Origin of the sequence: Rhodococcoides kyotonense, assembly GCF_900188125.1 — a bacterium.
Classification (GTDB): Bacteria; Actinomycetota; Actinomycetes; order Mycobacteriales; family Mycobacteriaceae; genus Rhodococcoides; species Rhodococcoides kyotonense.
Genome location: NZ_FZOW01000004.1, coordinates 171,006 through 227,094, shown reverse-complemented (window position 1 = coordinate 227,094; position 56,089 = coordinate 171,006). Strand labels below are relative to the sequence as shown.

Genomic DNA, 56,089 nt, shown 5'->3' with positions numbered 1-56,089 from the left:
CACCTACCTGACCACCATCGGCCTTCCCGTCGTCTCGCTCGTCGTGTTCGTCGGCCTCTGGCAGCTCGCGGCGTCGAGCGGAGTGTGGAACGAGACCTTCGTTCCCTATCCGAGCACCGTCTGGGCAGCGTTCGTCGATTTCTCGACGACGCACGACGGCGTGCGCGGCTACCAGGGGTATCTCCTGTGGGAACACCTCTACATGACGCTGCGACGCGTGTTCGCCGGCGTCCTGATCGGCATCGCGCTCGGTGTCGCATTGGGCCTGGCGATGGGAACCGTCACGTGGGTTCGCGCGGTTCTCGAGCCGTGGTTGACGTTCCTGCGTGCATTGCCGCCGCTGGCGTACTTCTTCCTTCTCGTCATCTGGCTCGGTATCGACGAGGCTCCCAAGGTCACGCTGCTCGCGTTGGCGGCGTTGCCGCCGGCAGCAGTGGCGACGACGGCAGCAGTGCTCGCCGCTCCCGTGGGCCTCGTCGAGGCGGCGCGCGCCCTCGGTGCCAGTAGGAAAGACGTGATTCGCGACGTCGTCATCCCGTCGGCACTTCCCGAAACCTTCACCGGCATAAGGCTTTCTGTCGGTATCGCCTATTCTTCGGTCGTTGCGGCCGAACTGTTCAACGGTCTTCCCGGCATCGGCGGCGCAGTCAAGGATGCCAGCAATTACAACAACACCCCCGTCGTGCTCGTCGGCATCTTCGCCATCGGCATCTCGGGTCTCGTCATCGACGGCCTGTTGCGTGCGCTCGAGCGCCGCGTAGTTCCCTGGAGGGGAAAGATATGAAGTTGACTCGTCTGATTGCCTCGTTCGCTCTCGGAGCGCTCGCAGTCACCGGCTGCGCCGTCGACAACTCGAACAGCGACGACAGCAAGCCCACCATTCGTATTGCGTACCAGTCTTTTCCGAGTGGCGATCTCGTCGTGAAGAACAACGGGTGGCTCGAAGAGGCGCTTCCGGACTACAACATCAAGTGGACCAAGTTCGACTCGGGCGCCGACATCAACACCGCGTTCATCGCAGGCGAACTCGACTTCGGTGCGATCGGATCCAGCCCCGTCGCGCGCGGATTGTCTGCGCCACTGAACATTCCGTACCAGGTTGCGTTCGTGCTCGACGTAGCCGGTGACAACGAGGCGCTCGTCGCACGCAACGAAACCGGCATCACCGACGTTGCAGGCCTCCGAGGCAAGCGCATCGGCACGGCATTCGCGTCGACCGCGCATTACAGCCTGCTCGCCGCGTTGGAGCAGGCCGGGCTGAGCGCGTCGGACGTGAATCTCGTCGACCTGCAGCCACAGGCCTCGTTGGCGGCATGGGAACGCGGCGACGTCGATGCCGTCTACACCTGGCTCCCGACGCTCGACGAGCTGCGCAAGACCGGCACGACGCTCATCGCGAGCCGCGAGCTGGCGACCGCAGGAAAGCCGACCCTCGATCTCGGTGTCGTCTCGACGGCGTTCGCGAACGAGCACTCCGACGCAGTCGACGCGTGGCGCAAGGTCGAGACGCGTGCGCTGACCACCATCGCCGACGACCCCGACGCCGCTGCCAAGGCCGTCGCCGCCGAGATCGGCATCACGCAGGACGAGGCAGCCAACCAGCTCAGCCAGGGTGTGTTTCTGACGCCCGAGGAGCTGACGTCGCCCGAGTGGCTAGGCACCGAAGGGTCCGTCGGCAACATCGCGGTCAACCTGCAGAGTGCGTCGGAGTTCCTCGCGTCGCAGAACCAGATCGACGCCGCCGCGCCGCTCCAGACCTTCCAGGACGCGATCTACACGAAGGGACTGCCCGGTGTCCTCACAGACTGACACAGCCTTACAGACTGAGACCAAGACAGCTCTCGACGGTTCCATCCGCATCGACAGCGTCTCGCACATCTACGGCAGCGGCAGCGATGCCGTGACGGCACTCGGTCCCGTGGATCTGACGGTGCCGCCGGGTGAGTTCCTCGTCCTCGTCGGCGCGTCGGGCTGCGGCAAGAGCACGCTGCTGCGGTTGATCGCAGGATTCGAATCGGCAACGGACGGAAGCGTTCTCGTGTCAGGAACGAATCCGACACCGGGCCTGACGTCCGGGGTCGTGTTCCAGCAGCCGCGTCTGTTCCCGTGGAAGAGCGTGGGCGGCAACGTCGAACTCGCTCTGAAGTATGCCGGAGTCGGCAAGAACGATCGGTCGCGACGGCGCGACGAGTTGCTCGCTCGCGTCGGCCTGGAAGGTACCGCGGATCGCAAGATCTGGGAGATTTCCGGCGGCCAGCAGCAACGCGTCGCGATCGCCCGTGCGCTGGCGGCGGAGACGTCGTTGCTGCTGCTCGACGAGCCGTTCGCGGCGCTCGACGCGTTGACGCGCGAGCGGTTGCAGGAAGACCTGCGCACGGTGAGTGCCGAATCCGGACGCACGTCCGTCTTCGTCACGCACAGCGCCGACGAGGCCGCGTTCCTCGGCTCGAGGATCGTCGTGCTGACTCAGCGCCCGGGCCGCGTGGCCCTCGATATTCCCGTCGACCTGCCTCGTAGCGGGGTCGACGCCGATGAGCTGCGAGGCTCACCGGAATTCGCAGCGTTGCGTGCCGAAGTCGGTCACGCAGTCAAAGCCGCAGCAGCATAGAAGGAGGAAAGATGACCACTGTAGAAACCGCGGTTGCTCTGACCGTCGACAAGTTCGGACCGAGCTTCGGTGCCGAGGTGATCGGTCTCGATGTCGCATCGGCGTCCGATGCCGAGATTCGTGCCGTTCGTGACGCCCTCGTCGAGCACAAGGTTCTCGTGCTGCGCGGACAGTCGATCGACGATGCCGGACAGATCGACTTCGGCCGCAGACTCGGTGAACTGACGGCCGGGCATCCGGTTCACCACAGTGGTGACGTCGCCGCCGAGGTCTATGCCCTCGACAGCCAGGACAACGGGTTCGCCGACGTCTGGCACACCGACGTGACGTTCATGCAGCGTCCGCCGATGGGCTCGATTCTGCGACCCGTCGTTCTTCCTCCGCATGGTGGTGACACCAACTGGGCCGACAGCCAGCTCGCGTACGAGTCGCTGTCGGCGCCGGTTCGGCAGATGATCGACCAGCTCAGCGCTGTACACGACGGCAACCGCGAGTTCGGCTACTACCTGGCGCAGAACCGTGGGGGCAAGGGCAACGTGTGGGACGGCAAGGAGGTGACGGCGCTGGTACCCGTCGAACATCCTGTTGTTCGGGTGCACCCGGAGACGGGACGCAAGGGCATCTTCGTCAATCCTGGTTTCACGTCGCACATCGTCGGGGTGTCCGAGGCGGAGAGCCGCGGCATCCTCGACTTCCTGTACGCGCATCTGACGAAGCCGGAGCACGTGGTCCGCCACCGCTGGCGTCTCGGCGACCTGGTGCTGTGGGACAACCGCAGCACGTCCCACTACGCCAATCGCGATTACGGCACCGAGCATCGCAAGATGCACCGAATCACGCTGCGCGGCGACATCCCGGTGGGACCCCAGCAGCAGTAGCGGTTCTTCGGCGGGGAAGAATCGACCGTATGGCGTCGTGGCGTGAACGAAGGCAGCAGTGGGTCGACAGTCGTGAGGAAGCGCAGAACAATGCTTCCGCAGCTGCCGCCGAGGCAGGAGAGCGTCGCCCTGCCACGGCGTGGCCGTTCCTGCTGGCCGTCGGAATCGTCGCGGTGATTCTGGTGGCAATCTTCGCGGCGTCGAGATTCGCTCCCGCGGAGAACAACGTCACTCAGGCGCAGCTGCTGACCGACAGCATCACCGAGTTCGTCGACGCCCAGAACTCCGGCGATGCAGATGCTCTTCGTGCATCCACCTGCGAGCAGCAGGTGAACAGCATCATCACCGGGTCGGACGCCGACTACAACGCCGCTCGGGTTGCCGAAGTCGAGAAGAGCGGCAAGATCGTCGTCGACGGTGCCCCGACCGACTACGAGATCAACGGTGATCGCGGCATCGTGACCGTGCCGACGAAGCTGGAGAAGTCCGGTGAGACGTCGACCGAGCAATGGAAGTTCGTCCGGGAAGACGACAAGTGGCTGGTCTGCAATGTATGAAAGGCTGTTCGCGTGACTTACGCAGGTGACATAACCCCACAAGCAGCGTGGGAGCTACTTCGTGACAACCCCGAAGCAGTCCTCGTGGACGTCCGGACGCATGCCGAATGGCAGTACGTCGGAGTGCCGGACACGTCGTCGATCGAGCGCCCGACTCACCTCATCGAGTGGGTCAGCTACCCGAACGGTGCCCGCAACGGCAATTTCGTCGATCAGCTGAAGGAAGCAGGTGTCGACGGTGAACGCCCCGTCGTGTTCCTGTGTCGCTCCGGCCAGCGTTCCATCGGCGCAGCCGAGGCGGCGACGGCAGCAGGCATCGGGCCGTCGTACAACGTTCTCGACGGCTTCGAAGGTGCGACGGATTCCGACGGGCACCGCGGTGCCGTCGGCTGGCGTGCGGTCGGACTTCCGTGGAGGCAGTCATGAGCAACCCAACTGGTGGTGGATTCTCCAAGCCGTTGCCCGAGGGCGTCGGCCAGGGCACGCTGGGTGTTCGCGGCGGGCTGATGCGGTCTGGGTTCGACGAGAACGCCGAGGCGCTCTACCTGTCGTCCGGCTTCGTCTACGAGAGCGCGGGTGCCGCGGAGCAGGCGTTCACCGGTGAGATCGACCATTTCGTCTACTCGCGCTACGGCAATCCGACGGTTCGGATGTTCGAGGAGCGCCTGCGGCTGATCGAGGGTGCCGAGGCCTGCTTCGGGACGTCGAGCGGCATGTCCGCGGTGTTCGTTGCGCTCGGTGCACTGCTGAAGGCCGGTGACCGATTGGTCGCTGCGCGCAGTCTGTTCGGATCGTGCTTCGTCGTCTGCAACGAGATCCTGCCGCGCTGGGGCGTCGAGACCGTCTTCGTCGACGGCGAGGACAACGCACAGTGGGAAGAGGCGCTGTCGGTTCCGACGACGGCCGTGTTCTTCGAGACCCCGTCGAACCCGATGCAGTCGCTCGTCGACGTCGAGCGTGTGTCGGAGCTGGCGCATGCCGCAGGCGCAACTGTGGTGCTGGACAACGTCTTTGCGACGCCGCTGCTGCAGAACAGTCTCGCGCTCGGTGCAGACGTCGTCGTCTACTCGGGGACCAAGCACATCGACGGCCAGGGCCGTGTGCTCGGCGGCGCGATCCTCGGTAGCAAGGAATACATCGACGGCCCGGTGCAGACGCTGATGCGGCACACCGGTCCCGCGCTGAGTCCGTTCAACGCGTGGACGTTGCTCAAGGGACTCGAGACGATGCCTGTGCGCGTTCGGCATTCGACGCAGTCGGCGCTCGAGATCGCGAAGTTCCTCGAAGCGCACCCGGCGGTGTCGTGGGTCAAGTACCCGTACCTCGAATCTCATCCGCAGCACGAGCTGGCGAAGAAGCAGATGGAGGGAGGCGGCACCGTCGTCACGTTCGAGCTCGACGCGCCCGACGGCGAAGGCAAGAAGCGCGCCTTCGAGCTGCTCGACGCGTTGCGCGTCATCGACATCTCGAACAACCTCGGCGACGCGAAAACTCTCATCACTCACCCGGCGACGACGACTCACCGCGCCATGGGCCCCGAAGGCCGTGCAGCAGTGGGTCTTTCGGACGGGGTCGTGCGCATCTCCGTGGGTCTCGAGGACACCGAGGATCTGATCGGGGATCTCTCCCAGGCGCTTCAGTAGCGGTCGTGAGTGAAAATGTATAGCCCTCTATACATTTTCACTCACGAGGCGCGAAGCGCCGACAAGATCGTCCTGAATTTTGCTGTCGTCTCGGCGAGTTCGGCGTCGGGATCGGAGGCTTCCACGATGCCTCCTCCCGCCGTCGCGACGGCCGACAGACCGTCGGCGGCGAGCTCGGCGCATCTGATCGCCACCATCCACTCGCCGTCGCCTGCGTGATCCGTCCATCCGACGGCGCCTGCGTAGAAGCCGCGCGGGCCTTCGATGTCGGCGATCGTCTCCATGGCCGCGGCGCGTGGAACGCCGGCAACGGCAGCGGTCGGGTGCAGCACCAGCGCGAGGTCCAGCGCTGTCGTTGCGGTCTCGCGCAAGGTCCCGGTGATCGGCGAACTCAGGTGCCACAGCTGCGGCGTCGAGCTGAGTTGGGGCGCGTCGGGCACGATCACCTCGGAGCACAACGGCTCCAGCGCTGCGCGGATCTCGTCGACGACGAATCGGTGTTCGGCCTGGTCCTTCGCACTCGCTGCGAGCCGTTCGGCGATCGCGGCGTCCGTCGTGGGGTCCGAGCTTCGTGCCGCGGTACCTGCGAACGGGTGACAGCTCACGGTCCGGCCGCGCCGACGCACCAGCAGCTCGGGACTCGCGCCGACGAGGTGTCTACCCGCGTAGCGTCCGCCTGCCGCGGACAGATCGACGCTGTACCCGTTGCCCAGCGGATCGGCGCGCACGAGTGCGTCGAGCAGAGAGAGCGGGTCGATCGGCGAGTCCGCGAGAAGCTCGAGTGCACGCGCGAGCACCACCTTCTGCACGGAACCCTGCCGCAGCGAGTCCACGAGCCGTCGCACCCGCTCGACATGCATGTCCGACGCCGGTAGCTGCTGTCCGACATGCACTGTCGGTAGCGGCGGCAGCGCGGTTCCCGAAAACCATGGGCCGTCGGTGCGGACCAGCTCGGTGGGCTCGACGAGGGCCAGAGGGCCCGAGACGTCGAACGGCAGTGCGCCGACGACGCTTCCGCCGGACCGGACCGCGTCGACCGCGTCCGTCAGCGTCGAGAACGACCGCTCGACGCCGACGGCTTCCACGCTGTGGTCGTGTCGGGACAGGATGAACGAGGCGCGCATCAGAACGGCGACTGGGTACGTCCGACGAGATCTGCGACGGAGTTGATGACCCTCGTCGGCCGGAACGGGTAGTTCTCGACGGATGCGGTGGTGGAGATGCCGGTCAGGACGAGGATGGTCTGCAGGCCGGCTTCGAGGCCGGACAGCACGTCGGTGTCCATGCGGTCACCGATCATCAACGTGCTCTCGGAGTGACCGCCGATCGCGCGCAGCGCCGACCGCATCATGAGCGCGTTCGGCTTGCCGACGTAGTACGGCTCGCGGCCGGTGGCCTTGGTGATCAGCGCAGCGACCGAGCCGGTGGCGGGCAACGAGCCCTCGCGCGACGGGCCGGTGGCGTCGGGATTGGTCGCGATGAACCGCGCGCCCTTCTCGACGAGGCGGATCGCGGTGGTGATGGCTTCGAACGAGTACGTCCGCGTCTCACCGAGCACCACGTAGTCGGGGTTGGAGTCGGTCAGCACGTAGCCGATGTCGTGCAGTGCCGTCGTCAGACCCGATTCGCCGACGACGTACGCACTGCCTCCCGGTCGCTGGTTGCCCAGGAAGTTGGCCGTGGCCAGCGCCGATGTCCAGATGGCGGACTCGGGGATGGTCAACCCTGTTCGTTCGAGTCGGGCACGCAGGTCTCGTGGTGTGCGGATCGAGTTGTTGGTCAGCACGATGAACGGGATCTCGTTCGCCTGGAGTTCGGCGACGAACTTGTCCGCGCCGGGTATGAGGTGATCTTCGTGGACGAGGACGCCGTCCATGTCCATCAGGTAGGTCCAACGCTGCGGTTCGTCCTGTGAGCTCACCTCACCATTGTGCGCTACCCGGCTTTTCTCATCGCGGCGCGCTGCAGACTGCGCTCGCGCGCGGTCATTCCGCCCCAGACCCCGAACGGCTCGTTGGTGGCGAGTGCGAACTGACGGCACTGCAGGATGACCGGGCAGGTCTTGCACACCACCTTGGCCTGATCCTCGCGATGTCGCCGAGCTGTGCGGCCTTCGCCCGACGGCGAGAAGAACACTTCGGTGTCGGCGCCGCGGCAGAGTGCGTCGAGCTGCCACTGCCACGCTTCTGTTGTGGGTGCCATGTAGCGATGATGTCGTGGTAATCGACCGATGGGAAGGTTTCCAATCATCCAGCGTCTAATGGTTTCGTGAACTTTCGGCTCGAGTATCCGACTGGCTTCGCACGAAGGACGCCGTAGATCGAATCATCGTGATTCGAGACCTTCAAGTGGACCGTATGACGTTGTCACGCAATAATTTACGACGCGGAAGCATCGAAACCAGTTCTGCGGTCGTCGACCTACCGCCTCGAATTCGGGCATAACGTGTGGTGCAGCCGCACCGAGAGCGTCGTCCGGGCGGCTCTTCGACGAGTCCGTTCGACCCACCATGCATGCCGAGGATCGATGAGTCCCAACCAACTACACGTGAATCTCCTGTTGACGACCGCGGGTCTGCACCCCGGCGCAGGCCGCCGCGCTGGGTCGACTGCCGACTCGTTGTCGCTTCCCGTCTATCGGGCGCTCGCCGAAACGGCGGAACGAGGCCTGTTCGACGCAGTCTTCCTTGCCGATTCGCCGTCGCTGCCGCCGAATGCGTCGAACGACGACCCGATTCGCGTGTCACCCGAGCCGTTGACACTGCTTGCGGCACTCGCTGCCACGACGTCGCACGTCGGTCTGATCGGGTCGGCGTCGACGTCGTTCTACGAGCCGTACAACCTGGCCCGCTTGTTCTCGTCGCTGGACCATCTCAGTGGCGGTCGGGCAGGCTGGAATGCCGTCACGACGTCGAGTCCCACTGCCGCACGTAACTTCGGACAGTCCGTTCAGGACGAGCACGACGCACGCTACGGCCGGGCGGAGGAATTCATCGAGGTCGTGCTGAAGCTGTGGGACAGTTTCGAGCCGGGCAGTAGCGTCGCGCATCCGATCGATCATGTCGGCGACAGATTCTCCGTCGCAGGCCCGTTCACACTGCCGACGACGCCGCAGGGACGGCCCGTCGTCGCACAGGCAGGATCGTCGCCTGCCGGGCTGCGGCTCGGTGCGAGATTCGCCGACGTCATCTACACCAATCAGGCGTCACTGCAGTCCTCTGCCGATTTTCGACGCGAGGTACGGCGCCAGGCAGCCGATTTCGGCCGTGATCCCGATAGCGTTGCTGTACTGCCGGGAGTGGTTCCGTTCCTCGGGAGCACCGAGGCGGAGGCGCGGCGCCTGAAGTCCGAGCTCGACGATTCGCTCGACACCGAGGCGTTGATTCCGTCGGCGCTGCGATGGCTCGGAGTGGATCTGTCCGGCTACGAACCGGATTCACCGTTCCCGATCGACAAATTGCCCGACCCGTCGTCGATACGCAGTTCGGTGGGGACGTTCGTTCAATTGGCCGACACCATCCGCCGCGAGGAACCGACTGTCCGACAGGCGTTGTCGAGAGTCGGAGGCGGAACGATCCACCGCACCTTCGTCGGTACACCCGAACAACTGGCCGACGACTTCGAGAGCTGGTTCCGGGCAGGCGCAGTGGACGGTTTCAACGTCATGCCGGCTGTCGTGCCCGACACGCTCGACGAGTTCGTCGACCACGTCGTGCCGATCCTGCAGGCGCGCGGGCTGTTTCGGCACGAGTATTCGGCGTCGACGCTCAGCGGACACTACCGAAGCGCGGTCCCGGCATGACGACGAAAGTGCTCACGGCGATCGCCCGACGTCTGCTCGGCGCCGCCGTCGTACTGTGGCTCGCGGCGACGCTGACGTTCGTCGTACTGAAGATCGCAGGCGGGGACCCGGTCGCCAACATGCTCGGCGGCGGCGAAGCGGTGTCGACCGAGGAAATTCGCGCCGCGATGACGCGCCAGCTCGGCCTCGACGAGCCGGTCTACCTGCAGTATCTGCACTACCTGGGTGGTTTGCTGACCGGTGATCTCGGACAGTCCTATCAACTGAGACGGCCAGTCTCGACGGTCATCGGCGGACAAATCTTCTCGACGGTCGAATTAGCACTTGCTGCAGCGCTTCTCGGGGTTCTGCTCGCCGTCGTCAGCGGTGTCCTCGTCACGTCGAGGAATCGCCGGGTCTCTCCGATCGTCCAGTCGATCGAACTTCTTCTCGTGTCGACACCGACGTTCTGGCTCGGCATCGTTCTGCTGACGGTGTTCTCGTTCCAACTGGGGTGGTTCCCGGTGTCGGGCGCGCAAGGGATCTCGTCGTTGGTGCTGCCGGCCGTGGCCGTCGCACTGCCACTCGCCGCCGTACTGGCACAGGTGTTGCGTGAAGGAATCGACCGAGCGCTCGAGCAGCCGTTCGTGTTGTCGGTACGGGCGCGTGGTGTCACGGAGACTCGCGTCAAGTTCGGTCACGTCGTCAAACATGCTGCCGGACCGGCACTGAACGTCGCAGGGTGGTTCGTCGGTGGTCTGCTCGGCGGTGCCGTGCTCACCGAGGCCGTCTTCGGTCGGCCGGGGCTCGGGCAGATCGCATTGCAGGGCGTCATCAATCGAGACATGCCCGTCGTCATGGCGGTCGTACTCATCTCGGCGTTGGTGTACGTCGTCGTCAACGCGGTGCTGGACATCGTGCACGAGCGGGTGGATCCGAGGATTTCATGAACGTAGCTGTGATCGACGAACCGGTCCGTACGCGTCCCCGGCGCGGCACCGTCGTCCGAACCCTTGCAGTCGGCCTCCCTGCCGTGCTGATCCTGCTGGCTGCCGTAGCCCCGACGCTCCTGACGTCGAGGTCCCCGCTGGAATCCAACCCTCGGGCGGTGTTGCTGCCACCGTCGTGGGAGCACCCGTTCGGTACCGATCAGATCGGACGCGACCAGCTCGCACGCGTCGTGCACGGTGCTCAGTACTCGCTGTCGATCGGGGTCGGGGCGATCTTGTTGGCGGCGATCGTGGGCGTGTTGATCGGCACCCTGTCCGGTCTGGCGCCGCGAGTGGTCGACGAGGCCGTCACTCGATTCCTCGACGTCGTCAACGCATTTCCGGAAGTACTTCTCGCGCTGGTGGTCATCGCCGTCGTGGGACCGGGACCGGTGAATGTTCTGGTCGCGATCGGGGTGGCGTCGATACCGCGGTTCGCTCGTGTGGTGCGCGCGCAGGTGTTCGTGCTCCGGCACTCGGGGTGGGTGGAAGTGGCGACGACACAGGGCCTTTCGTATCCGAGACGCGTGTTCAAACACATCGTGCCGAACGTGCTCGGACCGGTCGTGGTGCTGGGAACGATCGGCACAGGGACAGCGATGATCGCGGCCGCAGGCCTCAGTTTCCTTCGGCTCGGCCCACAACCGCCGATTCCGGAATGGGGAGCGATGCTGTCGGAGAGCCGCGACTACGTGCAGTTGGGCTGGTGGCTTGCGGTGTTTCCCGGTCTTGCGATTCTGACGACGGTCGCCGTCGTGACACTGATCGGTCGACGCGCGCAGCGTCGTTTCGAAGGGCGGTTGCCATGACATCGACAGTAGAACCCCAGGTCCGGACGAAAGCGCTCGTCGACGTCGAGAACCTGACAGTCGACTTCACACGCGGCGGAGTCGTCACGCGTGCCGTCGACGGTGTCTCGTTCCGCCTGGAGGCGGGTAAGTGCCACGCGTTGGTGGGGGAGTCAGGTTCCGGAAAGACCGTCACCGCACGGTCTTTGGTGGGACTGAACCCGGAGACGGCGACCGTGCGGGCAGACAGGTTGCGTTTCGACTCGAAGGACCTACTCCAGTTCGACGACCGGCAGTGGCGTGACATCAGAGGCGGCCGCATAGGTCTCGTACTGCAGGACGCTCTGGTGTCACTCGATCCATTGAGAACGATCGGCCACGAGGTCTCGGAAGCATTGTCACCGAGGAGACCGCGTTCGCGTTCTCGGAGGGCCGAGCTGCGGTCCAGAGCAGCCGAATTGCTCTCCGACGTCGGCATTCCCGATCCCGAACGGCGGCTCGACCAGTACTCCCACGAGCTGTCGGGAGGTCTACGTCAGCGCGCTCTCATCGCGACCGCCGTCGCGCAGACACCCGACGTCATCATCGCCGACGAACCGACGACGGCACTGGACACCACTGTCCAGAAACAGATCATCGAGTTGCTCCGCTCGCGCCTCGATCGAGGCGCCGCGCTGATTCTGATCAGTCACGATCTGTCGCTCGTCGCCGAGATCGCGGACGAGATCACAGTCATGCAGAACGGTCGGGTCGTCGAGCAGGGGACACCGGCGGACGTGTTCTTCGATCCGCAGGAGGCGTACACGAAATCGTTGCTCGCGGCCGTGCCGACGGCGGCGGCCAAGGGATTCCGGTTGAGTGAATCGGAGAATCGGATCCCGTTGCCTGCCCGTCGGATTCATCGAGAGCGCGTCGTACTCGACGTCGAAGCGGTGTCGAAGACATATCACGGCAAGGGCGGATTCTCCCGTCGCGCTGTGGATTCGGTCGATCTGTCGCTGCACGCGGGTGAGACGGTCGGCATCGTCGGCGAATCGGGGTCGGGTAAGACGACGCTGATGCGGATCGCTCTGGGATTGCTGACACCCGACGAGGGTGCCGTCCGACTCGACGGCGACGTGTGGAACCCATTGCCGGAGAAAGCCCGTCGAGCACGACGCTCACGCATGCAATTGGTGTCGCAGGACCCTCTCGGGTCCTTCGATCCGCGCTACACCGTCGGAAGACTGATCGCCGACGGCGTTGCCGCGGCCGGCGTCGGCGGCAAGGAGAGGCAGCGACGCGTCGTCGAACTGTTGGAGTCGGTCGGATTGGACTCCTCGTTCGTTGCTCGTCGACCCTTGCAGTTGTCGGGTGGACAGCGTCAGCGTGTGGCCATCGCCCGCGCCCTCGCGCCTGCTCCCGCGGTGCTGGTGTGCGACGAACCGGTGTCCGCACTGGACGTCTCGGTGCAGGCGCAGGTACTCGACCTCATCGCCGACCTGCAGCACGAGCACGGCACGTCCGTGCTGTTCGTTTCGCACGACCTCGGCGTCATCCATCACGTGTCGGATCGTGTGGTCGTGCTGAGCGAGGGGCGCGTAGTCGAATCCGGTGACGTCGACTCGGTCTATCGCCGACCCACTCACCCCTATACCAGGACCCTGCTCGACGCAGTGCCCACGCTGGCGTCCGCGCATGCGCGACGCACTACCGAACCATCACTCGAACGAGGAGAACGATGAAGAGACCGAAATTCGCAGCGAGAGCGGCGCTTCCGGCGGCGTCGGCTGCGGCCGTCGTCGCGTTGCTGGCAGGATGCGCAGGCGGAGGAGGCGCCGACGCGTCGACCGGAGGCGACCCGGTATCGGGTGGGTCGCTGACCTACGCGCTCGGCACCGACATCGACTGCCTCGATCCGGCCAAGTCGCCCGGTAATTCGATCGTCGTCGGCAACATCGTCGACTCGCTCGTCTATCAGGATGTCGACGGCAATATCCAGCCGTGGCTCGCGTCGTCGTGGACGGTGTCCGACGACGGCGCCCAGTACACGTTCGAGCTGCGTGACGGCGTGACCTTCAGTGACGGAACGCCTCTCGACGCGGCAGCGGTCAAGTACAACTTCGACCGCATCAAGAATCCCGAAACCGGGTCGAGCTACGCGGCGTCGGTGATCGGGGAGTACGCCGAAGGTGTCGTCGACGGGCCGCTGACGTTCAGACTAGTACTGAACACGCCGGTCACGGCACTGCTGCAGGGATTGTCGTTGGCGTACTTGGGCATTCAGTCGCCGACGTATCTCGAGGCGCAGGGCTCGGACACGTGCGGTTCGATCGTCGGTTCGGGGCCGTTCGTGTTGGATCAGGCGGTGAAGGGGCAGAGTTACACGCTGTCGCGCCGCGACGGGTACGACTGGGCGTTCGACGGCGCCGAGCACGACGGTAATGCCTACCTGGACTCGGTCACCTACAACATCGTGAGCGAGGGGTCGGTGCGTGTGGGTGGGTTGAGTTCGGGTCAGTACGACCTGGTGAACTCGATCGCGACGTCGCAGTTGGCGGCCGTCAAGGCGAATCCGCAGCTCGAGGTCCTCGATTACACGGCGCCCGGAATCGCGAACGCCATCGCGATCAATGCGACGTCGCCGATCTTCTCCGATCTCGCTGTGCGGCAGGCGTTCCAGAGTGCTGTCGACGTCGACACTCTCGTCGATGCCGCTCTGTTCGGTCAGGTCGAACCTGCGCGCGGTCCCGTGTCGCCGACGTCGAAGTACTTCGACGAGACCGTTGCGGACAGCTACGGATACGACCCGGACAAGGCGAACCGCCTTCTCGACGAGGCGGGCTGGACCGAGAAGAATGCCGACGGTATCCGCGTCAAGGACGGTCGTCCGCTGAAGCCGGTGCTGTTCACGTTCCCGGATCCGGCGCAGGATCTGCTGTCGTTGCTCGCGTCGATCCAGCAGGAGGTTCGCAAGGTCGGCATCGATCTCGACGTGCAGAGCTTCGACCGCACGACGTGGAACACGAAGATCAACGCCAACGAGTACGACCTGCACGTGCACGCGTACTTCCGGGCCGACCCCGACATCGCGCGCACCGTCTACTCGACCGAGTTCGAACCGCCCAACGGCTACACGTTCGCGCGCCCGCAGGATCCTGCGCTCGAGGATCTGCTGCAGCGGGGCTCGCGCACGCCGGACGGCCCCGAACGTCAGGAGATCTACGAGCAGATTCAGCACGAGGTCATCGATCAGGGATTCTCGCTGCCGCTCTATGCGAATCAGCGAACTTTCGCTTACAAGGACGATGTTCACGGTGTCCGCGTGACCGGAACGTCGGTTCCGTACCTGTACGACGTGTGGATCGGCTGAGTTCGACACTGCCGATCGGACCTACGAAGGAGACAACATGACCACTCTCGCCGCGGTACGCACTTCTCCGCTCCGTGCGCTGTACGAGGATTTCCACAAGTACCCCGAGGTCGCGTTCGAGGAACATCGCACGACGGCGACCATCGCGGCGCTGCTGCGTGAGCGAGGGCTCGAGGTGACGACGTCGGAGACGGTGACCGGCGTCGTCGGAACGCTGCGCAACGGTGACGGGCCCGTCGTCGCGCTGCGTGCCGACATCGATGCGTTGCCGATCGCCGAGCAGACCGGTGTTGCCTATGCGAGCGAGACCGATGCGATGCATGCCTGTGGTCACGACGTGCACATCACGTCGTTGATCGGCACGATCGACCGGTTGATCGCCGAGCGTGCCACGTGGTCGGGGACCGTGGTGGCGATCTTCCAGCCCGCCGAGGAAGTCGGTTCCGGTGCGAGGGCTCAGATCGCGTCGGGGATCTTCGCCGACCATCCGGCGCCCGACGTGGTGCTCGGTCAGCATGCGAGTGGAGCTGTCGCACCGGGCACCGTCGGATCGCGTCCTGCTGTCCTGCAGGCTGCGGCCGACACGTGGAAGGTGACGCTGCGCGGCGACGGTGGCCATGCGGCGGGTCCGCACAAGACGGTCGACCTGATCGTGCTGGCCGCCGCGATCGTTCTACGTCTGCAGACCATCGTGTCCAGGGAGGTTCCACCGAACGAGACTGCGGTGGTATCGGTGGGCACCATCCATGCCGGCACGGTCAGCAACATCCTGCCCGACGAGTTGACGTTCACTGTGAATGCGCGCTCGTTCACCGAGGAGGTGCGCTCGCTGATCGAGGAGGCGGTCAAGCGGATCGTGAACGCCGAGGCTCGTGCGAGCGGTCTGCAGGCGGAGCCGGAGTTCGAACACATCGTCCGGTTTCCGTTGAACGTCAACGACATTGCGACCTACGAGGTCGTGCGTTCGGCGTTGGAGGGCGAGTTCGGTGCCGAGAACTTCACCGTCGTCGAACCCGTCACGGGTTCCGAGGATTTCGGTGAGTTCGGTACGAGTTTCGGTGTGCCGTCGGTCTACTGGTACTTCGGTACGGGCCTCGCCGAGGAGGTCGCCGACAGGACTCCTGCACCGAACGGTCACAGCCCCTGGTATGCGCCGAACCCGGATGTCGCGATCGAGACCGGGGTGCGTGCCCTGACGGCGGTGGCGCTTCGAGCGCTTGCTGGGGTCGTTCAGCCCGCCCGGCTCCGATAGGTGCTCACCATGTCGTCAGGTGCACGTCTGTTTACTAGCGAATCGGCGTGCGTCTGGCGAAATGGTGAGCACCTGGGCTGATCCACCGGGGCGCATCGCGCAAGGGTTGAAATCACTGTGATTTCAAGTCGATCATCAAGCCCTGCAACAAAAATCGTTCGCGCAGACTTGACGGTTCTACTACCGGCCGCATACATTCTCCTCACCATCCAGAGCGACCGAGAGACCTTGGCTCTACGACGTCGCAGCAACCCCCTTCCTCACGGAAGGTGTGGGTGCTACCGCCAGGACCGATGGAGGAAGCATGAAGTGCGATACGTGGCGTCGGCTGCACGTCGACCTGTGCCGGATCGCGACCTGTACCTGTACAGGCAGCTGACCTCCGCGCACCCCACACCCCTGACATTCTCGGAAGTAGGCTCGATCTCTCATGCGTACGCATCGCCGGTGGTTCCGGTGACTCAACTGGACACTCGGCATACCGCCGACGACGCAGGCGACCATCTCGACGACGAGCAGCTCGTCGTCGCGAAGAAATGGCATCCCTGGCGCTGGGTAGTGAGCATCGTGGTGCTCGTTCTGGTCGCGCAGTTCGCGCACGGACTCGCGACCAACCCGGGATGGGACTGGGGGACGTTCGCCCAGTACTTCACCGCAGCGTCGGTCATGTCCGCGCTGTGGCTGACCATTCAGCTCACCTTCTGGGGCACGCTGATCGGCTTTGCGATCGGGATCGCACTCGCGGTAGCGCGGTTGTCGAACAATCCCGTGCTGCAGATCATTTCGTGGTTCTACATCTGGGCGTTCCGGTCGATTCCGTTGATCGTGCAGTTGCTGTTCTGGTTCAACATCGCGTACCTGTATCAGACTCTGACACTAGGCATTCCGTTCGGACCCGCGTTCTTCGAGTTCAACGTCAACAACGTGATCAGTGGCTCGACGGCAGCCATCATCGGACTTGCGCTGCATCAGGCCGCGTACTCTGCGGAGATCGTCCGTGCCGGCATCATCTCCGTCGATCAGGGACAGTTGGAAGCTGCTGCAGCACTGGGTATCCCGAAGCGTCGCGAGTTCTTCAAGATCATCTTGCCTCAGGCGATGCGCGGCATTCTCCCGAACGCTGCCAACGAGGTCATCAGCCTCTTCAAGGGCACGTCGATCGTGTCCGTCATGGCCATCGCGGAACTCTTCTACCAGGTCCAGGTCATCTACGGACGTAACGGGCGCGTCGTTCCTCTGCTCATGGTCGCGACGGTCTGGTACATCATCCTGACGTCGGTTCTCTCGGTCGTGCAGTTCTACGTCGAACGCCATTACGCCAAGGGTGCAGTGCGGACGATCCCGCTGACTCCTGTCCAGAAGATAAAGAAGAAGTTGGCCGAGATCACCCTCGCACCTCGGGGAGCCACCCGATGACCGCGGCACCGGTCAACTCGAAGTACGCCGTCGAAGTACGCGGCGTCCACAAGTCCTACGGCCCACTCGAAGTGCTCAAGGGCGTCGACCTCGTCGTCCGCCCCGGTGAGGTCACCGTCATCATCGGTCCCTCCGGGTCGGGTAAGTCGACGCTGCTGCGCAGTCTGAATCACCTCGAGAAGGTGGATCAGGGCACGGTCCGCGTGGACGGCGACCTCGTCGGCTACAAGCGCAAGGGCAGCAAACTCCACGAGCTCAGCAACAAGGAGATCCTGCGCCAGCGCTCCCAGATCGGCTTCGTGTTCCAGAACTTCAACCTCTTCCCGCATCTGACGGTTCTGGAGAACGTCATCGAAGCGCCGATTTCGGCGCAGAAGCGCAAGCGCACCGACGTCGAACCCGAGGCGCTCGCGTTGCTCGAACGCGTCGGATTGAAAGACAAGGCACACGACTATCCCCGACGCCTGTCCGGTGGTCAGCAACAACGCGTCGCCATCGCGCGAGCACTTGCGTTGCAGCCCAAAGTGATTCTGTTCGACGAGCCGACGTCGGCGCTCGATCCCGAACTCGTCGGCGAGGTTCTCGAGGTCATTCGAGGTCTCGCCCGCGAAGGTGCCACGCTCGTCATCGTCACGCACGAAGTCGGGTTCGCGAAAGAGGTGGCCGACACCGTCGTGTTCATGGACGGCGGCCAGATCGTCGAACAGGGCTCTCCCTCTGAACTTCTCGACAACCCAACGGAAGCGCGCACCAAAGAGTTTCTCGCGCACGTCCTCTAGACCCTTCACACACAGAAACAAGGAACAGCCATGCCCAGATTCAACCGGGGACTCGTCGTCCTCGCGTCTGCTCTCTCCGTCGCGGCCCTGACCCTCACTGCGTGCAGTGAGCCGACCGCGGAATCCGAGGTCGTCACCGAGAGCGGTCAGACGTTCGATCTCTCGCCCGAGCAGTCCACGCGTGTCCACGCCGACAAGGTCGACGAGATCGCAGCCAAGGTGCCGCAAGCAATCCGCGACAGCGGTGTGCTCACCATCGCGGGCACCAGCGGCACGGCCCCGCCGCTTCGCTTCTACGCGACCGACGACACCACCGTCGTCGGATCCGAGGTCGACTTCGGCATCCTCGTTGCCGACATCCTCGGCCTGAAGCCGGAGATCACCGTCGCCGACTGGGCGCAGAACTTCGTCAAGATCGACTCCGGCGAGAACGACGTCTTCATCTCCAATGTCACTGTGACAGAGGAGCGTAAGGACAAGTACGACTTCGCCACCTACCGCCTCGACAACCTCGCGTTCGAGACGCAGAAGGACACCGACTGGGTGGTGAACGGACGTCAGGACATCGCGGGCAAGAAGATCGGCGTCGGCTCCGGCACCAACCAGGAGCAGCTGCTCGTGGAATGGAACGAGGCCAACATCGCCGACGGTCTGGCGCCTGCCGAGATCGCCTACTACCAGAACACGTCCGACTACTACCTGGCGCTGTCGTCGGGTCGTATCGACGGCTACGTCGGCCCCAACCCCAGCGCGGTGTACCACGCTGCGACCAGCGGTGACAGCAAGATCATCGGAACCGTCTCCGGCGCAGGCGACGCATTGCAGGGTGAGATCGCAGTGACGACCAAGAAGGACAACGGTCTGATCGTCGCGATCCAGGAAGCGATCAACCACGCCATCGAGAACGGCGACTACCAGAAGGTCATCGATCGTTGGGGACTGAAGGACGAGGTCGTCACCGAGTCTGTCGTCAACCCGCAGGGCCTGCCCCGTAAGGCTGGATAATCAGTCCATGAACGTAGTAGTCGTCGGCGGCGGTGTCATCGGAGCGGCGTCGGCGTGGGTACTCGCCTCGCGAGGTCACGCCGTCACACTCCTCGAGCAGTTCGGCCCCGGGCACAAGAACGGTGCCTCGCACGGATCGTCTCGAATCTTCCGACACGCGTACGCCGACGACTACCACGTCCAGCTCGCGTCCCGCGCCTACACCTTGTGGCGTGAGCTCGAAAAGAGCACGAACACAGAACTTCTCACGCTCACGGGCGCCGTCGATCACGGGTTGCCCGGTACCGTGACCCCGCGGGTCGACGCGTTGGCCCGTGGCGGCTTGCGTAGCGAGGTGCTGTCCCCGGCGGAGGCCGAAAAGCGCTGGCCAGGGCTGAGATTCGACACAACAGTGCTGTACCACCCCGACGCCGGGCGGCTGCATGCCGACCGCAGTGTCGCTGCGTTCACCGACGCCGCGCAGGCCGCGGGTGCGACCGTCGACTACGGCAGCGCCGTACGCGAGATTCGTGCGACGGAAGTATCGACCGACACGACGACCTACAGCGCCGATCACATCGTCGTCGCGGCAGGCGCATGGACGTCGACACTCGTCGGTGCGCATGTGGACCTGCCGTCGTTGGTGACCACTCAGGAACAGCCCGCGCACTTCCTCCCGACGGTCGACGCCGACTGGCCGAGCTTCATCCACCATCCCGGCGCCGAACTGCGGACCGAAGGAATCTACGGACTTCTCGGCGAGGAGGGCGTCAAGATCGGCGAACACGCAACGGGCCCGGTCGTCCACCCCGATACACGTGACTTCACGCCGACACCCGACGGTGTCGAACGGTTGAAGGACTACGCGAGGGCCTGGCTCCCCGGCGTCGACGCGGACTCGGCGGACCCGCTGACCTGCCTCTACACGTGCACACCCGACTCGAATTTCGTCGTCGATCGGACCGGGAACCTGACCGTCGCAGGCGGCTTCTCCGGGCACGGATTCAAGTTCGCTCCCGCGATCGGCGAGTTGGTCGCCGACCTCGTCGACGGCGGCGTCGCACCCGAGGTCTACCGGTTCACGCGCCCCACCTCCACACGCGCCGGAGCCACACGCGCCGGAGCCACGCCCGCCGGAGCGAATGTGACATTCGGTCACTTGAAGTAACCGAATGCCGCCCTCGCTCCCGGGTACCGGGCGCTCGAACGAAAATTTCCTATCGATCGGGAATGGAATAACCTCGTTCCCGGTTCGTACAACTGAAACACACCCATCCAGAGCGACCGAGAGACCTTGGCTCGACGACGTCGCAGCAACCACCACGCCCAGCGCGTGCGGGTGCTCCCGCCAGGACCGATGGAGGAAAGAAGTGACTACGTCGAAAGAGCTTGCCCCGCTTCAGTTCGTGGCTGTTCACCAGAACGACCCGCTGGCCGCGCCGCTGATCGAGGAACTCGCGCTCGAGTATGCGACGCGGTACGGCCGATCCCCAGGTGAGCAGTACAGCGAACTCCGCGCGTATCCGGCCGAGGAATTCGCCCCGCCGGGTGGTGCTCTCGTCGTCGCCATTTCCGACGGTGAGCCGGTGGCGGGTGGCGCGTTCCGGCAGTACGACGACACCACCGCAGAACTCAAGCGCATCTGGACCGCGTCGACGCACCGCAAACGTGGGCTGGGCAAGCTCGTCGTCGCCGAACTGGAACGTATCGCGGCACGGGTCGGGTACACCCGCATCTATCTGACGACGGGGTGGCGCCAACCGGAAGCCGTCGCGCTGTACCTGTCCACCGGCTACACACCGCTGTACGACCAGTCGATTCCGGCGGAAGACGTCGGCCCGCACCCGTTCGAGAAGCTGTTGGTCTGTGAGGGCGCAGCATGAAGTTTCTGCTGATGAGCCTGGTCTCGCACCGCCCCGATCCCATCTCGGGTGAGAAGAAGAGCCCCGCGGAGCGTCTGCGGGAGGTGACGGACACCGCGGTACTCGCCGAAGAACTGGGGTACGACGGTTTCGCCGTGGGGGAGCGCCACGAGGATCCGTTCATCTCGTCGTCGCCGCCGGTCGTGTTGAGCAACATCGCCGCTCGTACGTCGACGATCGGATTGTTCACCGCCGTAACGACACTCAGCCTGCTCGACCCGGTGCGTGCGTTCGAGGACTATTCGACGCTCGACAATCTGTCCGGTGGGCGCCTCGAACTCATCATCGGTAAGGGTAACGGCACTGCTCAGGCCGAATTGTTTCACGTGACACCCGACGATCAGTGGGATCGCAACCGTGAAGGCTACGAACTGTTTCGGGCGCTGTGGAACAGCGACAGGGTGACGTGGTCCGGCAAGTTCCGACCGTCGCTCGTCGACGCGAAAGCTCTTCCGCGGCCACTGCAGAACCGAATCCGAATCTGGCACGGCAGTGCGACGAGCATGGCATCGGTCGATCTCGCTGCACAGCACGGAGATCCGATCTTCTCCGCCAACGTCTCCAATCCGCCCGAGCCCTACGCCGAACTGATCCGCCACTACCGTGAGCGGTGGGAGTTCCACGGCCGTCGCCCCGAGGATGCGCTCGTCGGTGCGGGCACCGCCGGGTTCCATGTCGCAGCGACGTCGCAGGAAGCCGTTGCCGCATATCGATTCACGTTCGAGGCACGGTTGGCCGCGCAGCGCAGCGCCGGTATCCCGGTCGTCTTCGACTCCATCGAGGATCTCGTCGAGCGCAGCTCAGCGCTGATCGGCAGCCCCGCTCAGGTGATCGACAAGATCGGCCGCTACCACGAGAAGTTCGGGCACGAGGTCATCCACCTCAGTGCCGACGCCGACGGCATCCCACCTCGTCAGCAGGTCCGTAGTCTCGAACTGTTCCAGTCCGATGTTGCACCGGTAGTGCGCGAGCGAATCCCCAGTAGGCCCCTGGCAGGCACGACATCGAAAGAGGTTCTGGTATGAACATTTTCGCCGTGGGAATCGAGTTGGACGGGGAGGGAAGTCATCCACAAGCCTGGCGACGCGCGAATCATGCGCCGAACCAGGCGCTGAGCGGCAAGACGTTGTCGCGACGCGTCGCTGCTGCGGAGAATGCAGGCTTCACCTTCGCGACGTTCGACGACTCCATCGTCCCACCGGCGGGCGACATCAGGGCCAGGGTCGACGCTGTTGCTCGCGCGTCGTTCGTCGCCGCCACGACGTCGACGATCGGGTTGGTCCCCGTCGTCGGTACGACGTACGCCGAGCCGTTTCACACGTCGTCGCAACTGGCGACGCTCGACTACTCGTCTCGCGGGCGTGCCGGATGGATTCCTACGCGCGTCTCGGATCCGGCAGCAGCCAGGGCGTGGGGCCGCCCCGAGGTGACCACCGACGCGAACCGCGATCGCGAACAACGCGATTCGATCAGTGTCGCCCGCGCACTGTGGGATTCGTGGGAGGACGACGCCGTCATCCGGCACTACGCGAGTGGGCGTTTCCTCGATCGGGACAAGCTGCACTACGTGGATTTCGAGGGTGAGTCGTTCACGGTGAAGGGTCCGGCGATCGTGCCGCGCCCGCCGCAGGGCCAGCTCGTCGTGTTCGGTACCGAGAGCGAGCGTGACCTCGTCGACGTCGTGCTCGTCCAGCAGGCACCCGAATCGCGCTCGGAGGGGCTCACTTTCGTCGAGATCGATGTCACGCTCGACACCGCGAGTGAATCTGCAGCCGAACGTGCGGACGGCCTCGGTAGCGCACCCGCGTCGGGACGCGTCGCGTATTCGGGTTCCGCCGCGGGGTTCGTGGACCTACTCACCGAGCTTGCGTCGACAGCTGATGGCGTTCGCCTGTTCCCGACGGTCGTCGACGAGGACGTCCCCGTGCTGAGCCGCTACGTGCTACCCGAACTGCTGCAGGCGGGACTCGCCCACAGGCCGGTCGCGGGTTCGACGTTCCGTGCCAACCTCGGTCTTGCCCGCCCGGCCAACCGTTACGAGAGGGTCTGACATGACTGTCCTCCGACCGGACGCCCACGTTCACTTCGGTGTCTTCTTCCAGGGCGTCAACCACACCACCATCTGGTCCGATCCGCAGAGCGGCTCGCAGATCGACTTCGAGACGTTCCGCAGGATGATCACGACGGCCGAACGTGGCCTGTTCGACGCGTTCTTCCTCGGCGAAGGTCTGCGACTGCGCGAGCAGCAGGGCAAGATCCTGGACCTCGACATCGCGGGGCGTCCCGACGCGATCGCCCAGCTCGCGGCGCTGGCGGGCATCACCGATCGCATCGGATTGGTCGCGACCCAAAACACCACCTACAACGAGCCGGGTGACCTCGCACGTCGTTTAGCCGGCCTCGACATCCTGTCCGACGGCCGGGCCGGATGGAACGCGGTCACGACCGACAATGCGTGGACGGGGGAGAACTTCCGTCGCGGCGGATTCCTCGAGCACGAACTGCGGTACGAGAGGGCAGGCCAGTTCATCCAGACCGCACGGGCGATCTGGGATTCCTGGGCGGACGACGCGATCGCGTCGTCGCGCGACAGCGAACTGTGGTCCGAAAAGGATGCAGTGCAGCGTCTTTCGACGACCACGTCGCAGTTCGACATCGAGCTCGACGCGACCCTGCCGCGCAGCGCGCAGGGGCATCCGGTCATCTTCCAGGCCGGTGATTCGCCGCAGGGCCGCGATTTCGCGGCCGCCAACGCCGACGTCATCTTCTCCCGTCACGGAACGCATTTCGAGGAGGCGCTGACGTTCGCCAACGACATCAGGAAGCGCCTGGTCAGGGCCGGTCGACCCGAGGACGACATCAAGATTCTCCCCGGCACGCAGATCGTGTTGGCCGAGAACGAGAAAGAGGTCGAGGAGAAGGAACGGTGGGTCCGCGAGGGCCAGTTCACCGGTCCGACCGCGCTGTCGCTGATCGGTCTCGTGTGGGGACGCGACCTCTCCGATCTCGATCCCGACGGTCCTCTGCCCGCCGACGATCCGGTGCCTGCGCCGATTTCCGCTACGCGCGGCGCATTCCGCGACGGCAAGGATCCCGTCGAATTGGCACGTGAGTGGCGCGCTCTCGCCGAGGCGAAGAACCTGTCGCTTCGTGAGGTGGCCATCGAGACGACCGCACGTTCCGGATTCGCAGGCACGCCAGGCCAAGTCGCCGACGAGCTGACCCGGTGGGTCCGCGAAGGCGCGACGGACGGGTTCAACATCTCGCCGTACATCGTGCCCGGCGGTCTCGACGAGATCGTCGACTGGCTCGTGCCCGAGCTGCAGGAGCGCGGTGCCTATCGGACCGAGTACACGTCGACGACATTGCGCGGGCATCTGGGGTTGCGTCCGCCGTTGACGCACAGGAAGTCCGGTGAGAGCGATAGCAGCGCTGCAGGCTGATCACACCCAGAACGCGTCACGCAGAGACATCTCACGCAAGGACATCTCGCGCAAGGACATCTCACGCAAGGACGTCTTCGTCTGCGCGGCAGCAGGATTCACGACGCTTCTCGACTCGGCGGTTCTGAGCATCGGTGTACCGGCGATTCGGTCGTCGCTCGATGCCGGAACCTCCGAGGTGCAGTGGATTCTCGCGAGCTACTCGCTCACGTTCGGCTTGGCGCTCGTGCCTGCCGGACGTCTGGGGGACGTGATCGGTCGTCGTCGACTGTTCTTGTTCGGTTTGAGTCTGTTCTCGGTGATGGGCTTGATCGGCGCATTCGCGGCCGAACCGTGGATGATCGTGGCAGCACGACTCGGGCAGGGGATCGGCGCGGGCACCGTCAGCTCGCAGGTGCTGGGGATCATCACCGACCGATACAGCGGGCGTGAACGAGCACGAGCGTTGGGCGTGTACAGCACAGCGGGTGGTCTCGCCGGGTTGGTCGGCCCGTTGCTCGGTGGCACGGTCCTCGGCATCGCCGACGACGACATCGGCTGGCGCCTTCTTCTGCTGCTGAACGTCCCGTTCGCGGTGGTGACGCTGACAGTCGCGTTCTTCGTACTGAGGAAGGACCAGGCGCGACGGTCGGGGGCGAGCATCGACGTCGTCGGGCTGATCGCGCTCGGCGTCGCGACGCTGCTGCTGTTGCTGCCGATGGTGTCCTCGCTCGGCGGGATCGTCTCGACGCTCCTCGTTCTGGCATCCATCGGAACCCTCGTCGGGTTCTGGTTCTGGGAGCGACGTTTCGCTGCGCAAGGCGGCATTCCGGTGTTGCTGCCGGATCTCATCGCGGCCCGCGGCTACACGCTCGGCACCGCGGTCGCGATGTTCTGGTTCGGCGCAGTTCTGGCGTTGCAGGCGGTGTTGAGTCTGTATCTCATCGAGGGGTTGGGATTCCCGGCGCTGCAGGCTGCACTCGTCATGGTCGGCAGTTCGCTGCTGATGGCGGTCACGTCCGCGTTCGGGTGGCGCATCGTGGCACGCCTCGGTCGCACAGCGGTCGTCGGCGCGATCGTGTTGGAGTTGTTCGTCGTCGCCGGCTACATCACCGTCATCGCTTACCTTCCACGCGAGGCCACGGTGCCTGCATTCGTCGTTCTCGCCGCGCTGTCGGGTCTGGCCAGCGGATTCGTCGACGCACCGAATCGCGGGATGACTCTCGAGTACTCGCCGCCCGGTGCGAACGGTGTGGCTGTCGGGTTCCTTCAATTGTCGCAACGACTGTCGGCGACGATCTCGCTCGCCGCGGTTCCCGGCATCTATCTGGGTGTTCTCGCGGACGACGGCACCGACTTCGGCCGTGCTGCCGGACTGGGGCTCGGCGTCAGCGGACTGATGTTGCTGGGCTCGCTCGGATGCGCGGTGGCAGACAGCCGCAGGCGCGGTCGGGAGACGAATCCTGCACATTCCCCAGCAAGTCGGTAGGAATCGACCCCAATTGGCGAAACCGGTTCCGAAGGTCGTAGACTCGCCAGCGAAACCATCCAGAGCGACCGAGAGACCTGGCTCTACGACGTCGCAGCAACCCCCCGCGGGTTTCGGTCATGCCGAATCTTCGGGAGCGGGTGCTACCGCCGGGAACGATGGAGGACCGATGCACACCGTGACCGGGGGTCATGTCACGCTGAGCGCTCTTGCGCTCGGCGAAGGTTTCGTCACCGCTTGGGGACGTATTCACGTGGATCTGTGCCGTCTGACCGGCTCGATCTGTCGCAGCCGTTTTCTCGGCTGAGCTCTCTTCACCCCTTCACAGTCGAGAGATCCACGTTCCGTGGGTCTTCTCGCGTCTCGAGATCCGGAGTACCCGCGTGTCTTCACGTACCGTTCTGGCGGGAGTCGGCGCACTTGCTGCCGCCAGTGTTCTTCTGACCGCGTGCGGCGGCAGTTCCCCGTCCACCAGCGCCGACGCAGGTGAGCCCCAGGCGGGCGGAACGCTGCGCTACGGCCTGTCCGGTGCGCCGACGTGCTCCGATCCTGCGCAGTCCGGCACCAACCAGACCATCTACGTCGTGCGTCAGGTCGTCGACTCGCTCACCGACCAGGATCCCGAAACCGGGGAGATCACTCCCTGGCTCGCCGAGAGCTGGGACGTCTCGCCCGACGCATCGTCGTTCACGTTCACGTTGAAGGACGGCGTGACGTTCAGCGACGGCACCCCGGTGAACGCCGAGGCCGTGAAGGCCAACTTCGACTCGATCGTCAACGTGCTCACCACCGCCAAGTCCCCGCTGGGAGGCAGCTACCTGTCCGGGTACGAGGGCACGACCGTCGTCGACCCGCTGACGGCGCGCATCGACTTCAACGGGCCCAATGCTCAGTTCCTGCAGGCCACGTCGACGGCGCAGCTCGGGCTGCAGTCGCTCGACACCGTCGCGAAGCCTGCAGAAGCACGCTGCGACGGCAGCAACATCGGTAGTGGACCGTTCACGTACGCCGACTACCAGCAGGACAAATCCGTGACGCTCGCCAAGCGCACCGGATACAGCTGGGGCTCCGACGTGTTCGCGCACGACGGCGAGGCCTACCTCGACACCATCGAGTTCACCGTCGTCCCCGAATCGGGCGTGCGGACGGGCAGCCTCTCCTCGAATCAGCTCGACGCGATCAGTGATGCACTCCCGCAGGATGCGCCGCAGATCGAGGCCACCGGCGGCCAGATTCTGACGACGTCGAATCCCGGTACGCCGTTCGGCATCCAGCCCAACGTCACGCGCGGCGTTCTGCAGGATCCCGAGGTGCGCAAGGCGCTCGTTCCGGCGATCAACCGTCAGGAGCTCGTCGACACCGTTCTCGGACCGGACTTCAAGCCGGCCACCAGCACGCTGGCCAGCAAGACTCCCGGCTACACCGAACTGTCCGACGTCACGTACGACCCGGAGAAGGCCAAGTCGATCCTCGACGCGGCCGGTTGGGTTCCCGGCGCCGACGGCATCCGTGAGAAGGACGGGCAGAAGCTCAGCTTCAAGGTCATGTTCAGCGCGGTGTTCGCAGGCAACCAGGCAATCCTCGAACTGACGCAGCAGCAGTTGCGCGACGTCGGTGTCGATCTTCAGCTCGAGCTCGTCTCGAATCCGGAGGCGACCACGCGTCAGGGCACTAAGGATTACGACTCCACCTACTACAACAGCACCCGCGCCGACGGTGACATCCTGCGCACGTCGTTCGCGGTCGACGGCCGAAACCTCAACGCGCGTGGCCCGATTCCGGACCTCGACGCATCGCTGACCGAGGAACTCGCCACCACCGACACCACCGAGCGGGGCGAGATCATCGGCCGCGCACAGCAGCAGGTCCTCGACAACGGACTGTGGATCCCGACGATCGAGCTGTCGCAGGCCATCGGCGCCGGACCGAACGTGCAGGATCTGAAGTTCGAGGCCTCGGCTCGTCTGCAGTTCTTCGACACCTGGTTGAGCGGACAGTAACCATGATTCGATACCTCGCACAGCGTGTGCTCCAGGCCGTCGTGGTGCTGTGGGCTGCGTTCACGATCTCGTTCGGCGTGCTGTTCCTGCTTCCGTCCGACCCTGTCAGTCTCGCGGCCGACGCGGCGGGTTCCGGCACGCCGGTCGACGCGGCGGCCATCGCCGAGTTGCAGGCGCGGTACGGCCTGGACCAGCCGGTTTGGGTGCAGTACTGGAACTCGCTGAGCGGCGCTGTGCGAGGTGACTTCGGATTCTCCATCTCCACAGGGCAATCGGTGACGACGGCGATCTTCGACGCGTTGCCGAGCACGTTGGCTCTGGCCACGACAGCCCTTGTGCTGTCGGTTCTGTTCGGTGGCACGATCGCGTTCCTTGCGACGTACACCCGGATCGGTTGGCTGCGTAACCTTCTGTTCTCCATCCCGCCGCTCGGCGTCGCCGTCCCGACCTTCTGGGTCGGATTGCTTCTGCTGCAGGTGTTCTCGTTCCAATTGCGGGTGTTCCCGGCGTTCGGTGATCAGGGCGCGAGTTCGCTCGTGCTGCCGGCGATCACCCTGGCGCTGCCCACCGGTGCAGTCATCGCACAGGTGCTCGCGACGTCGATGAACTCCACGTGGAAGCAGCCGTTCGTCGAAAGTGCCCGAGCCAAGGGCGTTTCGAGGCTGCGCATCCAGACCAAGCACGTCGCTCGGCTGTCGTCGATTCCCGCATTCACCATCGCGGGTGTCCTCGTCGGCAATCTGCTCGCGGGGTCGGTCGTCGTCGAGACAGTGTTCTCGCGTGCGGGTGTCGGTCGTCTGACACAGACGTCGGTCATGGCGCAGGACATTCCCGTCGTGCAGGGCATCGTCGTTCTGACGTCGCTCGTGTTCGTCTCGGTCAACCTGATCGTGGACCTGCTCTACCCGTTGATCGATCCGCGCATCGTCTCCGAATACAAGAAACCCGAGCGCGCCTCCGGTGAGACTTCGGTGAAGGAGAAAGTCGATGTCTGACATCCTGACTCGTGAGGTCCAGGCCGCCACGCCGTCCGCCGTTCCTCCGGTGGTGCCCAAGCGCCCACGCCCGTCGCCGCGGTCTCTGCTGAAGAACATTTGGCTCGCGCTGTCCATCGTCGTTCTGGTGCTCGCCGTCGGTTTCGCGTTGTTCCCGTCGCTGTTTGCGAGCGGCGATCCGTTGCAGGGTGTGCCCGCCGACAAACTTCAGGGTCCCTCTGCCGCTCACTGGTTCGGCACCGACAACATCGGTCGCGACGTCTACACCCGGGTCGTGCACGGCGCAGGTCTGTCCCTGAAGGCGACTCTGCTCGCGGTCGGCATCGCACTCGTCGTCGGGTCGTTGATCGGTCTCCTGTCGGGAGCCGTCGGCGGAATTCTCGACGCGGTCCTCATGCGCATCGTCGATGTGCTGCTGTCCATTCCGGCGTTGCTGCTGTCGCTCGCACTCGTGACGGCACTCGGTTTCGGAACCACCAACGTCGCCATCGCCGTCGGTGTGTCCCTCGTCGCGAACTTCGCCCGCGTCATGCGCTCGGAAGTGCTGCGGGTGAGGCAGTCGCTCTACGTCGAGGCGGCATACGCGTCGGGCGTGCGGTGGTACGACGTGTTCCGTCGCCACATTCTCCGCAACTCGTATGCACCCGTCATCGCGCTTGCTGCCGTCGAATTCGGTATGGCGGTACTCGCGGTGTCGTCGCTGAGCTTCCTCGGCTTCGGTGCGGTACCGCCCACGCCCGAATGGGGATCGCTGATCTCCGAGGGACGTAACTTCCTGGCCACGGCGTGGTGGATGACGACGCTGCCCGGCCTCGTCATCGTCGCCGTGGTGCTGTCCGCACACCGTCTCGGCCATGCAGTCGAAGGAGGCAAACGATGAGCCCCATCCTCGAGGTCGAGGACCTGCAGGTTTCGTACGGGGAGTCGCCGGCGGTCCACGGTGTCAGCCTGACCGTCGAACGCGGTGAGGTGGTGGCCGTCGTCGGCGAATCCGGCTCGGGTAAGTCGACCACTGCGCACGCGCTCATCGGACTGTTGGCCGGCTCGGGTCACATCACCGGTGGCACAGTGCGTTTCGACGGAAACCGCATCGACGACGCGTCCGAGAAGACTCTCGACCGGCTGCGTGGCGCCCACATCGGGCTCGTACCGCAGGACCCGACGACGTCGCTGAACCCCGTCATCCGGATCGGCGACCAGGTCGCGGAAATCCTTCGTGTGCACGGACTCGCGACGAAGCGCTCGGCCAAGATCGAGGCGATCCGCATCCTGACCGAGGCCGGCATCGACAACCCCGAAGTTCGTGCGCGGCAGTACCCGCAGGATTTGTCGGGTGGGCAGAGGCAGCGTGTTCTCATCGGAATCGCGTTGGCGTGCAAGCCCGAACTGGTCATCGCCGACGAGCCGACCAGCGCTCTGGACGTCACGGTGCAGAGGCGCATTCTCGATCATCTCGACACCCGGATCGCCGAGACGGGTGCAGCGGTCTTGTTGATCACACACGATCTCGGTGTCGCCGCCGACCGTGCCGACCGCGTCGTCGTCATGAGCAAGGGCGTCATCGTCGAATCTGGGCCCACCGCAGAGGTTCTGGCGAACCCTCGTCACGAGTACACGAAGTCGCTCCTCGCGGCTGCCCCGAGCCTCGGCACCGCACTCAGGCCGGCGAAACCGTCGTCGGACCCGATTCTGACCGTCACCGACGTGTCCAAGACGTTCCGCATCGGACGCGGGGTGAGCTTGGATGCGGTGAAGACCGCGTCGTTGACCGTCGAGCGTGGTCGTACGCTGTCGCTCGTCGGCGAGTCCGGTTCGGGCAAGTCGACACTCGCGCGCATCGCGATCGGGCTGGAGACGCCGACGTCGGGTTCGGTGCAGTTCGACGGCACCGAGGTCTCCCAGCTGCGTGGATCGGCGCTGCGGCAGCTGCGTCGTCGCGTGCAGATCGTCTACCAGAACCCGTATGCGTCGCTCAATCCGAAACTGCGGGTGGAGGAGATCGTTCGGGAGCCGCTCGACGCATTCCGCGTCGGGTCGTCGGCCGAGCGCGCCGCACGGGCGGCGGAGTTGCTCGACCAGGTCGCGCTGTCCAGTGACTACCTGAAGCGGCGCCCGGCCGAACTGTCGGGTGGTCAGCGTCAGAGGGTCGCGATCGCGCGTGCGCTCGCCCTGCGGCCCGAGCTGGTGGTTCTCGACGAGCCGGTGTCCGCGCTCGACGTGTCGGTGCAGGCGCAGATTCTCGATCTTCTCGACGAGCTGCAGACCGGCCTCGACCTCAGTTACCTGTTCATCTCGCACGATCTCGCCGTCGTTCGGCAGATCAGCGACACGGTTGCCGTCATGCAGTCCGGCACCATCGTCGAGTACGGCCCGACTGCACAGATATTCGATGCGCCACAACGGGAGTACACCCGGGAACTGCTCGCCGCTATCCCGGGCGGATCCGTCGACAAGGAGGCAGTTGGTGCCTGACAAGATCTTTCTGACCGCGCTCGACCTGCAGGGAACAGGTGTTCACCCGCAGGCGTGGCGCCGAGCCGACTCACGTGCGGAGGAGCTCTTCACCGCCGCGTACTGGACCGAGCATCTCGCCGAGGCGGACCGCGGCGGCTTCGACGTCGCGTTCCTCGCCGACTCGTTCGAGTTGCAACCCGAATCCGGCACGGAGCTAGGCATTCTGGACGCGGCGTCCATTGCAGCCCGAGCTGCTGCGCCGACGCGGTCGATCGGCTTGATCCCGACGGTCACCGTCACGCACACCGAACCGTTCCACATCTCGAAGCAGATCGCGAGCATCGACTTCGCGTCCCACGGTCGCGCTGGATGGGAAGTGGCTGTCTCACAAGGGGATACGCAGGCAGCGGCGTTCGGCCGAAAGAAAGCACAGACGCCGGAGAGCCTCTGGCGCGAAGCCGACGAGGCCGTCGAGGTCGTCACCCGGCTCTGGGACAGCTGGGAGGACGATGCCGAGATTCGCGACGTGTCCACCGGTCGCTTCATCGATCGAGACAAGCTGCACTACATCGAGTTCCACGGCGAGAACTTCTCGGTGAAGGGACCGTCGATCACCCCGCGGTCCCCACAGGGGCAGTCGATCGTCGTCGTGCGAGCGGACTCGGAATTCTCGGGTGCGGTGGCAGCCTCGCGTGCCGACGTGATCCGCATTGCCGCAACCGACCTCGACGACGCGGCCGCCGTCGCTGCGCGGGTGCGTCGATCTCTCGTCGCGGCGAACCGCGATCCGGCCGAGGTGTACGTCGTGCTCGATCTAGAGGTCCTCGTGTCGGAGTCCGCCGAACAGGATCTGGCACAGCTCGATTCGTGGGCGCCTCACGAAGCGCAGTCCGCGTCGTACATCGGAGATGCCGCCGGGCTGGTGCAGTTGCTCGAGGAAATCAGCTCGTCCGGCGCGGTCGACGGGGTGACGCTGCGTCCCCTGGCCGTCGCGTCCGCGGTTCCCGTTCTCGCGCGCGAGGTTCTTCCGAAGCTGTCCTGGGCGGGCAGCCGACGCGAAGGCCTTCTGCGGGATCGTCTCGGACTGGCACGCCCGGTCGATCGTTACGCACCAGAGGGAGCACAGCAGTGACACAGGGCAAGAAGCAGATTCACCTCGGCGCGCATTTCCCCGGCGTCAACAACACGACGGTCTGGGCCGACCCCGAGTCGAAGAGTCAGATCGAGTTCGACTCGTTCGTCCACCTCGCCGAGACCGCAGAGCGCGGGCTGTTCGACTTCTTCTTCCTCGCCGAAGGCCTGCGTCTGCGTGAGCATCGCGGCAGGATCCACGACCTCGACGTCGTCGGCCGCCCGGACACGCTGATCGTGCTGAACGCTCTCGCCGCGGTGACCACACACCTCGGCCTGGCCGGAACCATCAACACCACGTTCAACGAACCGTTCGAACTCGCCAAGCAGTTCGCGACGCTCGACCACCTGTCCAGCGGCCGCGCGGCATGGAACATGGTGACGTCGTCGGATGCGTTCACGGGCGAGAACTTCCGCCGCGGCGGATACCTCGACCGCGAGGATCGCTACGTACGTGCACGCGAGATCATCGATGTCGCACGGGAACTGTGGGACAGCTGGAGCCCGGACACGCTCGTCGTCGATCGTGAGAACGGGGTCTTCGGTCGTCGTGACTCCATCGCGCAGGTTCGGCATTCCGGACCGCAATTCGACGTCGACGCTGCATTCACGGTGCCGCGCAGTCCGCAGGGACACCCCGTTCTGCTGCAGGCGGGAGATTCCGACGAAGGACGCGAGTTCGGTGCCGCGAAGGCCGATGCGATCTTCACCGTCCACGGCACGTTGGAAGCCGGTCAGGCGTTCTACTCCGACGTCAAGGGCAGGCTCACGAAGTACGGCCGCGAGCACGGCGGCCTGAAGGTGCTGCCCGCCGCGACGTTCGTGCTGGGGGACACCGCAGCCGACGCCGAGGAGCGTGCGAACGTCATTCGCCACCAGCAGGTCGGACCGCAGACCGCGATCTCGTTTCTCGAGCAGGTCTGGGGACGTGACCTGTCCGAATACGACCCCGACGGTCCGCTGCCGAAGGATGATCCGACCGACGATGTCAACATCACTCGTGGCCGCGTTCGGCACGCGGATCCCGCTGCGGTGGCGCGGGACTGGCGTGAACGCGCCGAGTCGCGCAATCTCAGCATCCGCGAACTGATCATCGAGGTCACGACGCGGCAGCAGTTCGTCGGCACTGCATCACAAGTCGCCGAGGACATCGACCGCTACGTGCAGAACGACGCGTGCGACGGGTTCATTCTCGTCCCGCACATCACCCCGGCCGGCCTCGACGAGTTCGTCGACAAGGTCGTTCCCGAGCTACAGAATCGCGGCAGCTTCCGCACCGAATACACCGGTACCACGCTGCGCGAGCATCTTGGGTTACACCACCCGTCCGAACAGCGAGAAGGAGTGCGAGCATCATGACCAGTACTGTCGACAGCTTCGAACTGCAGTGGAACAACTGGCACGCGGAGCGCGAAAGCTACTATCGCGACCCGCTGGGGTGGGTCGCGCTGACCGGATTGTATTGGCTCACCGACGAATTCGAGACAGTCGACGACCTACCGGGCCGCTGGCGGGCCGATGCCGACGCCGTCTACATCGAGGGGCTCGACATTCAGAAGCTCGATCCCGTCGAAGGTGCCCCCGGTCTGATCGTCGAAGACGGGGACCGCCGGATCGAGGTCATCCGCCGGACCGGGTCGGTCGCGCTGCGCGTGCACGATCCGAAATCGCCGCACCTGCAGTCGTTCACCGGCATCCCGACGTACGCTCCGTCCGAACGCTGGAGTGTCGCAGGAACGTTCACGCCGTATGCCGAGACGAAGATCGTCACGACGGGTGCCGTCGTCGAGGGTCTGGAGCATCATCACACCGCCGTCGGCGTCATCGACTTCGAATTGGACGGTGCCACCCAGCAATTCGTCGCCTTCGGCGGTAAGAAAAGCAGGCTGCAGATTTTGTTCACCGATGCGACCAGCGGAGTGACGACGTACGCCGCGTCTCGATCGCTCGCTGTCGCGGACCCGGCGTCGGACGGTGGTGTCACGCTCGATTTCAACCGCGCGTCGAATCTGCCCTGTGCGTTCACGGACTATGCGACCTGCCCGGTGGCGCCGGTGGAGAACAAGCTCTCCGTCGCTGTCGAGGCAGGCGAGAAGACCCCCGAATTCGAGACGAAATGACACGGGTTCCGCTGTCGGTCCTCGATCTCTCGCCCATCAGCGAGGGGTCGACGGCCGGGCAGGCGTTGCGCAACACGCTCGACCTCGCGCGTCAGGCCGAGGAGTGGGGATACGAGCGCTACTGGGTTGCCGAGCACCACTTCGTCGCGGCGGCGAGTTCGTCGCCCGCGGTGCTGATCGGGTTGATCGCAGCTGCCACCAACAAGATTCGCGTCGGATCCGCAGCAGTCCAGATCGGCCATCACACGGCTGCGTCCGTCGTCGAGTCGTTCGGCACGGTCGACGCCGTGTACCCCGGGCGAATCGATCTGGGTATCGGCCGGTCGGGTCAGCGTCGCGCGGAAGCGTTGGCGGGCAAGGACGTACCGGAACCGGAGCACACCGAGAAGATCGTCGACGGCATCCTGTTCCCGAAGCCCTTCCAGTCGGGCAAGCTGATTCTGTCGGAGCGGTTGCTGGCTTCCGGTGAGGTGTTGCAGCAGCCGGGCGCACAGGCGCCCGACTTCGACGAGCAGCTCGGCGACATCGTCGACTTCCTTCGCGGGGAGTTCACGACGTCGTCGGGTGTGCCGTTGACGGCCACTCCAGGCGCCGGAGCCGACGTGCAGTTGTGGCTGTTCGGCAGCAGCGGCGGGCAGAGTGCACAGGTCGCAGGCGCACGTGGCCTGCCGTTCGTCGCGAATTATCACGTCAGTCCGGGTACGACCCTGGACGCGGTCGAGGCGTACCGGGCGGCGTTCGTTCCGTCCGCGGTGCTGGACGAGCCTTATGTTGTCGTGTCGGCCGACGCTGTCGTGGCCGAGTCCGATTCGGATGCACAGTATCTCGCGTCGTCGTTCCCGCAGTGGGTGCACAGCATTCGCAGTGGCCACGGCGCCATCGCCTACCCCGATCCCAAGACGGCGGTGCCGTTGACGCCGGAACAGCAGGCACTGGTACAGGATCGAGTCGACACTCAGTTCGTCGGATCCGCTGCCACCGTGGCCGAGAAGCTCGATGGTCTGCAGAAAGCAACGGGTGCCAGCGAATTGGTCGTCACCAGTGTGGCTCACGGCCACGCCGACCGTGTTCGGTCGTACGAGCTGCTCGGGAAGGAATGGGGTCTGCCACGGCTGCGAGTGTAGGTTCTCTACGGGCAGCTTTCTCCAGGCTCACGCCGACGTCGAAGCTGTTGATGGTCAACCAGTTCGGCATCAGCGTCGGCTTCTTCATGGTTCTCCCGTTTCTCGCGACCTATCTGCGCGGTGATCTCGGCTTCAGCGTTGCGTTCGTCGGAATCGTGCTGGGACTGCGGACTTTCAGTCAGCAGGGGCTGTTCCTGGTCGGTGGCACTCTCGCCGACCGGTGGGGGCCGCGGGCGACCATCATCACCGGATGCGCGCTGCGCGTGCTGGCCTTCGGGTTGTACGCGACGACGCGGAACGCGGCCGGAGTCATCGCTGCGACAGTGGCGATCGGGGTGGCGGGGGCCGTGTTCAGCCCCGCGATGCGGACCTACTTGATGCGTGAGTCCGAGACCGACAGAGCCGAAGTGTTCTCCGTGTTCAACGTGTTCCAGAACGCGGGTGCGCTCGTCGGACCGCTCCTCGGTGCGCTGTTGATCTCGGTGGACTTCCAGTTGATCGCGGCCATCGCGGGCGCGATCTTCGTCGTGTTGACCGTCGCACAGCTGGTGTCGTTGCCGAAGCTGCCACCTGTGGAGCATCCCGACACCGTGCTCGGCAGCTGGGGAGTCGTGTTCCGGAACAAACGATTCGTGTTGTTCACCCTCGGTGGCTGCGCGTACTTCTCGTTGTACAACCAGATGTACCTGGCACTTCCGATCGAAGCCGAGCGCGTCACCGCGAGCCCTCAGTCGGTGTCGGTGGTGTTCGTCGTGTCGACTCTCGTCGGGATCGGGTTGCAGATGCCGGTGACGACATGGGCGGGGCGTCGGATGAAGCCGGGGACCGCGGCCGCGTCGGGCATCGGGTTGATGGGTGTCGCGTTCCTCCCGGTCGCGATCAGCGCTCCGCTGATCGAGAGTGCGTCGACGGCCGGAGCCTATTCGGGGTGGATCGCGGTTCTCGCGCCCGTAGTGGTCACGACCGTGCTGTTCAGCCTCGGTATCGCCCTCGCGAATCCGTACATCATGGAACTATTGGGTGTCGTAGGGGAAGAACGGTTGTCCGGGACGTATTACGGATGGTTCTACCTGGCGTCGGCCGTCGCGTCGCTCGGTGTGGGCGCGATCGTCGGCAGGGCGCTCGACGCAGTCGAACCAGGTTGGCGTGCAACACCGTTCGTGTTCGTACTGCTCGTCGGGATCGCAGGATGGGCCGTCGTCGCCGGCATGACCAAGCGAGGACTGCTGACGGTGTCCGAGGACGAGGAACAACTGCAAGCGAAGGGGAGTTGACACAAGTCATGACACGAGTAGCGGTAGCAACAGCATTCGGTGGGCCCGACGTCGTGCGCATCGTCGACGAGGCGTTGGCGAAACCTGCGGCGGGACAGGTGCTCGTCGAGGTCAAAGCCATCGGCGTCAACCCGATCGATTACAAGGTCTACAGCGGAGCATTCGGCACGGACGCCTCGACGCTTCCGCGGCATCTCGGCAGTGAAGCGAGTGGCGTCGTGCTCGCGGTCGGAAACACCGCCACCGGACCTGCCGGTCCCATCTCCGTGGGTGACGAGGTCATCGTGTCGGGGGCGCAGGGGGTGTATGCGGAGAAGGTGTTGGTTCCGGCGGACGCAGTACTGCCGAAACCCGCCGAGTTGGACTGGGAGACCGCGGCCGGGCTCTTGGTCGTCGCGGGCACGTCGTACGACACGCTCGAGGTCGCGCATGTCGGCAAGGGCGACACCGTGCTGGTGCACGGCGCGGCGGGTGGCGTCGGATCGATCGTCGTTCAGCAAGCCATCGCACGTGGTGCGCGGGTCATCGGCACGGCGCGAGCAGTGAACCACGACGCGCTACGCGAGTACGGAGCCGAGCCCGTCGAATACGGCGACGGACTGCTCGACCGTGTGAAAGAGCTCGCGCCCGAGGGCATCGACGCGGCCATCGACACCGTCGGAACGGACGAGGCCGTCGACGTCTCGTTGGCGTTGGTGTCGGACGTCTCGCGCATCGTGACCATCGCAGCGTTCGAAAGGGCTGGTAAGGAAGGCTTTCCGTCCGTCGGCGGCAGCAACCCCGAGAGCGCTGAGCGACGTAAGAAGGCCCGGCTCGACCTGATCGACTCCGCGGCACGCGGAGACTTCAGCGTTCCGATCGCCAAGACCTTCCGGCTCGACGAGGCCGGTAAGGCGCACGAGGAACTGCAGTCGCAGCACCCGCGTGGGAAGTTCGTGTTGATCCCATGAACTAGGAATCATTGCGTGCGCGCGTTGGTTGGTCGTTCGGTGAGCAACAAATACTGGGTGCTGTTGGCGTCGGCGATCACTGTGGAAGTGGCCGCGTCGCTGTCGATGAAGGCAGCGGTCGACGCGCCGGGGTGGTACGCCGTCGTCGTCGCGGGTTACGGCGCGTCCTTCGTCTTTCTGTCGATGATCCTGCGCGGCGGTGCGCCGATCGGAAAGACGTACGGCATCTGGGCCGCGGCGGGTATCGCACTGACTGCCGTCCTCGGAGCCGTTCTGTTCGGTGAGTTGCTCACAGTGCCGATGGTCGCCGGGATCGTGCTCGTCATCGCAGGAGTGGTTCTCGTCGAGTTCGGGGCAGGGCGTGCAGGAGAGGTGCGCGCCTGATGTGGTTTCTGCTCATCGGTGCCATCGTCACCGAGGTGATCGCGACGCTGTCCCTCCGCGCATCGGAGGGTGGCCGCAAGAAGCTCTGGCTGATCCCGGTCGTCGTCGGATACGGGACTGCCTTCACGTTCCTGGCTCTGGCGCTGTCTGCCGGCATGGCCATCGGGGTCGCCTACGGCGTGTGGGCGGCCTCTGGCGTCGCCCTGACGGCCATCGCGGGCAAGATCCTGTTCAAGGAGCCGTTGACGGCCGTCATGGCGGCGGGAATCGCCCTCATCATCGGCGGAGTCCTGTTGATCGAGGGAGGCGCCGGTCACGTGTGAGTCAGGCGAGCACTGCTGCGTTTCGGTTCGCCGGTCGCGGCAGGCCGTAGTGCTCGCGCAGCGTCGAACCTGCGTATTCGGTACGGAACAGGCCACGCGCCTGCAGGATCGGCACCACCTCGTCCACGAACACCTCCAGGCCCGACGGCAGCGCGGGCGGCATGATGTTGAACCCGTCGGCCGCGTCGCCCAGGAACCATTCCTCGATCGCGTCGGCAACCTGCAACGGCGTGCCCGTGAAGGTGCGGTGGCCACGTCCGCCGCCGAGCCGACCGATCAGCTCGCGGACCGTGAGTGATTCCCGACGCGCCAGCTCGACGATCAGTGTGTAGCGGCTCTTGGCTTCCTCGATCGCGTCCTCGGCGAGCAGGTCGGCGGGCAGCTGCTGGTCCAGCGCCAGTGAAGATGGATCGACCTTGAGTGTCTTGGCGAGCTGCTGCAGCGCGTACTCGGGGACGATCAACCGATCGAGTTCGGCTTCGAGCGCCCGTGCCTCGGATTCGGTCGAACCGATGACGGGAACGATGCCCGGCAGGATCTTGATGTGGTCGGGGTCCCTACCGGCCTCGATGGTGCGTCGCTTGAGGTCCAGATAGAACTCTCGCGCATCCTCGATGGTCTGCTGCGCAGTGAACACCGCCTCGGCGTACTTCGACGCGAGCACCTTGCCGTCCTCCGACGAACCTGCTTGCACCAGAAGCGGATACCCCTGAATGGGGCGTGGCACGTTCAGCGGCCCACGCACACTGAAGTACTCACCCCGATGGTCGACGGTCCGGACACGGTTGTTGTCGCCCCACACGCCCGCGTCCTTGTCGGCGACGATCGCGTCGTCATCCCAACTGTCCCAGAGCTTCTGCGCGACGTCGACGAACTCGGCGGCCCTCGCATAACGGTCACCGTGATTCGGCAGCGTGTCGAGATTGAAGTTCTGTGCGGCGTCGAGACCTGCCGTGGTGACGATGTTCCACCCCGCGCGTCCGCCCGAGATGTGATCGAGCGACGCGAAAGCCCGTGCGAGATTGAACGGTTCGTTGTAGCTCGTCGTGGCAGTGGCGACCAGACCGATCTTCTCGGTGACCGTCGACACCGCCGTCAGGATCTGCAACGGCTCGAGATTGCCCGACGGCCGGCGCCCCACGTCGGCGACCAACTGAGGGCTGTCCGCGAAGAAGATCGAATCGAACTTCCCTTGTTCGGCGATCTGGGCCAGCCGTTGGTAGTGCTTGATATCGGTGCCGGCCAACGCGTTGGAGCGTTCGAGGCGCCACGAGGACTCGTGATGACCGGTCGTCATCAGGAACGCGTTGAAATGCAGAGATCGGGTCACGCTGATACTCCTTCGAATGCGCCGAGGGCCGTCAGTAGGGCCTCGCGTCGGTCGGTGAACTTCGGGTCCCCTTGTCGGCGAGGCGAATCGAGGTCGACCCGGCGATCGGACACGATGCGACCGGAGTCGAGGACCAGCACACGGTCGGCGAGTAGCAGGGCTTCGTCGACGTCGTGCGTGATGAACAGAACTGCGGGAGTGTGCTTGGCGCACAGTTCGCGCAGCAGGGCGTGCATGCGGATACGGGTGAGCGCGTCGAGCGCGCCGAACGGCTCGTCGGCGAGCAGAAGTTCCGGCTCCCGGACGAGAGACCGAGCCAGCGCGACGCGTTGCTGCTCGCCACCGGAAAGCTCTTTCGGCCAGGCCTTCTCGCGTCCGGCGAGTCCGACCTCGGCCAGGGCTGCCTTGCCGCGGTCGAGCGCATCGCGGCCGGGCAATCCCAGAACGACGTTGTCGAGAACCCGCGCCCACGGGAGCAGTCGGGAGTCCTGGAAGACCACCGATCGATTCTCCGGGACCTCCAGGTCGCCGGATCCGAGCACGTCGTAATCGAGTTCGGCGAGTGCCCGCAGCAGGGTGCTCTTGCCGGAACCGCTGCGGCCCAACAAAGCGACGAATTCGCCGCGAGCAATGTCGAGATCGAGAGAATCGAGTACGACGCGATCGCCGAACCCCCTCGTCAGCGCGCTTGCCCGGACTACTCTGCTGCCACTTTCTAGCCGCCCAGGGTCTGTCGCCATGACAGTGCCCTCCTCTCCACTCGTCGCACTGCGATGTCGCCCACGAGACCGAAGATCGCGTAGACGACGAGGCCGACGACGATGATGTCGATCTGGCCGTAGGTTCGAGCTTGCGTCATCAGATATCCGATGCCACTCGTCGCGTTGACCTGCTCGACGACGACCAAGGCCAACCACGAAATGGTCACTGCCATACGCAGTCCGGTGAAGAATCCGGGAAGCGCTCCAGGCAGCGCGATTTTGCGAACGAACTGCCAGCGCGACAGCCCGACCGTCTCGGCGAGTTCGACGTATCGACTGTCCACACCGCGCAACTGAGCGTGCGTGTTGATGTACACGGGGATCAGCACGCTCGTCGTGATCACGATGATCTTCATCGACTCGCCGATGCCGAACCACACGATGAACAGTGGGATCAGCGCGAGCGTCGGGATGGCACGCTTGATCTGAATCGGGCCGTCCAGCAGTGATTCTCCGAGCCGCGACAGCCCCGAGACCAGTGCGAGAACCACACCGATCACGACGCCGACGACGAGGGAGATCACGGCACGTTGCAGCGACGTGAGCAGATTGCTCTGCAGTCGGCCGTCCTCGATCAGGTCGCGGGCCGCCTCGACGATGGTCCACGGCGCGGGCAGGGTCTCGGAGTCGAGAACACCCGCCGCCGACGCCGCGATCCACGCGACGAGTAGCAGTACCGGCCCGATGGCCAGGCCGTACGGAATGGCCTTACCGGGACCGAGTCTGCGACGCTTCGTCTTTCGCTTCTTCAGCGCCGACGTCGGCGCCGTAGGTCTGGTGCGTGCCGGTGTCGTGGTCGCCATCAGCCTTCGCTCCTGGTGGTCGCGCCGCCCACTTCCTCGACGGTCGTGGTGCCGACGTCGGCGAATCGGAGATCGAACCCGTCGGAGGCTTCGACGGATTTCGGCAGTTCGCCCGCGTCGTCGATGACGTCGATCGTGTCCTGCTGGCGCTGGACGAGAGCGTCGTCGAGCGTCGGGAAGACGTACGGTCCGAGCGAATCGACGATTCGCTGGCCGTCTTCGGGCGTCAGACCCTGGTTCTCGACGTAGTAGCTCTGCAGCCACTGTTCCGGATTGTCGTTGGACCACTGCACTGCTCGCGTGAACGCTGTTATATACGCTTGTAGCGCTGCAGCTTTCGCTGGATCCTGGATCGCTTCACTGCGCGCGTACAGGTAGGACAGCCCGGTCGACGTTCCACCGGATTCGGATGTGTCGATGACCGTCGTACCCGGATTGTTCAGGAAGCGGGTCAGATTCGGCTCGTTCAGCGGCGCTACATCGACCTGACCGGTGCGGATGGCGTCGGGGAATTCGGACAGCTGCAACCGAGTCAGTTCGACGTCCTCGGTGCTCAGTCCTGCTTTCGCCAGCGCACGTAGAACGATTGCCTGCTGGGCCGTTCCTTCGGCATAGGCGATCTTCTTGCCCTTCAGATCTGCCAGTGTCGTGATGTCTCGATCGGCCGCAACGGCGAGGCGCGTGTTGTCCGGGTTGGATTGCGTCGAGTGGATGATCGGAACGTCCTGGCCTGCGATGAGAGCCTGGATCGGAGGAGTATCGCCGACGCGTGCGACATCGGCTGCACCAGCACGGAAGGCTTCGAGAATGGCAGGCCCGCCGACGAAGTTCGCGAACTCGTACTCGAACGGGAGCTTGTCCAGCTCACCCGATGCCTTCAGTACGGACTGCTGGAACTCCGACTGGTCCGCGATGACCAGCTTGGTGCCTGCGGGAATCTCGGTGGGCAGTGGAGCGTCGGATGCCAGGGCGTTGTCGGGGGTGTCGTCGGTGGCGCAGCCGGAGAGGGCGCCGACTGCGAGGAAGAGTGAAGCGACGGCTACTGCGGCCTTGCGAGTCGATCTTCGGCTTGCCAGGAATGTACGCATCGACCCAGCAAACCCCGGATGCGGCAAGCGCCACAACAGTTTGCGTTAGCGTGATTCGAAGTCGGGGCAGGGACCGACTACGCGCGCAACAGCTCGACCGCCAACGCGTCGTTGTGCCGGAAGAACCCCGCGTTGGTGCGAGGCCGCGGGAACGCCGACGACCACGTGTGTCCCGCCACCCAGGGGCCGACAGCGTAGCGGCTTTCGTGAACGGACCCGTCCGACTTGGTGATTCGCGAGCGACCGTCGACGGAGATCTTCGCAGCGCTTCGTTCGTTCGCACGGATCTCGACCATGTCGCCGCGTTCGTGCAGCGTGCGGAGCAGCGCGTCCCCGCTCGACTGGATCGACGCAACCGGCAACCGCGCGTCGACGAGTGTCCTCGCGGTGACCACCTCGGAATGCGCCGCGCTCTGGGCGACGAACAGGCCCGCGGTGGTGTCGGCGCTGAACGTCGTGTCCGGTCCGAGGAACCGAACGATGCCGCACGACGCGAGTGCCTTCAGCTGTTCGAGCCGCTGCGGGGGAGGCCCGCTGGCGATGAAACTGAAGAACGAGTGCAGCCACCCCTCGATGTCCGTGGCGACGGACTCCGCCGGAATTCGACCGCGGCGCAACAGTTCTCCGGTCGTCATGTAGACCGACAGCAGCGCATTGAACACGGCCGCGTCGCTGCTGTAATGGTGATCGGCGCGTCGTGCCAGGTCGGCGTCGATGTAGCCGACGATGCGCGTGGTCGCGTCGTCGATGCCGTCGTAGGTCTCGCCGGTCAGCGGACGGTCGAGACGCGCGAGGTCGATTCGGTCGTCGTCCTTCGGGACGAACTCTTCGACCAGCTCGATGGACTCCGCGGATCCCCATGCGAGGCCGTCGAATCGGGCTTCGAAGTCCGTCCAGGAACCCGTCGTACGATCGGGATGCGAGGCGAACAACTCGTAGAAATGCGCGCCCGCAATCTCTTTCGCTGCAATCGGCCAGATGTCGCGACGGAAGTCGAGCCTGCTGTCACCGGGGAACGCGTCTGCGGTGAAGTATTTCGGCAGTGGCGACCGTGCGGCGGCGATGTCGTAGCCGATCTTCGAGTGATACGGGACGCCGCGACGCGACCCCGCGTGGATGATCGGCTCGCGACCGGACGGCTCGTACGTCAGATCGCCGTCGGCGTTACGGGAGAAGATGCCGCCGCGGCTCTCGGCGAGCAGCACCATCCAGTCGATGAACGCGAGGCCGAGACCGGCCACGAGGATGGGTTCCCCGCCCGGCACGACGTCGGGATCCAGGTCGGCGGTGTAGCCGGGCCCGACGTACGTCAGATCGTGGGTCTCGGCGAACCTCTGGAGATAGGTTTCGGCGGCCGACGGAAGCGCGTCCGGATGGCCTTGCGCGAGGAGGACGGTGTCCACGTCGAGGGTCGAACCGTCGTCGAGGGTCAGTCGCTGCGACTCACCGTCACCGATGTCGACGACGGTTCGGCGATGTACCTGCACATCGGCAGGTGCGTCGGCAACGGACTGCGCGAACACCCATTCCAGGTAGCGACTCTGCAGAGTGCGTGACGCGAACGAGCTACTGGTGAACGTCTCGAGTTCGGCGGCGAGCTCCTGGTCCTGCCGCAACGTGTCGATGTTGCCGAGAACCCACTCGGCCAGCGTCGGTCCGGGCCTGATCGGGCCGTCGACCAGCGTTGTCTCGTCCGTGAACATGGTGACGTCGGCGGCGACGGAATTCATCCACAGCAGAGGTGGCTGGCTGCCGCGCCAGATCCGGCCTGCGCCTGCGGGGAACGGGTCGAACACGTGAATCGACACGGCATCGTCGGTGTCGCGCTCGCTCAGGTGGGCGAGGAGGCGTTCGAGCACACCCGTTCCGCGAGGGCCGCCGCCGACGATCGCGATGCGGTGCTGTGGGGTGCTGCTCATTCCTCGTGCCTCCATCGAACCTGGCGGAAGCACCCGCACCTACTTGCGTCGGGGGTTGCTGCGGCGTCGCTGAGCCAGGACTCTCGGCCGCTCTGGATGGTTGAGGTGACAATAACCGTCACCGTGCGGTTGGGCCACACAGGGGGTCAACGCAGAATCACGATGATTCTATTTCTTCTGCTCGTCGCGAAACCTTCGTACGCTGCGGACACAGGCTTCGACCGTGCGTACAGCCCCACGCCGCGGTGCCTCCCTTTTCCGTGCGCAAGACCGAGGTGTTTTCGACGTATGACGCTGCAGCTCGACAGAACCGAGAAGGATGTTTCGGTCACCCGACCGCCCGACGAGGTCGGTTCGTCCGGCCTGCCGCGACGCCTGATTCGCCTCGCGCGGCAGTCGTCGGGACTCGTCGCGATCCTCGTTCTGTGGCAGCTCGGTGCGCGCGGCTGGCTGGGGACGACGACGCCTGCGCCGTCCGAAGTTCTCGAGGCCGGGTGGGATCTGATCAAGACGGGCGAGCTGTGGCAGCACCTGCTGGCGTCGACCAGGCGGGTTGTCATCGGTTTGTCGATCGGCATCGCGATCGGCCTCGTACTGGGCGCGGCGGCTGGACTGCTGCGCGTCGCCGAGGACATCGTGAACGCTCCGATCCAGGTGCTGCGCATGATGCCTGCGCTCGCATTGGTGCCGGTCTTCATCATCTGGTTCGGCATCGGTGACTCGTTCAAGATCGCGCTGATCATCGTCGCGCCGATCTTCCCGATCTATCTGAACGTGCTGGCGGGGATTCGAAGTGTGGATCGCCGGCTCGTCGAGGCAGCACAATCGCTCGGACTCGGACGGTTCGAACTGGTGCGCCGCATCGTCCTGCCCGCGGCGCTGCCGCAGATCTTCGTCGGGCTTCGGCAGGCTCTCGGTATCGGATGGCTGGCGCTGGTCGTCGCCGAAATGCAGACGACGCCCGTCGGCCTCGGCTTCCTGATGAACGACGCCAAGGAGTTCCTGCGTACCGATCAGATCTTCCTCGTGCTGGTCATCTACGCGATTTCCGGCTTGCTGACCGACGTGTTCGTGCGCATTCTCGAGCACCGATTCCTGTCGTGGCGAACCGGATTCGAGGGGCAATGACGACATCGATCAGAGAACACCGGGGCGTGCACGTCGCGGGCGCCGGCCGCGCGTTCGACGGCAAAGTCGTGCTCGACGGCGTCGACCTCGACATCAGGCCAGGAGAATTCGTCGCGCTTCTCGGTGCGAGTGGGTCGGGCAAGAGCACGCTGCTCCGCGCGATCGGTGGCCTGGACTCGGGATTCACGGGCACACTCGACGTCGCGGAGTCCCGAGCGATCGTCTTCCAGGAACACCGCCTGATGCCGTGGCTGAACGTGTGGCGCAATGTCGTTCTGGGCGTGAAGGGTTCGGACCTCCGACGTCGTGCACTCGACGCGCTCACCGAGGTCGGTCTCGAATCCAAGGCCGAGGTGTGGCCGTCGACCCTGTCGGGTGGTGAATCGCAGCGAGTTGCGTTGGCACGAGCTCTGGTTCGGACGCCGGATGTGCTGTTGCTCGACGAACCGTTCGGCGCACTCGACGCGTTGACACGGCTGAAGGCGCAGGCACTCGTCGCGCAGCTGTGGCAGCAGCATCGTCCGTCGGTGCTGCTCGTCACGCACGACGTCGAGGAGGCACTTCTTCTCGCCGATCGCGCGTTGCTGTTGCGAGCCGGGCGAATTGCCGAGGAGGTCGTCGTCGACGCACCGCGTCCACGATCCGTGCTGACGCCCGAGCATGCTGCATTGCGCAAGAGATTGCTGACAGGCCTCGGTGTCGATGCCGAGGCCCCGACTGGACACGCGAGGAGTTCACAGTGACCGATGTACTCGACCTCACCGCCGACGTGATCGTGATCGGGGGAGGACCCGCGGGTACGTGGGCCGCGTTGCGGGCGGCGCAAGCGGGCGCCGACGTCGTGCTCGTCGACAAGGGATACTGCGGAACGTCCGGCGCTACGGCACCGTCGGGTACCGGGGTCTGGTACGTGGATCCGGCTCGGAGCGAGCGGGACAAAGCCAAGGCGAGCCGCGAGACATTGGGTGGTCATCTGGCCGATCACCACTGGATGGATCGAGTGCTCGACCAGACCTACGAGAACATGGATCTCCTCGCGACCGAGGGTAGGTATCCGTTCCCGGTCGACGAGAAGTCGGGCCGCCAGATCCGAACGGGCCTGCAGGGACCGGAATACATGCGACGCATGCGGGCGTGGGTGTCACGTCGTGGTGTTCGCATCCTCGATCACTCACCGGCACTGGAACTTCTCGTCGATGCCGATGGGCAGGTGCGCGGGGTCGCGGGTTGGCAGCGACAGGAGGACCGCGACTATCGGGTGTCGGCCGGAGCGGTCGTCATCGCCAGCGGCGGCTGTGCGTTCCTGTCGAAAGCGTTGGGCACCAACGTCGACACCGGCGACGGCGCGTTGATGGCAGCCGAGGTGGGTGCGCAGTTCTCCGGCATGGAATTCTCCAACGCGTATGCGCTCGTTCCCGAGAACTCGACGATCACGAAGACGGCGTACTACGGCTACGCGACGTTCTTCCGTGCCGACGGCTCCGTCATCGACGGCGCAGGCTCGACCAAGGGACGTTCGGTGATTGCCCGAACCTTGTTGCAGGAGAGAGTATTCGCGCAGCTGGATCGTGCAGACGAGACGGTGCAGCGCCAGATGCGACTCGGCCAACCCAACTTCTTCCTGCAGTTCGACCGTCGCGGCATCGATCCGTTCACCGATCGATTCCCGGTCACGTTGCTGGCAGAGGGAACCGTACGGGGTACCGGCGGAATCGAACTCGTCGACGACACATGTGCGACGGGGGTCCCCGGTCTGTTCGCCGCGGGTGACGCTGCGACGCGCGAGCGCATCTGCGGCGGCTTCACCGGTGGTGGCAGCCACAATTCCGCGTGGGCGATGTCGTCGGGGACATGGGCCGGGACGGCCGCTGCGCGCTTCGCTCGGACGTCCGGGATCGTGCCAGCCCCTGAACTGCGCGGTGCGGGCGGCGCGGGTCTGCGACCGACACGGTCGTTCGCACTCGACCATGCCGAGGTGCTGCAGATCGCCCAGTCCGAGCTCGTCCCGTACGAGAAGAATTTCCTGCGCGAGGGCGAACGACTGCGGGAGGCTCTCAGTGGACTCGAAAGCCTCTGGTACGACGGTGTTTCCGGACTCCGGGGCTCCGACGGTGAATCGCGGTTGCGCTCTCGTCAGTCTGCTGCGATCACGGCTGTCGGGCGCTGGATGTATCACTCGGCGCTCGCGAGGACCGAATCGCGCGGGATGAGCAAGCGCGAGGATTACCCGGGTCTCGACGACGCACAGCACCACCACATTCTCAGCGGCGGCCTCGACTACGTGTGGACCCGTCCCGGCGCGCTGAAAGCCGTCGACCACAACGAAGTACGGGAGGCCTCGTGATCGAACTCGTCCTCGCCGACGCGTGCATCGGCTGCGACAAGTGCGTCGACGTGTGCCCGACCAACGTGTTCGACCGGACCGAATCGGGTCTACCGGAGATCGCCCGCCAGTCCGACTGTCAGACGTGCTTCATGTGCGAGGCCTACTGCCCGGTCGACGCGTTGTACGTCGACCCGCAGTCGATCCCGTTGGCCGCCGACCACGAGGTGCCGAGCGACCAGATCGGCCGCTACCGCGAAAAGATCGGCTGGGGCAAGGGGCGTGCTGCGGGCACGTTGACAGCGGTGGGACCTCCTCTGCCGCACGGTGATCCACCACCCCGATTGAACACGAACAGAAAGATTCTTCAGAAGTGAAAAACACCTTCGGTGCCGTACTCGTCGCCGCATCGGCTGCGCTGGCACTCGTCGTGTCGGGATGTAGTTCCGACGATGCAGGTTCGGCGACGCGAGCCGAGATCAAGACACTGCGTATCGGCACGATCGGGTCGGGCAACACGCTGTCCGGTCCACTCGGCTTCGCGCACTCGCAGGACAAGTTGGTGCCTGCCCTGGCCGATCTCGGTGTCGAGAACGTCGAGATCTTCAGTTTCCCGAACGGCCCCGACCTCAACCAGGCGCTCGTCGCCGGCGAGCTCGACGTCGCGAACTACGGAGACACACCCGCACTCGTCGCGAAGGGGAGCGGCCTCGATACGCGTCTGCTCGCGGTGACGGCATTCGACAACAATGCAGGCGTCGTCGCGAAGGATCCGGCGATCACGTCGCTTCGTGATCTGCAAGGCAGGAAGATCGGTGTGCCGTCGGGTTCGTACATCGACCGGTACCTGCAGGGTGCATTGCAGGAGGAAGGGATCACCGCAGAGTTGATCCACCTGTATCCGGCCGATCAGGAGGCACCGCTGAACTCCGGCGAGATCGACGCGGCGGCGCTGCCCGACGTCAACCCGTCGGCGTCTCTGCATGCGTTCCTGGCCAAGGGCTTTCACCAGGTCGACTCGGTGTACGACGACCACCGCGACCTCGCCGGTACGAGCGCGTCGGTGAGCAGCAACCAGTTCTTGGAGACCAACCCGGACTTCGGCGCGGCATGGCAGCAGCTTCTGGCGTCGTCGGCGACGTACGCGAAGGAGAACTGGGACGATTACCTCGCGTACGAGATCAGTCAGTCCAACTTCTCACCCGACATCGTCCGCGGGGCCGCCAACCCCGATTCCATTGCCGAGGAACCCTTTCCGGCCAAGGCCGTCGAGCTGTTGACCGGTACCAAGCAGTTCCTGGTGGACAAGGGCAACATTCGGGAAGACTTCGATCTGACGGAATGGTTCTATCAGCCGGACGCCGAAGGGGAGGCGTAATCGATGACGAGCCGTCGTCGCACGCTGAAGACGGTCACCGGCGTCAGCGGTGGTCTCGACATCTACGACTTGGCCGTCGATCCGACGCAGTCGACGCTGGCGTCGTCGATCGAGATCGCGAACATCGCGGAGGCCAACAAGATCGACGCTCTGTTCGCCGCCGATCTGTTGAGCTTCGGAGCACAGGGAGCCATCGGCGCGCAGGAACCGTTGATCTATCTGGCGGCGCTGGCAGCGGTCACGAAGCACGTCGGGCTCATTGCTACGGTCACGACGACGTTTCATCATCCGTACAACCTTGCGAGGTTGTTCGGCACGCTCGATCACGTCAGCAACGGGCGAGCCGCGTGGAATGCCGTGACGTCGTCGCTCGGTGAGGAGAACTACGGCGATCAGGATCTGCCGAGCCCCGAGGAGCGGTACGCGAGTGCCACCGAGTCGCTCGAAGTCGTGCACGCGTTGTTCGACAGTTGGAAACCCGGTGCCCTGACGCCCGGGCCCGGCGGTGCCGTTCTCGATGCGTCGCTCGTGCAGCCCATCGACTACCGCGGCAAGTACTACACAGTACAAGGGCCGCTGAACATTCCGTCGCTGCCGCAGGGTCGTCCGGTGCAGTTCCAAGCGGGGCAATCTGCCGGCGGGATCGAACTGGGAGCTCGGTTCGCCGAGGTGGTGTTCACCTCGCTCGCGACGCTCGACGACGCGGTGACGTACACGAAGGCGATCCGTTCTCGTGCAGCAGAATTGGGTCGCGGCGACGAACTGCCGCTGATCTTCAGTTCGTTCCACGCAACCTACGGCGCGTCGGAGGCCGAGGTGAAGACGTTGGTGAAGGAACGTGACGAGGCAACCGACTTCGTTGCCGGTCGCGCCAGGCTCGCGGACATGCTCGGCGGTGCGATCGACTTGTCGGAACTGCCGCTGGACAAACCGATTCCGCTGGACTTGCTGCCCGATCCCAAGACCGTGAATCGCCGACGCGGCCGCGTCGAGATATTCGGAAAGCTCGCTGCAGGTGGAAAGACGCTGCGCGAGTTGATCATCGCGTCGAAGGACACCGGACACTGGGCTCTCGCTGGTACACCCGAGCAACTCGCCGACGCCATTCAAGAGCGTTACGACGCAGGAGTGCTCGACGTCATCTCCATCGGCGGTCTCGGCGATCCGCGGACACGGGACTTCGCGCTGAACGGGTTGCTTCCTGAGCTGAGGCGTCGTGGAATCGTCGGAAACGATTATGTGGGAAACACTTTCAGGGAAAATCTCGAGCTGGTCTGACGAGTCCGATGGGGGAACGCATGCGTAGGTGGGTACCGGTGGCGTCGGCTGCCGTCGTCGTAACGGGGATCCTGTCCGCGCAGCTGGCCACGAACGACCCCGAGGCGCGTAAGGAGCTGCTCCAGCGTGCACAGCAGCTCGTGGCCGACAACGGTTTGCTGATCCCGACGATCGAGCTGTCCCAGGCCATCGGTGCGGGACCCGGCGTGCACGACCTCGAGTTCGAGGCGTCGGCTCGCCTGCAGTTCTTCGACACGTGGGTGGGGTAAGAATCAGCGTGATTCGAAGGGTGTCGGCGTCGGTCCGGGGCGTCTAGGTTGCTGGGTATGGCATGGCTGAAACGGATCTTCGACTTGAGCTGGTTCGACGATCACGCCGAGTGCGGCGCGGGGTGTGCGCGTGCGGCGGAAGAGTTGTCCGTTCACGGCTGATGTTCTTGTGGCCGTTGGAATTAGGCTGATTTCAACTCTTCTCGGACCGGGTGTCCGGTTCTAGCGTCGAGTCATGACAGCCACTCTGAGTTACCAAGTCCATCGTGCCGGCCCGCTGTTCGGTGCGGAAATCTCCGACATCGACCTGACGCAGCCGGTCGACGACGAGACCCGCGCTTCGCTTCGTCGGGAGTTCGACGAGCACAAGGTCCTCGTGTTCCGAGGGGCGAACCTGTCGCCCGCTCAGCAGGTCGAGGCGGTGCGCATCTTCGACGAGCCGTTCGATCATCCGACGGCGATCCGACACGACGAACACCCGCTCGTCTACCCCTACAACGTGCAGAGCACTGGCAAGGCCAGCTCATGGCACATCGGTGGCGTCTGGCGCACTCCGCCGTTCTCGATCGAATCGCTTGTGTACGAGGAGGTCTCGGAACTCGGCGGCCACACCCTATGGGCGGATCTCCAGGCGGCGTACGACGACCTGTCCGAGCCGGTGAAAGTGCTGCTCGACGGCGTCAGTGCCGTGTACGACTCCAATGCCGTCCACTACGCACAGGGTGCCGAGCGCGGCGAGGTGAAGCAGACCGTTGCGCACCCCGTCGTACGGCAGGACCGAAACGGGCGCAAGGGCTTGTTCATCAGCACTGGCGCCCGCCACCTCGAGGGCGTGACGGCGGGCGAGAGCAAGGCATTGCTGCCGTTCCTCCTCGAACACGCGTCGTCACCGAACTACACCATCCGATTCGGCTGGAGTGCGGGCGATTTCGTTCTGTGGAACAACCTGGCCACCTGGCACTACGCGATCGACGACTACGGCGTCGGGCCTCGGAGGTACCGCAAGGTGTTGGCCGCGGCGCCGGAGGTCTAGGTCCCGGCGTGACAGGTGCTCACCGATCTGCCAGGTGCACGGCAATTCGCTAGCCAATCCGCGTGCACCTGGCGATCTGGTGAGCGCCTGCGCGGATCAGATATCCCGATCGTTGTTGTCGAAGACGAATGTTGCTGATTCTTTCGGAGACACTTCGTCCACGTAGCGCCTGCACGCTGCGTGATAGCGCACATCGAATGCCTGGGCAGCCTTGCTCGGTCCGCCGAGGCGTTCGGCATCTCTCGCTACGCCTCGGGCGCGTGCTACCTCGAAGTCGGTGTCGACAAAAATGGTGATGTCCCAATGCGTGTTCGTGGGCGCGCGCTGCAGGAAAGTGCCGTCGACGACGAGCACCGTGCCCGCTGCTACTGAACTGGGCGGATTGTCGACCGGAACGTCCGAAGCCAAATCGATTATGGCTGAAGTGTATTCGCTCGATCCCGCCGGACCCAGGGGCACGAGTACCCGATCGATCAGCGACTGGAAGTCGTAGGCGTCCTCGTAGTAACCGTCGGCGGACTGCCGACCCTGGCGGTAACGCCGGGCCCGAGGATGATGGAAACCGTCCATTGTCAGGTGTACCGCAGGCCGGTCACGCGTTCGTATCGCCACTGTCAACTCCTGTGCGAGAGTCGATTTACCCGACGCGGTGATGCCGTCCACCGCTACCCGCGTAGCGTGACTCAGGTCGAGGGCACACACGTGCTGCGCGATCCGGCCGATGATCTGTGCGCGGGCGTCGCTCATGTTTCACTCCATAGTCGTGAGTAAAATTCGAATCTGTCGCGGTCGAGTTCGATGCCGTAGCCGGCGAGGACGTCGTCGGTGTAGGTGCGACCGTAGTTCCATTCGGTACTCATGATTGCAGGTGCGAGGTCTGCCCAGCGGTCCGCGAGACCCATCCGGCCGAGGTCGACGTGGCCGGTGACGGTGCCAGCGGCGTCGAGCAGGGTGTTGGGGGCGCACGCGTCACCGTGGCAGACGACGAGATCGAGGTCGAAGGGACGTGTGCCGACTTCGGGTGAAAGACCCTGTTGCCGTGCATGGTCGAGGCGACGTTCGATGGACCAGTCGAACGGGCAACGGTCGGTTGGGATCGAATCGTGAAACGCTCGCAGTCCGAGGCCGATCGCGTGGGCAGCTTCCTCCGGCCTCGAGACCCAGCGTTCGTCGACTGCGTTCGTGCCGGGCAACGCGCGTGTGGCGAGCCACTGCCCATTGGTGTCCGAACCATGCCCCAGGACCTCGGGAACGCGAACGTACGTGCTTGCCCAGGTGAGCTTTTCGGCTTCCTCGGCCAGGTCGACGTCGGAATTCGCTGGTGACCACTTGACATAGAGCTCGTCCGACGTGCCTTCCAGACGGAACGTGGTGCCGCCGATCTCGTTACGCCAGACGGCTGCGATGCTGCGTTCGCCGGCGAGCTGCCGGACCGCGGGCGGGGGAGTGGTTCGTGGGTCCGGCCGGGTCATGCTCGTCATCGAACCACGCGGGGCGAGGCGGCGCATCGAGGTGCTGACGCACGATCGGGCTTGCGTCGGCAGGCTCGCGCGATTGTTCGCATCACAAGAGTTTCTGCGAAGAATTCCGTCGAACGCCGCAGATATCGATGACCGCCACGAATAACCTCCCCGTTTTGGGATCCGAACCTTCTGCAGAGGGTTCGGATCCCAAATCGGGGAGGTTATTTACCCAGCCGATCCGCGAAGCTACTTCGTTCGCGCAACGAATCCGTGTGCAAATCAGGTGATTTCAACCCTTGACGAATGCCGGGCGAGTGTCTTCCATTGATCGGGTGCACACCAACCGCCCGTCGTGTCCGAGTCCGATCTGACCCAACCCCGGAATCGGCTCTCACTCAGCGGAGAAAGATGTGAAGACACTCATCCTCATCGGGCTGGTCGGGCTGGCGGCCCAACTGGTCGACGGTGCTCTCGGTATGGCATACGGCGTCACGACGACGACGCTTCTGCTCGCCATCGGCACCAATCCCGCCACGGCGTCGGCGACGGTCCACTTGGCGGAGATCGGCACGACGTTCATCTCGGGCCTGTCCCATTGGAAGTTCGGCAACGTCGACTGGAAGGTCGTCCGTCGGATCGCGCTTCCCGGCGCGGTCGGTGCGTTCGCAGGTGCGACGGTGCTGTCCAACCTGTCCACCGAGAGCGCAGCGCCGGTCATGGCGATCATCCTGCTGGTACTCGGCCTGTACATCCTGATTCGGTTCACTGTCCAGGGAATCCCTCGTGGCCACCTGGGTAAACCGTTGCGTAAGCGGTTCCTGGCCCCGCTCGGGTTGGTGGCCGGTTTCGTCGACGCGACGGGCGGCGGTGGTTGGGGCCCTGTCGGCACGCCTGCGATCCTCGCGAGCGGCCGACTGGAACCACGCAAGGTCATCGGATCGATCGACACCAGCGAGTTCGTGATCGCCCTCGCGGCGAGCCTCGGCTTCCTGTTCAGCCTCGGTTCGCAAGGCATCAACGTGGGCTGGGTGCTGGCGATTCTGGGGGGCGGCGTCATCGCGGCACCGCTGGCAGCGTGGCTGGTCCGTCACGTGCCCCCACGGCTGTTGGGAGCGTCGGTGGGCGGCATCATCGTGCTGACCAACACCCGCAGCCTGTTCCGCAGCGGCTGGTTCGAGCTGAGCGGTGGTCTGCAGGCAGCGGCGTACGTGACGATCGTCGTGGCCTGGGCCGGCTGCTTCGCGTTCTCCCTGAAGGCCTACCTGGCCGACCGAGAGAACGAGTCCGCCGACAAGATCTCCGAGGAGGCGAAGAACAATGCAGTTGCTGTCTAGAGCGAAGACCTTGGTAGCGGGACTGGGGTCGGCCATTCTCACCGGCATGACCACCTACGGCGAGTACCACCTCGGTTCCAGCTAGCCGCCGAGCTCGACTCCGTCGACCAGAACTCGAGTGCCCCTGTCGGGATAGAACGACAGGTGGTCCTCGATACCGGACGCCGCGGGCGTCGTCTGTGGATAGAACCAGGCGACGTCTGCGGGCCCGCCTTTCAGAGACACGTACGACGCCGTGCCCTTGTACGGACAGGCCGTCGTCGTCGCGGAGTCCGTGAACAGCCAGTTCTTCACATCGATCCGCGGCACGTAGTAGCGCGGAGGTAGGCCGGTCTCGAACAGGATCTTCGGCCGGTGGGTCTCGGCGACCAGCACGTCGCCGACGAACACCTCGACATGCCGCGACGACGCCAGCACGTCCACCCGTACGTACGGATCTCGCGGATGCACGAACACCTGCTCGTCCTCCTCGAACCACGCGTCGACGCGATCCCAGTAGAACGACACGTATCCGCTCAGATCCAGGGCGTCGTCGAGCGGTTGTGGATACGTCCACAGAGCATCGGTGGACTGCTGGTCGCCGACGGCGATCGAGCGGTACTCGGCAGTGCCCTTGCGAGGACACACGGTGCTGGTGTCGGACGGCACCAGGAACGCAGTCCGCACGTCCGACCACGGAATGTAGTACGCAGGCAGATGTCCGTCCTCGAACAGATACACCGATTCGGTGGTGTCCACGACGACCTCGCCTGCGAAGTACGCGCGGATGCGTCGTGGATTCGGCTCGATCGACACGGTTCCGTTCGCTGCGGTAGTTCTCCGTGCGTTCGTGTGGCCGGCCAAAGCCATCGCAACCTCCTACGTCGACTGTTCTCGAGGGGCGATGACCATCGTTCCACGAAGTCGGACGACGCGCGAAGACCCGCTCGTCAGGCGGTCCGCAGCCGAACTGGGTCGGTGACGACGCGCACGGACCTCGTCGGATCGAATCGGTAGCCGGTGCCGCGGACCGTGGTGATCATCGACCCGAACGCGCCCAGTTTTGTGCGTATCCGAGACAGATGCACGTCGACGCTGCGGCCGCCTGCGGTGACTGCGAATTCCTGACGGCCGATGACGACCCTCGGATGCCTCACGAGCTGTGCGAAGATCTCGAACTCTGTGTGGCTCAACCCGATTCCGACGCCGGACAGTAGAACGTCACGAGCAGGAAGGTCGACGACGAGTACTGCGTCGGTATCGCTGATGCGTACGTCGAAGCGCGTCAGGATGCGCGCATCGCCCGCGTACGAGCGAGTGACCTGACGGAGCAGTTCGGCCAACTGGTGCAGGCGATCTCGGTCGAGGCCCGCGAGTGATCCGGTCCCG

At 64.8% G+C, this 56,089-nt stretch carries 56 protein-coding genes, 1 pseudogene and 4 riboswitches (2 of these 61 only partly in view); of the genes and pseudogenes, 45 read left to right on the top strand and 12 right to left on the bottom strand.

Going from position 1 to position 56,089, the window contains the following annotated elements; genetic code table 11:
- The 7 genes in view from CHB96_RS08795 to CHB96_RS08765 are tightly spaced (at most 29 nt apart) and all read left to right on the top strand, a layout consistent with a single transcriptional unit that may run on beyond the window.
- Positions 1-784: the 3' portion of an ABC transporter permease gene (locus CHB96_RS08795; protein ID WP_089245159.1), read on the top strand. The gene continues 77 nt to the left of window position 1, outside the view; only the last 784 of its 861 coding nucleotides appear in the window; its start codon lies off the left edge, out of view; its stop codon occupies positions 782-784.
- Positions 781-1,809, top strand: coding sequence for a taurine ABC transporter substrate-binding protein (locus CHB96_RS08790; RefSeq protein ID WP_089245157.1), 1,029 nt, complete (start codon positions 781-783; stop codon positions 1,807-1,809). Before CHB96_RS08795 ends, CHB96_RS08790 begins: the two co-directional genes overlap by 4 nt.
- Positions 1,793-2,608 (top strand): ABC transporter ATP-binding protein, encoded by an 816-nt coding sequence (locus CHB96_RS08785; protein WP_089245155.1) that lies wholly within the window; start codon positions 1,793-1,795, stop codon positions 2,606-2,608. Before CHB96_RS08790 ends, CHB96_RS08785 begins: the two co-directional genes overlap by 17 nt.
- Positions 2,609-2,619: 11 nt before the next feature.
- Positions 2,620-3,486 carry a TauD/TfdA dioxygenase family protein gene (locus CHB96_RS08780; RefSeq protein ID WP_089245153.1) on the top strand — a complete coding sequence of 289 codons (867 nt, stop codon included), beginning with the start codon at positions 2,620-2,622 and terminating at the stop codon, positions 3,484-3,486.
- Positions 3,487-3,515: 29 nt separating this feature from the next.
- Entirely contained in the window at positions 3,516-4,043 is a 528-nt protein-coding gene (locus CHB96_RS08775) for an Rv0361 family membrane protein (RefSeq protein WP_089245151.1), read from the top strand.
- 12 nt (positions 4,044-4,055) lie between these two features.
- Positions 4,056-4,469 carry a rhodanese-like domain-containing protein gene (locus CHB96_RS08770; RefSeq protein WP_089245149.1) on the top strand — a complete coding sequence of 138 codons (414 nt, stop codon included), beginning with the start codon at positions 4,056-4,058 and terminating at the stop codon, positions 4,467-4,469.
- Positions 4,466-5,686, top strand: coding sequence for an O-succinylhomoserine sulfhydrylase (locus tag CHB96_RS08765; RefSeq protein WP_089245147.1), 1,221 nt, complete (start codon positions 4,466-4,468; stop codon positions 5,684-5,686). Before CHB96_RS08770 ends, CHB96_RS08765 begins: the two co-directional genes overlap by 4 nt.
- Positions 5,687-5,727: 41 nt before the next feature.
- On the opposite strand, the gene CHB96_RS08760 is transcribed toward CHB96_RS08765, so the two are convergent.
- From CHB96_RS08760 to CHB96_RS08750, 3 genes are read right to left on the bottom strand one after another with little or no spacing between them, the layout of a single operon-like run.
- On the bottom strand, positions 5,728-6,810 hold the full coding sequence (locus CHB96_RS08760) for an isochorismate synthase (RefSeq protein ID WP_089245145.1): 1,083 nt from the start codon (positions 6,808-6,810) through the stop codon (positions 5,728-5,730).
- Positions 6,810-7,568, bottom strand: a complete 759-nt coding sequence (locus CHB96_RS08755; RefSeq protein ID WP_371828999.1) for an HAD-IIA family hydrolase — start codon at positions 7,566-7,568, stop codon at positions 6,810-6,812. The genes CHB96_RS08760 and CHB96_RS08755 overlap by 1 nt, the downstream gene beginning before the upstream one ends.
- A 53-nt stretch (positions 7,569-7,621) precedes the next feature.
- A complete protein-coding gene (locus CHB96_RS08750; protein WP_089245142.1) occupies positions 7,622-7,888 on the bottom strand; it encodes a WhiB family transcriptional regulator in 267 nt (88 codons plus the stop codon).
- Between the two features lie 324 nt (positions 7,889-8,212).
- Between CHB96_RS08750 and CHB96_RS08745 the strand changes: the two genes are divergently transcribed.
- From CHB96_RS08745 to CHB96_RS08615, 29 genes are all read left to right on the top strand, one after another.
- Positions 8,213-9,487, top strand: coding sequence for an NtaA/DmoA family FMN-dependent monooxygenase (locus CHB96_RS08745; protein WP_089245140.1), 1,275 nt, complete (start codon positions 8,213-8,215; stop codon positions 9,485-9,487).
- The gene (locus tag CHB96_RS08740) at positions 9,484-10,416 is read left to right on the top strand and encodes an ABC transporter permease (protein ID WP_089245138.1); all 933 of its coding nucleotides are present in this window, start codon (positions 9,484-9,486) and stop codon (positions 10,414-10,416) included. The genes CHB96_RS08745 and CHB96_RS08740 overlap by 4 nt, the downstream gene beginning before the upstream one ends.
- Positions 10,413-11,264 carry an ABC transporter permease gene (locus CHB96_RS29950; protein WP_089245136.1) on the top strand — a complete coding sequence of 284 codons (852 nt, stop codon included), beginning with the start codon at positions 10,413-10,415 and terminating at the stop codon, positions 11,262-11,264. The genes CHB96_RS08740 and CHB96_RS29950 overlap by 4 nt, the downstream gene beginning before the upstream one ends.
- Positions 11,261-12,967: a dipeptide ABC transporter ATP-binding protein gene (locus CHB96_RS08730; protein ID WP_217899934.1), complete on the top strand. Its 1,707-nt coding sequence runs from the start codon at positions 11,261-11,263 to the stop codon at positions 12,965-12,967. Before CHB96_RS29950 ends, CHB96_RS08730 begins: the two co-directional genes overlap by 4 nt.
- Positions 12,964-14,595, top strand: a complete 1,632-nt coding sequence (locus CHB96_RS08725) for an ABC transporter substrate-binding protein (protein WP_089245132.1) — start codon at positions 12,964-12,966, stop codon at positions 14,593-14,595. The genes CHB96_RS08730 and CHB96_RS08725 overlap by 4 nt, the downstream gene beginning before the upstream one ends.
- Before the next feature lie 37 nt (positions 14,596-14,632).
- A complete protein-coding gene (locus CHB96_RS08720; protein ID WP_089245130.1) occupies positions 14,633-15,847 on the top strand; it encodes an amidohydrolase in 1,215 nt (404 codons plus the stop codon).
- A gap of 202 nt (positions 15,848-16,049) precedes the next feature.
- A riboswitch (SAM riboswitch) is annotated at positions 16,050-16,147 on the top strand.
- Between the two features lie 4 nt (positions 16,148-16,151).
- Positions 16,152-16,226 carry a putative leader peptide gene (locus CHB96_RS30380; protein WP_371828998.1) on the top strand — a complete coding sequence of 25 codons (75 nt, stop codon included), beginning with the start codon at positions 16,152-16,154 and terminating at the stop codon, positions 16,224-16,226.
- Between the two features lie 77 nt (positions 16,227-16,303).
- A complete protein-coding gene (locus tag CHB96_RS08715) occupies positions 16,304-17,263 on the top strand; it encodes an amino acid ABC transporter permease (protein WP_371828994.1) in 960 nt (319 codons plus the stop codon).
- The gene (locus tag CHB96_RS08710) at positions 17,260-18,042 is read left to right on the top strand and encodes an amino acid ABC transporter ATP-binding protein (protein WP_089245128.1); all 783 of its coding nucleotides are present in this window, start codon (positions 17,260-17,262) and stop codon (positions 18,040-18,042) included. Before CHB96_RS08715 ends, CHB96_RS08710 begins: the two co-directional genes overlap by 4 nt.
- Before the next feature lie 30 nt (positions 18,043-18,072).
- Complete coding sequence (locus CHB96_RS08705; protein WP_089245126.1) at positions 18,073-19,047, top strand: ABC transporter substrate-binding protein; 975 nt, start codon at positions 18,073-18,075, stop codon at positions 19,045-19,047.
- A 7-nt stretch (positions 19,048-19,054) separates the two neighbouring features.
- On the top strand, positions 19,055-20,194 hold the full coding sequence (locus CHB96_RS08700; RefSeq protein WP_089245124.1) for an FAD-dependent oxidoreductase: 1,140 nt from the start codon (positions 19,055-19,057) through the stop codon (positions 20,192-20,194).
- 100 nt (positions 20,195-20,294) lie between these two features.
- Positions 20,295-20,390: riboswitch (SAM riboswitch) on the top strand.
- A 6-nt stretch (positions 20,391-20,396) separates the two neighbouring features.
- Positions 20,397-20,909: a GNAT family N-acetyltransferase gene (locus tag CHB96_RS08695; RefSeq protein WP_217899933.1), complete on the top strand. Its 513-nt coding sequence runs from the start codon at positions 20,397-20,399 to the stop codon at positions 20,907-20,909.
- Positions 20,906-21,973, top strand: a complete 1,068-nt coding sequence (locus CHB96_RS08690) for an LLM class flavin-dependent oxidoreductase (protein ID WP_089245120.1) — start codon at positions 20,906-20,908, stop codon at positions 21,971-21,973. Before CHB96_RS08695 ends, CHB96_RS08690 begins: the two co-directional genes overlap by 4 nt.
- A complete protein-coding gene (locus tag CHB96_RS08685) occupies positions 21,970-22,998 on the top strand; it encodes an LLM class flavin-dependent oxidoreductase (protein WP_089245118.1) in 1,029 nt (342 codons plus the stop codon). The genes CHB96_RS08690 and CHB96_RS08685 overlap by 4 nt, the downstream gene beginning before the upstream one ends.
- Position 22,999: 1 nt before the next feature.
- Positions 23,000-24,391, top strand: coding sequence for an NtaA/DmoA family FMN-dependent monooxygenase (locus tag CHB96_RS08680; RefSeq protein ID WP_089245116.1), 1,392 nt, complete (start codon positions 23,000-23,002; stop codon positions 24,389-24,391).
- Positions 24,363-25,859, top strand: coding sequence for an MFS transporter (locus CHB96_RS08675; RefSeq protein ID WP_371828993.1), 1,497 nt, complete (start codon positions 24,363-24,365; stop codon positions 25,857-25,859). Before CHB96_RS08680 ends, CHB96_RS08675 begins: the two co-directional genes overlap by 29 nt.
- 52 nt (positions 25,860-25,911) lie before the next feature.
- Positions 25,912-26,024, top strand: a riboswitch (SAM riboswitch).
- A 4-nt stretch (positions 26,025-26,028) separates the two neighbouring features.
- Positions 26,029-26,166 (top strand): putative leader peptide, encoded by a 138-nt coding sequence (locus CHB96_RS29630; protein ID WP_176444211.1) that lies wholly within the window; start codon positions 26,029-26,031, stop codon positions 26,164-26,166.
- A 76-nt stretch (positions 26,167-26,242) separates the two neighbouring features.
- Entirely contained in the window at positions 26,243-27,859 is a 1,617-nt protein-coding gene (locus tag CHB96_RS08670; protein WP_089245114.1) for an ABC transporter substrate-binding protein, read from the top strand.
- A 2-nt stretch (positions 27,860-27,861) separates the two neighbouring features.
- Positions 27,862-28,854 carry an ABC transporter permease gene (locus tag CHB96_RS08665; RefSeq protein ID WP_089245112.1) on the top strand — a complete coding sequence of 331 codons (993 nt, stop codon included), beginning with the start codon at positions 27,862-27,864 and terminating at the stop codon, positions 28,852-28,854.
- Positions 28,847-29,734 (top strand): ABC transporter permease, encoded by an 888-nt coding sequence (locus tag CHB96_RS08660; protein ID WP_089245110.1) that lies wholly within the window; start codon positions 28,847-28,849, stop codon positions 29,732-29,734. Before CHB96_RS08665 ends, CHB96_RS08660 begins: the two co-directional genes overlap by 8 nt.
- Positions 29,731-31,326: a dipeptide ABC transporter ATP-binding protein gene (locus tag CHB96_RS08655; protein ID WP_089245108.1), complete on the top strand. Its 1,596-nt coding sequence runs from the start codon at positions 29,731-29,733 to the stop codon at positions 31,324-31,326. Before CHB96_RS08660 ends, CHB96_RS08655 begins: the two co-directional genes overlap by 4 nt.
- Positions 31,319-32,440: an LLM class flavin-dependent oxidoreductase gene (locus CHB96_RS08650; protein ID WP_089245106.1), complete on the top strand. Its 1,122-nt coding sequence runs from the start codon at positions 31,319-31,321 to the stop codon at positions 32,438-32,440. The genes CHB96_RS08655 and CHB96_RS08650 overlap by 8 nt, the downstream gene beginning before the upstream one ends.
- The gene (locus tag CHB96_RS08645; RefSeq protein ID WP_089245104.1) at positions 32,437-33,798 is read left to right on the top strand and encodes an NtaA/DmoA family FMN-dependent monooxygenase; all 1,362 of its coding nucleotides are present in this window, start codon (positions 32,437-32,439) and stop codon (positions 33,796-33,798) included. Before CHB96_RS08650 ends, CHB96_RS08645 begins: the two co-directional genes overlap by 4 nt.
- Positions 33,795-34,559: a DUF1684 domain-containing protein gene (locus CHB96_RS08640; RefSeq protein ID WP_089245102.1), complete on the top strand. Its 765-nt coding sequence runs from the start codon at positions 33,795-33,797 to the stop codon at positions 34,557-34,559. The genes CHB96_RS08645 and CHB96_RS08640 overlap by 4 nt, the downstream gene beginning before the upstream one ends.
- Positions 34,556-35,683, top strand: a complete 1,128-nt coding sequence (locus CHB96_RS08635) for an LLM class flavin-dependent oxidoreductase (RefSeq protein WP_089245100.1) — start codon at positions 34,556-34,558, stop codon at positions 35,681-35,683. The genes CHB96_RS08640 and CHB96_RS08635 overlap by 4 nt, the downstream gene beginning before the upstream one ends.
- Before the next feature lie 50 nt (positions 35,684-35,733).
- The gene (locus CHB96_RS08630; RefSeq protein WP_176444209.1) at positions 35,734-36,957 is read left to right on the top strand and encodes an MFS transporter; all 1,224 of its coding nucleotides are present in this window, start codon (positions 35,734-35,736) and stop codon (positions 36,955-36,957) included.
- 8 nt (positions 36,958-36,965) lie between these two features.
- Positions 36,966-37,907, top strand: coding sequence for an NADP-dependent oxidoreductase (locus CHB96_RS08625; RefSeq protein ID WP_089245096.1), 942 nt, complete (start codon positions 36,966-36,968; stop codon positions 37,905-37,907).
- A 24-nt stretch (positions 37,908-37,931) separates the two neighbouring features.
- A complete protein-coding gene (locus CHB96_RS08620) occupies positions 37,932-38,291 on the top strand; it encodes a DMT family transporter (RefSeq protein ID WP_089245458.1) in 360 nt (119 codons plus the stop codon).
- A complete protein-coding gene (locus CHB96_RS08615; RefSeq protein WP_089245094.1) occupies positions 38,291-38,614 on the top strand; it encodes a DMT family transporter in 324 nt (107 codons plus the stop codon). Before CHB96_RS08620 ends, CHB96_RS08615 begins: the two co-directional genes overlap by 1 nt.
- 1 nt (position 38,615) lies before the next feature.
- On the opposite strand, the gene CHB96_RS08610 is transcribed toward CHB96_RS08615, so the two are convergent.
- The 5 genes from CHB96_RS08610 to CHB96_RS08590 all read right to left on the bottom strand — a co-directional run bounded on the left by CHB96_RS08610 (position 38,616) and on the right by CHB96_RS08590 (position 44,515).
- Positions 38,616-39,944: an LLM class flavin-dependent oxidoreductase gene (locus tag CHB96_RS08610; protein ID WP_089245092.1), complete on the bottom strand. Its 1,329-nt coding sequence runs from the start codon at positions 39,942-39,944 to the stop codon at positions 38,616-38,618.
- Positions 39,941-40,684, bottom strand: coding sequence for an ABC transporter ATP-binding protein (locus CHB96_RS08605; RefSeq protein WP_089245089.1), 744 nt, complete (start codon positions 40,682-40,684; stop codon positions 39,941-39,943). Before CHB96_RS08605 ends, CHB96_RS08610 begins: the two co-directional genes overlap by 4 nt.
- A complete protein-coding gene (locus CHB96_RS08600; RefSeq protein WP_089245087.1) occupies positions 40,660-41,508 on the bottom strand; it encodes an ABC transporter permease in 849 nt (282 codons plus the stop codon). Before CHB96_RS08600 ends, CHB96_RS08605 begins: the two co-directional genes overlap by 25 nt.
- Positions 41,508-42,596 (bottom strand): ABC transporter substrate-binding protein, encoded by a 1,089-nt coding sequence (locus tag CHB96_RS08595; protein ID WP_089245456.1) that lies wholly within the window; start codon positions 42,594-42,596, stop codon positions 41,508-41,510. Before CHB96_RS08595 ends, CHB96_RS08600 begins: the two co-directional genes overlap by 1 nt.
- Positions 42,597-42,673: 77 nt before the next feature.
- A complete protein-coding gene (locus CHB96_RS08590) occupies positions 42,674-44,515 on the bottom strand; it encodes an FAD/NAD(P)-binding protein (RefSeq protein ID WP_089245085.1) in 1,842 nt (613 codons plus the stop codon).
- An 8-nt stretch (positions 44,516-44,523) separates the two neighbouring features.
- A riboswitch (SAM riboswitch) is annotated at positions 44,524-44,618 on the bottom strand.
- A 185-nt stretch (positions 44,619-44,803) separates the two neighbouring features.
- Here CHB96_RS08590 and CHB96_RS08585 point away from each other — a divergent pair.
- From CHB96_RS08585 to CHB96_RS08550, 8 genes and pseudogenes are all read left to right on the top strand, one after another.
- Entirely contained in the window at positions 44,804-45,643 is an 840-nt protein-coding gene (locus CHB96_RS08585; RefSeq protein WP_089245083.1) for an ABC transporter permease, read from the top strand.
- The gene (locus CHB96_RS08580; protein ID WP_089245081.1) at positions 45,640-46,386 is read left to right on the top strand and encodes an ABC transporter ATP-binding protein; all 747 of its coding nucleotides are present in this window, start codon (positions 45,640-45,642) and stop codon (positions 46,384-46,386) included. The genes CHB96_RS08585 and CHB96_RS08580 overlap by 4 nt, the downstream gene beginning before the upstream one ends.
- Complete coding sequence (locus tag CHB96_RS08575) at positions 46,383-47,987, top strand: FAD-dependent oxidoreductase (RefSeq protein ID WP_089245079.1); 1,605 nt, start codon at positions 46,383-46,385, stop codon at positions 47,985-47,987. Before CHB96_RS08580 ends, CHB96_RS08575 begins: the two co-directional genes overlap by 4 nt.
- Positions 47,984-48,343: a 4Fe-4S dicluster domain-containing protein gene (locus tag CHB96_RS08570; RefSeq protein ID WP_089245077.1), complete on the top strand. Its 360-nt coding sequence runs from the start codon at positions 47,984-47,986 to the stop codon at positions 48,341-48,343. Before CHB96_RS08575 ends, CHB96_RS08570 begins: the two co-directional genes overlap by 4 nt.
- Positions 48,340-49,344 carry an ABC transporter substrate-binding protein gene (locus CHB96_RS08565; RefSeq protein ID WP_245865360.1) on the top strand — a complete coding sequence of 335 codons (1,005 nt, stop codon included), beginning with the start codon at positions 48,340-48,342 and terminating at the stop codon, positions 49,342-49,344. The genes CHB96_RS08570 and CHB96_RS08565 overlap by 4 nt, the downstream gene beginning before the upstream one ends.
- 3 nt (positions 49,345-49,347) lie before the next feature.
- Positions 49,348-50,622 carry an NtaA/DmoA family FMN-dependent monooxygenase gene (locus CHB96_RS08560; protein ID WP_089245073.1) on the top strand — a complete coding sequence of 425 codons (1,275 nt, stop codon included), beginning with the start codon at positions 49,348-49,350 and terminating at the stop codon, positions 50,620-50,622.
- Positions 50,623-50,690: 68 nt separating this feature from the next.
- Positions 50,691-50,891: pseudogene (locus tag CHB96_RS08555) on the top strand (ABC transporter substrate-binding protein); the annotation flags it as partial.
- 235 nt (positions 50,892-51,126) lie between these two features.
- Positions 51,127-51,924, top strand: coding sequence for a TauD/TfdA dioxygenase family protein (locus CHB96_RS08550; protein WP_089245071.1), 798 nt, complete (start codon positions 51,127-51,129; stop codon positions 51,922-51,924).
- A gap of 96 nt (positions 51,925-52,020) precedes the next feature.
- Here CHB96_RS08550 and CHB96_RS08545 read toward each other — a convergent pair whose 3' ends face one another.
- Both CHB96_RS08545 and CHB96_RS08540 read right to left on the bottom strand, forming a co-directional pair.
- Complete coding sequence (locus tag CHB96_RS08545) at positions 52,021-52,671, bottom strand: nucleoside/nucleotide kinase family protein (RefSeq protein ID WP_089245069.1); 651 nt, start codon at positions 52,669-52,671, stop codon at positions 52,021-52,023.
- On the bottom strand, positions 52,668-53,396 hold the full coding sequence (locus tag CHB96_RS08540) for an aminoglycoside 3'-phosphotransferase (protein ID WP_089245067.1): 729 nt from the start codon (positions 53,394-53,396) through the stop codon (positions 52,668-52,670). Before CHB96_RS08540 ends, CHB96_RS08545 begins: the two co-directional genes overlap by 4 nt.
- Positions 53,397-53,797: 401 nt before the next feature.
- On the opposite strand from CHB96_RS08540, the gene CHB96_RS08535 reads away from it, so the two are divergent.
- A complete protein-coding gene (locus tag CHB96_RS08535) occupies positions 53,798-54,721 on the top strand; it encodes a sulfite exporter TauE/SafE family protein (protein WP_089245065.1) in 924 nt (307 codons plus the stop codon).
- 81 nt (positions 54,722-54,802) lie between these two features.
- Here the strand turns inward: CHB96_RS08535 and CHB96_RS08530 are convergent, their stop codons facing one another.
- Positions 54,803-55,570: a DUF427 domain-containing protein gene (locus tag CHB96_RS08530; RefSeq protein ID WP_089245063.1), complete on the bottom strand. Its 768-nt coding sequence runs from the start codon at positions 55,568-55,570 to the stop codon at positions 54,803-54,805.
- Positions 55,571-55,650: 80 nt separating this feature from the next.
- Positions 55,651-56,089 carry the 3' portion of a winged helix-turn-helix domain-containing protein gene (locus tag CHB96_RS08525; RefSeq protein WP_089245061.1) on the bottom strand. It continues 41 nt past the right edge of the window, so 439 of the gene's 480 nt are visible here — the last part of the coding sequence; the start codon falls outside the window, past its right edge; it ends in the stop codon at positions 55,651-55,653.

Bases quoted from the DNA above. Each gene is read 5' to 3' on its own strand.
- CHB96_RS08790 (WP_089245157.1), top strand. From the start codon at position 781: ATGAAGTTGACTCGTCTGATTGCCTCGTTCGCTCTCGGAGCGCTCGCA.
- CHB96_RS08780 (WP_089245153.1), top strand. From the start codon at position 2,620: ATGACCACTGTAGAAACCGCGGTTGCTCTGACCGTCGACAAGTTCGGA.
- CHB96_RS08775 (WP_089245151.1), top strand. From the start codon at position 3,516: ATGGCGTCGTGGCGTGAACGAAGGCAGCAGTGGGTCGACAGTCGTGAG.
- CHB96_RS08765 (WP_089245147.1), top strand. From the start codon at position 4,466: ATGAGCAACCCAACTGGTGGTGGATTCTCCAAGCCGTTGCCCGAGGGC.
- CHB96_RS08760 (WP_089245145.1), bottom strand. From the start codon at position 6,810: ATGCGCGCCTCGTTCATCCTGTCCCGACACGACCACAGCGTGGAAGCC.
- CHB96_RS08755 (WP_371828999.1), bottom strand. From the start codon at position 7,568: ATGGACATGGACGGCGTCCTCGTCCACGAAGATCACCTCATACCCGGC.
- CHB96_RS08750 (WP_089245142.1), bottom strand. From the start codon at position 7,888: ATGGCACCCACAACAGAAGCGTGGCAGTGGCAGCTCGACGCACTCTGC.
- CHB96_RS08745 (WP_089245140.1), top strand. From the start codon at position 8,213: ATGAGTCCCAACCAACTACACGTGAATCTCCTGTTGACGACCGCGGGT.
- CHB96_RS08740 (WP_089245138.1), top strand. From the start codon at position 9,484: ATGACGACGAAAGTGCTCACGGCGATCGCCCGACGTCTGCTCGGCGCC.
- CHB96_RS29950 (WP_089245136.1), top strand. From the start codon at position 10,413: ATGAACGTAGCTGTGATCGACGAACCGGTCCGTACGCGTCCCCGGCGC.
- CHB96_RS08730 (WP_217899934.1), top strand. From the start codon at position 11,261: ATGACATCGACAGTAGAACCCCAGGTCCGGACGAAAGCGCTCGTCGAC.
- CHB96_RS08725 (WP_089245132.1), top strand. From the start codon at position 12,964: ATGAAGAGACCGAAATTCGCAGCGAGAGCGGCGCTTCCGGCGGCGTCG.
- CHB96_RS08720 (WP_089245130.1), top strand. From the start codon at position 14,633: ATGACCACTCTCGCCGCGGTACGCACTTCTCCGCTCCGTGCGCTGTAC.
- CHB96_RS08710 (WP_089245128.1), top strand. From the start codon at position 17,260: ATGACCGCGGCACCGGTCAACTCGAAGTACGCCGTCGAAGTACGCGGC.
- CHB96_RS08705 (WP_089245126.1), top strand. From the start codon at position 18,073: ATGCCCAGATTCAACCGGGGACTCGTCGTCCTCGCGTCTGCTCTCTCC.
- CHB96_RS08700 (WP_089245124.1), top strand. From the start codon at position 19,055: ATGAACGTAGTAGTCGTCGGCGGCGGTGTCATCGGAGCGGCGTCGGCG.
- CHB96_RS08690 (WP_089245120.1), top strand. From the start codon at position 20,906: ATGAAGTTTCTGCTGATGAGCCTGGTCTCGCACCGCCCCGATCCCATC.
- CHB96_RS08685 (WP_089245118.1), top strand. From the start codon at position 21,970: ATGAACATTTTCGCCGTGGGAATCGAGTTGGACGGGGAGGGAAGTCAT.
- CHB96_RS08680 (WP_089245116.1), top strand. From the start codon at position 23,000: ATGACTGTCCTCCGACCGGACGCCCACGTTCACTTCGGTGTCTTCTTC.
- CHB96_RS29630 (WP_176444211.1), top strand. From the start codon at position 26,029: ATGCACACCGTGACCGGGGGTCATGTCACGCTGAGCGCTCTTGCGCTC.
- CHB96_RS08665 (WP_089245112.1), top strand. From the start codon at position 27,862: ATGATTCGATACCTCGCACAGCGTGTGCTCCAGGCCGTCGTGGTGCTG.
- CHB96_RS08660 (WP_089245110.1), top strand. From the start codon at position 28,847: ATGTCTGACATCCTGACTCGTGAGGTCCAGGCCGCCACGCCGTCCGCC.
- CHB96_RS08655 (WP_089245108.1), top strand. From the start codon at position 29,731: ATGAGCCCCATCCTCGAGGTCGAGGACCTGCAGGTTTCGTACGGGGAG.
- CHB96_RS08640 (WP_089245102.1), top strand. From the start codon at position 33,795: ATGACCAGTACTGTCGACAGCTTCGAACTGCAGTGGAACAACTGGCAC.
- CHB96_RS08635 (WP_089245100.1), top strand. From the start codon at position 34,556: ATGACACGGGTTCCGCTGTCGGTCCTCGATCTCTCGCCCATCAGCGAG.
- CHB96_RS08630 (WP_176444209.1), top strand. From the start codon at position 35,734: ATGGTCAACCAGTTCGGCATCAGCGTCGGCTTCTTCATGGTTCTCCCG.
- CHB96_RS08625 (WP_089245096.1), top strand. From the start codon at position 36,966: ATGACACGAGTAGCGGTAGCAACAGCATTCGGTGGGCCCGACGTCGTG.
- CHB96_RS08615 (WP_089245094.1), top strand. From the start codon at position 38,291: ATGTGGTTTCTGCTCATCGGTGCCATCGTCACCGAGGTGATCGCGACG.
- CHB96_RS08605 (WP_089245089.1), bottom strand. From the start codon at position 40,684: ATGGCGACAGACCCTGGGCGGCTAGAAAGTGGCAGCAGAGTAGTCCGG.
- CHB96_RS08600 (WP_089245087.1), bottom strand. From the start codon at position 41,508: ATGGCGACCACGACACCGGCACGCACCAGACCTACGGCGCCGACGTCG.
- CHB96_RS08595 (WP_089245456.1), bottom strand. From the start codon at position 42,596: ATGCGTACATTCCTGGCAAGCCGAAGATCGACTCGCAAGGCCGCAGTA.
- CHB96_RS08590 (WP_089245085.1), bottom strand. From the start codon at position 44,515: ATGAGCAGCACCCCACAGCACCGCATCGCGATCGTCGGCGGCGGCCCT.
- CHB96_RS08585 (WP_089245083.1), top strand. From the start codon at position 44,804: ATGACGCTGCAGCTCGACAGAACCGAGAAGGATGTTTCGGTCACCCGA.
- CHB96_RS08580 (WP_089245081.1), top strand. From the start codon at position 45,640: ATGACGACATCGATCAGAGAACACCGGGGCGTGCACGTCGCGGGCGCC.
- CHB96_RS08560 (WP_089245073.1), top strand. From the start codon at position 49,348: ATGACGAGCCGTCGTCGCACGCTGAAGACGGTCACCGGCGTCAGCGGT.
- CHB96_RS08550 (WP_089245071.1), top strand. From the start codon at position 51,127: ATGACAGCCACTCTGAGTTACCAAGTCCATCGTGCCGGCCCGCTGTTC.
- CHB96_RS08545 (WP_089245069.1), bottom strand. From the start codon at position 52,671: ATGAGCGACGCCCGCGCACAGATCATCGGCCGGATCGCGCAGCACGTG.
- CHB96_RS08540 (WP_089245067.1), bottom strand. From the start codon at position 53,396: ATGACCCGGCCGGACCCACGAACCACTCCCCCGCCCGCGGTCCGGCAG.
- CHB96_RS08530 (WP_089245063.1), bottom strand. From the start codon at position 55,570: ATGGCTTTGGCCGGCCACACGAACGCACGGAGAACTACCGCAGCGAAC.